This window comes from Chloroflexaceae bacterium, assembly GCA_025057155.1.
GTDB lineage: Bacteria > Chloroflexota > Chloroflexia > Chloroflexales > Chloroflexaceae > JACAEO01.
On record JANWYD010000012.1, the window covers coordinates 113,782 to 161,388 of the forward strand.

At 66.1% G+C, this 47,607-nt stretch carries 35 protein-coding genes; 9 read left to right on the forward strand and 26 right to left on the reverse strand.

From position 1 onward, the window contains the following. Nucleotides 1-212: 212 nt before the first annotated feature. Genes NZU74_12790 through NZU74_12800 form a run of 3 tightly spaced genes read right to left on the reverse strand, consistent with a single transcriptional unit; the run spans nt 213 to nt 1,343 of the window. Nucleotides 213-518, reverse strand: coding sequence for a hypothetical protein (locus NZU74_12790; GenBank protein MCS6882201.1), 306 nt, complete (start codon nt 516-518; stop codon nt 213-215). A gap of 16 nt (nt 519-534) precedes the next feature. After that, nucleotides 535-891, reverse strand: coding sequence for a hypothetical protein (locus NZU74_12795; GenBank protein ID MCS6882202.1), 357 nt, complete (start codon nt 889-891; stop codon nt 535-537). A 59-nt stretch (nt 892-950) separates the two neighbouring features. Next, a complete protein-coding gene (locus tag NZU74_12800; GenBank protein MCS6882203.1) occupies nt 951-1,343 on the reverse strand; it encodes a hypothetical protein in 393 nt (130 codons plus the stop codon). 307 nt (nt 1,344-1,650) lie between these two features. On the opposite strand from NZU74_12800, the gene NZU74_12805 reads away from it, so the two are divergent. After that, nucleotides 1,651-2,217, forward strand: coding sequence for an META domain-containing protein (locus NZU74_12805; protein ID MCS6882204.1), 567 nt, complete (start codon nt 1,651-1,653; stop codon nt 2,215-2,217). A 352-nt stretch (nt 2,218-2,569) separates the two neighbouring features. Then, the gene (locus tag NZU74_12810) at nt 2,570-4,960 is read left to right on the forward strand and encodes a YbaY family lipoprotein (GenBank protein MCS6882205.1); all 2,391 of its coding nucleotides are present in this window, start codon (nt 2,570-2,572) and stop codon (nt 4,958-4,960) included. Nucleotides 4,961-5,021: 61 nt separating this feature from the next. On the opposite strand, the gene NZU74_12815 is transcribed toward NZU74_12810, so the two are convergent. Further along, nucleotides 5,022-6,107, reverse strand: a complete 1,086-nt coding sequence (locus NZU74_12815) for a response regulator (GenBank protein MCS6882206.1) — start codon at nt 6,105-6,107, stop codon at nt 5,022-5,024. A 109-nt stretch (nt 6,108-6,216) separates the two neighbouring features. On the opposite strand from NZU74_12815, the gene NZU74_12820 reads away from it, so the two are divergent. Both NZU74_12820 and NZU74_12825 read left to right on the forward strand, forming a co-directional pair. Beyond that, entirely contained in the window at nt 6,217-8,199 is a 1,983-nt protein-coding gene (locus tag NZU74_12820) for a tRNA uridine-5-carboxymethylaminomethyl(34) synthesis enzyme MnmG (GenBank protein ID MCS6882207.1), read from the forward strand. A 252-nt stretch (nt 8,200-8,451) separates the two neighbouring features. After that, the gene (locus NZU74_12825) at nt 8,452-9,339 is read left to right on the forward strand and encodes an alpha/beta fold hydrolase (GenBank protein MCS6882208.1); all 888 of its coding nucleotides are present in this window, start codon (nt 8,452-8,454) and stop codon (nt 9,337-9,339) included. A 105-nt stretch (nt 9,340-9,444) separates the two neighbouring features. Here NZU74_12825 and NZU74_12830 read toward each other — a convergent pair whose 3' ends face one another. Continuing rightward, nucleotides 9,445-10,194 (reverse strand): hypothetical protein, encoded by a 750-nt coding sequence (locus tag NZU74_12830; protein MCS6882209.1) that lies wholly within the window; start codon nt 10,192-10,194, stop codon nt 9,445-9,447. 279 nt (nt 10,195-10,473) lie between these two features. Here NZU74_12830 and NZU74_12835 point away from each other — a divergent pair, with 279 nt between their 5' ends. Both NZU74_12835 and NZU74_12840 read left to right on the forward strand, forming a co-directional pair. Then, the gene (locus NZU74_12835) at nt 10,474-11,208 is read left to right on the forward strand and encodes a metallophosphatase family protein (protein MCS6882210.1); all 735 of its coding nucleotides are present in this window, start codon (nt 10,474-10,476) and stop codon (nt 11,206-11,208) included. Nucleotides 11,209-11,451: 243 nt separating this feature from the next. After that, nucleotides 11,452-12,393, forward strand: coding sequence for an undecaprenyl-diphosphate phosphatase (locus NZU74_12840; protein MCS6882211.1), 942 nt, complete (start codon nt 11,452-11,454; stop codon nt 12,391-12,393). Nucleotides 12,394-12,696: 303 nt separating this feature from the next. On the opposite strand, the gene pta is transcribed toward NZU74_12840, so the two are convergent. After that, nucleotides 12,697-14,811 (reverse strand): phosphate acetyltransferase, encoded by a 2,115-nt coding sequence (gene pta / locus NZU74_12845; GenBank protein MCS6882212.1) that lies wholly within the window; start codon nt 14,809-14,811, stop codon nt 12,697-12,699. 761 nt (nt 14,812-15,572) lie between these two features. On the opposite strand from pta, the gene NZU74_12850 reads away from it, so the two are divergent. Next, complete coding sequence (locus NZU74_12850; protein MCS6882213.1) at nt 15,573-17,744, forward strand: DUF6345 domain-containing protein; 2,172 nt, start codon at nt 15,573-15,575, stop codon at nt 17,742-17,744. A gap of 217 nt (nt 17,745-17,961) precedes the next feature. Here NZU74_12850 and mfd read toward each other — a convergent pair whose 3' ends face one another. Further along, a complete protein-coding gene (mfd, locus tag NZU74_12855; GenBank protein MCS6882214.1) occupies nt 17,962-21,537 on the reverse strand; it encodes a transcription-repair coupling factor in 3,576 nt (1,191 codons plus the stop codon). A gap of 152 nt (nt 21,538-21,689) precedes the next feature. Beyond that, nucleotides 21,690-23,987, reverse strand: coding sequence for a diguanylate cyclase (locus NZU74_12860; GenBank protein MCS6882215.1), 2,298 nt, complete (start codon nt 23,985-23,987; stop codon nt 21,690-21,692). Between the two features lie 564 nt (nt 23,988-24,551). On the opposite strand from NZU74_12860, the gene NZU74_12865 reads away from it, so the two are divergent. Then, nucleotides 24,552-25,178, forward strand: a complete 627-nt coding sequence (locus NZU74_12865; GenBank protein ID MCS6882216.1) for a hypothetical protein — start codon at nt 24,552-24,554, stop codon at nt 25,176-25,178. On the opposite strand, the gene NZU74_12870 is transcribed toward NZU74_12865, so the two are convergent. The 5 genes from NZU74_12870 to NZU74_12890 form a co-directional block, all read right to left on the reverse strand. Next, a complete protein-coding gene (locus tag NZU74_12870; protein MCS6882217.1) occupies nt 25,154-25,900 on the reverse strand; it encodes a hypothetical protein in 747 nt (248 codons plus the stop codon). The two genes, NZU74_12865 and NZU74_12870, sit on opposite strands and share 25 nt — an antisense overlap. A gap of 3 nt (nt 25,901-25,903) precedes the next feature. Continuing rightward, nucleotides 25,904-27,178, reverse strand: coding sequence for a hypothetical protein (locus tag NZU74_12875; GenBank protein ID MCS6882218.1), 1,275 nt, complete (start codon nt 27,176-27,178; stop codon nt 25,904-25,906). A 14-nt stretch (nt 27,179-27,192) separates the two neighbouring features. Further along, entirely contained in the window at nt 27,193-28,218 is a 1,026-nt protein-coding gene (locus tag NZU74_12880) for a ParA family protein (GenBank protein MCS6882219.1), read from the reverse strand. Nucleotides 28,219-29,230: 1,012 nt separating this feature from the next. Continuing rightward, on the reverse strand, nt 29,231-29,812 hold the full coding sequence (locus NZU74_12885; protein ID MCS6882220.1) for a zinc ribbon domain-containing protein: 582 nt from the start codon (nt 29,810-29,812) through the stop codon (nt 29,231-29,233). Nucleotides 29,813-30,021: 209 nt separating this feature from the next. After that, nucleotides 30,022-31,332: an extracellular solute-binding protein gene (locus NZU74_12890; GenBank protein ID MCS6882221.1), complete on the reverse strand. Its 1,311-nt coding sequence runs from the start codon at nt 31,330-31,332 to the stop codon at nt 30,022-30,024. Nucleotides 31,333-31,547: 215 nt separating this feature from the next. On the opposite strand from NZU74_12890, the gene NZU74_12895 reads away from it, so the two are divergent. Next, entirely contained in the window at nt 31,548-32,213 is a 666-nt protein-coding gene (locus NZU74_12895; protein ID MCS6882222.1) for a DUF4397 domain-containing protein, read from the forward strand. Nucleotides 32,214-32,298: 85 nt separating this feature from the next. Here the strand turns inward: NZU74_12895 and NZU74_12900 are convergent, their stop codons facing one another. The 13 genes from NZU74_12900 to NZU74_12960 form a co-directional block, all read right to left on the reverse strand. Further along, nucleotides 32,299-32,775: a PaaI family thioesterase gene (locus NZU74_12900; GenBank protein MCS6882223.1), complete on the reverse strand. Its 477-nt coding sequence runs from the start codon at nt 32,773-32,775 to the stop codon at nt 32,299-32,301. Nucleotides 32,776-33,198: 423 nt separating this feature from the next. Then, complete coding sequence (locus NZU74_12905; GenBank protein ID MCS6882224.1) at nt 33,199-35,172, reverse strand: hypothetical protein; 1,974 nt, start codon at nt 35,170-35,172, stop codon at nt 33,199-33,201. A 251-nt stretch (nt 35,173-35,423) separates the two neighbouring features. Next, the gene (gene acpP / locus NZU74_12910) at nt 35,424-35,675 is read right to left on the reverse strand and encodes an acyl carrier protein (GenBank protein ID MCS6882225.1); all 252 of its coding nucleotides are present in this window, start codon (nt 35,673-35,675) and stop codon (nt 35,424-35,426) included. A gap of 52 nt (nt 35,676-35,727) precedes the next feature. After that, nucleotides 35,728-36,159, reverse strand: a complete 432-nt coding sequence (nusB, locus tag NZU74_12915; protein ID MCS6882226.1) for a transcription antitermination factor NusB — start codon at nt 36,157-36,159, stop codon at nt 35,728-35,730. A gap of 302 nt (nt 36,160-36,461) precedes the next feature. Continuing rightward, on the reverse strand, nt 36,462-37,838 hold the full coding sequence (gene accC / locus NZU74_12920) for an acetyl-CoA carboxylase biotin carboxylase subunit (GenBank protein MCS6882227.1): 1,377 nt from the start codon (nt 37,836-37,838) through the stop codon (nt 36,462-36,464). 18 nt (nt 37,839-37,856) lie between these two features. Then, entirely contained in the window at nt 37,857-38,609 is a 753-nt protein-coding gene (gene fabG / locus NZU74_12925; GenBank protein ID MCS6882228.1) for a 3-oxoacyl-[acyl-carrier-protein] reductase, read from the reverse strand. A gap of 30 nt (nt 38,610-38,639) precedes the next feature. Continuing rightward, nucleotides 38,640-39,575 (reverse strand): restriction endonuclease, encoded by a 936-nt coding sequence (locus NZU74_12930; GenBank protein MCS6882229.1) that lies wholly within the window; start codon nt 39,573-39,575, stop codon nt 38,640-38,642. A 60-nt stretch (nt 39,576-39,635) separates the two neighbouring features. Next, on the reverse strand, nt 39,636-40,091 hold the full coding sequence (nrdR, locus tag NZU74_12935) for a transcriptional regulator NrdR (GenBank protein MCS6882230.1): 456 nt from the start codon (nt 40,089-40,091) through the stop codon (nt 39,636-39,638). A gap of 281 nt (nt 40,092-40,372) precedes the next feature. Beyond that, nucleotides 40,373-41,932: a Ppx/GppA family phosphatase gene (locus NZU74_12940; protein ID MCS6882231.1), complete on the reverse strand. Its 1,560-nt coding sequence runs from the start codon at nt 41,930-41,932 to the stop codon at nt 40,373-40,375. 55 nt (nt 41,933-41,987) lie between these two features. Continuing rightward, nucleotides 41,988-43,151: an aspartate aminotransferase family protein gene (locus NZU74_12945; GenBank protein ID MCS6882232.1), complete on the reverse strand. Its 1,164-nt coding sequence runs from the start codon at nt 43,149-43,151 to the stop codon at nt 41,988-41,990. A 168-nt stretch (nt 43,152-43,319) separates the two neighbouring features. Continuing rightward, a complete protein-coding gene (locus NZU74_12950; protein ID MCS6882233.1) occupies nt 43,320-44,312 on the reverse strand; it encodes an NAD-dependent epimerase/dehydratase family protein in 993 nt (330 codons plus the stop codon). Nucleotides 44,313-44,412: 100 nt separating this feature from the next. Continuing rightward, on the reverse strand, nt 44,413-46,104 hold the full coding sequence (locus NZU74_12955; protein ID MCS6882234.1) for a fatty acid CoA ligase family protein: 1,692 nt from the start codon (nt 46,102-46,104) through the stop codon (nt 44,413-44,415). Nucleotides 46,105-46,469: 365 nt separating this feature from the next. Next, nucleotides 46,470-47,360: an alpha/beta fold hydrolase gene (locus NZU74_12960; protein MCS6882235.1), complete on the reverse strand. Its 891-nt coding sequence runs from the start codon at nt 47,358-47,360 to the stop codon at nt 46,470-46,472. Nucleotides 47,361-47,607 lie beyond the last annotated feature (247 nt).

The following is a 47,607-nucleotide window of genomic DNA, read 5'->3' on the forward strand; positions in this document are numbered from 1 at the left end:
GTGCTGCGGCCCCCGTACGGACGCAGCGCGCTGCGTCCGTACGGGGGCAGGTTTTCATCGCGGCGGTGTGCAAGCTGCGAATGGGCGTCTAAAATCGCATCCGAGCCCATGATGTAAGGCCGAAGCATTGGCTACGCCAATGCTTCGGCCTCGGCCTCGACCTTACGGGGAGCGCGCGGCTCTCCTGCCGGCCTGTCGCCCGGGCGTCCGGCCTATGTCCGCCCGGGCGTTGCCGTACTGCCGAGGCGGTCGCGGTTTGCATAGCCCGAGCCGCCGATGGCGCCCATATCGATCAGAAAGGCCAGAATAACCCAGAACCAGCCCCAGAAGTCGAGGCCGCCCGGCCCCCAGACCAGCACGTACATGAGGGTGGTGAAGGGCAGGAAGAGGATTCCCAGCAGCGGCAAGAACCAGCTCCCGCCGAAGGCGGCGCTGAACAACACCGGGCGGGCCAGCCAGATGAACAGAACGCCGAGGCGCGGGAACATTCCAGCGAAAATCGCGAATAGACAACCCATGCTCGACTCTCCCTCTCTAGAGGCCCCGATGGCCTAAACTGCTTCGCCCGCCCGCCCCGGCGTCATCGGCGCTACCCTTGATGCCGCGTAGCCAGAGCCACGCGACGAGCGCGACGGCAAGGCAGACGGCGCCTGTCAGCACCAGGGCCGATGCGACACCGACACCGAAGGCCTCGCGGTAAGCCGCCATCAGCCCCAGACCGCCGATCGTGGCCGGCGTCCGGGCGAGGTCATCGACGGTGATCCCTTGCCGCAGCGCAACATCAACGGCCTGCAGCGCGATGGCTTGCTGCTGTGGGTTGAGGCTCAACTCGCCCATGCGCAGCTTGAAGTCGGCCGTCCCCCGCAATGCCACGACGGTCGGGAGCAGCACGCCGGCCAGACCGCTGCCGGCGAGCCCGGCCGCCCGGTTGAGCCCCGAGTTGAGGCCGATCAGGTCTGCCGGCAGGGCCGCAAGTAGGCCCAGGAGGCCGAGGCGATCAGGAAGCCGAGGCCGAACAGCATCATCATCGGCACGAGGACCAGGTACGGCGTGTTCGGGCACACCAGCGCGGTGAGCAGCAGGATCAGGCGCCGGCCGAGCAGGTCGCCCAGGACGCCGCCGACAAGCTGGCAGGCCACGAACAGCAAGGCGCCCAGGCTGGCGAGGACACGATACTCGCGCCATCCTGTCCCGAAGGCCGACGAAGGGATCTCGTAGCCGATCATCCATAGAAAGGGCTCGGCTTGCTGGGCGAAGGCGACTGTGCAACAGGCCGCCAGCATCCACCAGCGCCGCGGGTCGTCGTACCGGCGAGATGCCAGCGCCGTCTGCACCTGCGTCACAGCTCTTCTCGCATCGGCGCTGCCTCAACGGTTGCCCGGCCCGGCCGGGTCGAGGCTGGCGTCGCCATAGAGGGCAAGTGTACAGTATGAGCGTACAAAAAGCTGCTCGGTGATGCACGCGCCGGGTGCGTAGTTCTCGGCTGATTCCCATAGACAGCCGCGGTGATCATCCACCTGGATGAGTGGATGCGCCAGGCGCCGTGAAATACTCCATTTTGCGTGATGCGCTCTCCTCGCATTTGGATTATGTTACCCCCGTCCCCCGTGGGACGTCGCAGGTCACGACCGCAGCAAAAGGAGTACACCGATGTACAGATTGTTCCTCCTTGCCCTCCTGGGTCTCATCGTCGCGTTCAACGGCGCGCCTCGCGCCATGGCCCAGGGCAGTCTCCCCAGCGAGATCACCGGCTCAACCTGGGAGCTTGTGAGCCTGACACCCGCCGGCGGCAGCGCCGAAGATACGACCGGCGGCGGGATCACCATGGCCTTTGGCCCCCAGAACGCGGTGAACGGCTCCGGGGGATGTAACAATTACCGCACGAGTTACACTACCACGGGCAGCGGCAAGATTGACTTTGGACCGGCGGCGGCCACGCTGCGGGCCTGCCCCGAGCCGGAGGGCTCGCGGGAGGGGCGCTTCTTCGTTGCCCTGGATGCGGTCAACGCCTATCGCCTCGACGCCGGCCGGCTCATCCTGAGCGCCGACGACGGGACCGAGCTTGTCTTTACCGTGCAGGCTGCCACAGGCGGCGCGACGCCGCCCACGACGCTCCCCGGCACGGGCGGCGAGAGCCACGCCGCGCTCTGGATGGCGCTGGCCGCGGCCGTGCTCGGCGGCGCGGGGCTGGCCCTGCGTCGCGCGGCTGCCCGCTAAGTCGTCTGTGAACGAAGTTTCCTTGCATTTCTGCCCCCCTCCCAACCCCCCCCCCCGTTGGGGGGAGGCGCCGGACTCCCTCCCCCAGCGGGGGAGGGTTGGGGAGCTCTCAGGTGTAGGGTTTTTCGAGCGCGAAGGGGTTTTCGGCATTCCAATGCGCTTCCGATCCTCACCCCCTGCCCCCCTCTCCACCTATGGTGGAGAGGGGGAGTTGGGTGTCCTGATGCCCCAGATGGCGAATGCGACGCGAGGATGCGCCGGAAAACCGTACACCTGAGAAGGGTTGGGGAGGGGGTGGAGTTACCGGAAAACTTCGTTCACAGACAGCTAAGTAAACGACCCCAGGAGAGCAATGCTGCCCATACACCACCTTTTTCGCGTCCTTTTCTACCCTGTGCTGCTGGGGGTGCTGCTGGCAGCCTGCGCCGCGCCGCCGGCGCCATCACCCACCGCGACGCCCCCTTCCGCGGCCACGGTGACCGTCGCGCCTACCACGACGCCTCTCGCTGCCCGGGCCTACCGGTTGGGCCAGGCTGATGTGAGCGTGGAGGTGGGCGGTGGCGTGGTCGAACCCCTGGAGCTGCGGGGCACGATTGCCGCTCCGGCAGGCGCGGGCCCGCACCCGGTGGCGCTCGTGCTCCACGGGAGCCACGCCGTCTGCCCGATGCAGCCTCAATCGCCTGAGGAGCCGATGATCTGCCCCCAGGCGACCCAGTTCCGCAATGACCCCGGGCTCGGCTATCTGCTGGAGGCGCTGGCCGCCCAGGGCGCGCTCGCGCTCGCGCCGGACCTGAACACCGCCTTTCGGGCCGAGTTCGGCGGGCTTGAGCAGGAAACGGAACGGCTGCGGTTCGTTGTTGAGCGGCACCTGGAGCAACTGGCGGCTGGCGCCCCCGCCTTCGGCCTCGACCCCGGCCTCACGGTGGACCCGGCGCGCCTGTACCTGATCGGCCACTCGCTGGGCGGCAACGGGGCTTACGAGATCGCCGCCGCCTGGGCGGAAGATGTCCCGGCGCCCGGCGGGTGGGGGCCGGCTCGCGCCCTGCTGCTGCTCGCCCCGCCCGTGGCGGGCGGGTTCGACAGCGTTCCCCCGCTCGACGTGCCGCTGGCAGTGGTACTGCCCGAGTGTGACGGCGATGTCTCCTCCCTTGAGGGCCAGCACCACGTTGAGGCTGCCCGGCTCGACCCGGGCCGGCGCAGCCCGGCGGTGGCGTACTTGCTGCAGGGCGGCAACCACAACTTCTTCAACGCGGCGGTTGAGCTTGACGATGGCCAGCGCTTCTTGAGCCGCTGCCTGCCCGAGGCCCCGCGCCTTTCCCGCGAGGGCCAGGAGCAATTCCTGGCCGGCCTCGCCCCGGCGCTCCTCAGCGCCTGGGAGTCGGGCGACGCTAATGCCATCCCCGGCCTCGATCCCACCCGGCCCGTCCCCACGACCCTCTACGGCGCGCCGGTGCTCCTCGTCCCGGTCGCCCCGGCGGAGCAGCGCCGCCCGATCTTGCCCGGCGCCGCCAGCAGCGAGTTGAGCACCGGCCCGCTGGGCGGGGCGGTGCAGGTCGAGGGCGCAGAACTCGACTTCTGCCCCTACGGCATGGCGGGCAGCGGCAGCCCATGCCGCCCGGGTGTCAGCAACCCCGGCATGCCCGCGCAACTGCACCTGGCCTGGGACGCGCCCGGCGCGGCGCTGCGGGTCGCCATCCCGCCGGCGTTCGCCGACGCCTCGGCGGCCAGCGCGCTGCAACTCCGGCTCGCCGTCGACCCGCTCGACCGCCGCTCGCCCGCGGGCGAGATGCAGCGTATGCGCGTCATCCTGCGCGATGGCGCCGGCGGCGAGGCCGCGCAACTCGTCACGGTCGCCTTCCCGCCCGGCAAGGTGCTGGGCGAGAACTGGTTTGGCCATGTCTTCCCGGGCACGATCCGGCTGCCCCTGGCGGCGCTCACCGGTGTTGACCTGGCGCGGCTGGCCGAAGTGGCGCTGCGTCCGGAGAATCCATCCGGCGCCCTTTTCCTCGCCGACATGGAGCTGGTAACGGACGGCGCGGCCATCAGCGGCCCGCAGTGGCCCTCGCCCTTCCGCAGCCTCAGCGGCGCCGTCGCCGTACCCGAGTTGAGCGACGCGCCCGCGGGTAGCCGGCTGATTGTGCGGCTGGAGTTTGCCGTCAACGACGGCGAAGACCGGCGCTTTGTCACCATCCAGCCCGTAGCGGTAGCAGGGGCGCCACCCTTCCCCTTTGCGCTCCGTTACCATCAGGCCGCGATCGACGACCGCCGCGACTACGTGGTCGACGCGGTCCTGGAATTGCCGGACGGCCAGTCGTTCAGTTTGCCGGCGCCCGTGCCGGCGATCACGGACGGGGCGCCGCAGCAGGATATTGCCCTTGAACTGGCGCGGGTTGTCGTCGTGGAGCCCACACCGGTCCCGACCGACCGAACCTTTCGACTGACGGTGCGCGCTCCCGCGGGCCAGCCCTTCCCGCCGGGGGCGCAGGTCAGCGTGACCCTCTCGCGCCTTGACGCAAGCGGCATCGGCGTCGACACGCTCGCCGTCGCCGACGCGACGATCGGCGATCAATCGGCAGAGAACGTCCAGATCGAGGCGCCCTACTGGAGCGGCGCGGTCGAGCCGGGCGCGCCGTATGGCGTCAGCGTTATGGTGTTCGCGGCGGACGGCTTCACCCGGCTCGCGGAAACCGACGGCAACATCCCGGTTGATCTGACGACCGGCGAAGCCGTCGTGGAGCTGTGACCAACCCTGGCAGTGGCAGGAACTGAAAGCCTTTTCAGAGCCATGGGAAGTGGGGCAATCCTCAGGATTGCCCCATGAGGCCCAACAGATAGCTCCAGAGTTCCTGCAAGGAGGTCAGAGCGCGGCTGTAGAAGCCGGGATCAAACACGGCAATGGCGCCGAAGCCCAGGGCAAGAGCCAGCGCCACGGCGATCAGCGGGATGAGCCAGCGTGGCAGGCTACGCGACGCGGGCGCGCCTCCCAGCGAAACAGGCGGCTCCGGCGCCTCCGGGCTGAACTTGCTGCCGAGTTCTTCGAGCACCGCCGCGGGATCAACCCCCAGGTGTTCGGCATAGCGCCGGATCATATCCAGGGCCGCCGGGCCGCGCGGCAGCAAGGTGAACTTCTCGTCTTCGATCGCCTGGAGGTAGGACATGCGAATGTGCAGTTCGTTCTCGAGCTGCACCAGGGTCAGGTGGCGGCGCAGGCGTTCCGCGCGCAGCCGCGGGCCGAAGCGCGCCGCCTCCTCCTCGCTCAGGATCGCCGAGGTCGGCGGCGTCTGGCTGCGAGCAGGGGGAGGCGCACGCAGCAGGGCCATCTCTTCGGCCTCGGACATGAACACCGCCTCGTCGTGGTGGTTGCGCTCAGCCCGGCGTCTGTTCTTCGACCGGGGTTCCGGCGCGACATGGGGGCGCGCAGCAGGCGCTGGCGACGGGGAAGGTTCTGACATGCCGGAGGAACCAGCGGCGGGCGCAGGCGCGGCAAGCGAGGGCGCACCGACCGCAGCCGCGGTCGTGGTTGCCACGCCAGGAGCAAGGGTCTCACCCAGACGGGCGCGGACGCGCGCCACCAGTTCCGCTGAGCGGTAGGGCTTGGCGATGAAATCGACGGCGCCGGCCTCGAAGGCCCGAACCACATCTTCCTCCCGGGCCAGCCCGCTGAGCACCATCACCGGACGTTCGGAAGCCAGGCGTTCGAGCGCCTCCCAGCCGCGCCCGTCGCCAGCCCGCACGTCCAGGATGACCAGATCAGGACGCTGTTCGGCAAACAGGCGCTCGCCATGAACCACATCGCTGCTGCGGGCCACCTGAAAGCCAGCGGCCTCGAGTTGCGCCGCCAGGCGCGTCAGCAAGGTCACATCATCGTCTATAATCAAAAGAGAAGCCACATGGGTGCTCCTGTGCGGGTGCAAGGCGCGCGTCGCATCCGCCCGGGCGCTGATGAACCGCGCTCCAGGGCGATTATTGTCGCTTTGGGGCGCTATTATAGCACGGCATATGCAGACCCTGTACGACGTGATTGTGGTCGGCGCCGGACACGCCGGCTGCGAGGCGGCCCACGCCGCGGCGCGCATGGGCCGGCGCACATTGCTGTTGACAATTGACCTGGATAAACTGGCCCATATGTCCTGCAACCCCAGCATTGGCGGTCCGGCCAAGGGCCACCTGGTGCGCGAGATTGACGCCCTCGGCGGGCTGATGGCGCGGATCACTGACCGTACCGCCATTCAACTGCGGGTGCTGAACGAGAGCAAGGGTCCCGCCGTGCAATCGCTGCGGGCGCAGTGCGATAAGCGTCTGTACGCCCAGGTGATGAAGGAGACCCTGGAGCGGGTTCCGAACCTGGATATTCGGCAGGCCATGGTTGAGCGGATTGTTCCACTGCGTGGCCGCCCCCGGTCCGAGGCGGCGGCGCTGCCGCCGGAGGCGGCCTTCGCGGTGATCACCCATACCGGATGGGTCTACGGCGCGAAGGCCCTGGTGTTAACCACGGGGACGTTCCTGCGCGGTCGGGCAATCACCGGGCAGGCGACCTGGGGTGCCGGACGCGCCGGCGAGGTTCCGGCGGTCGCCCTCGGCGAGGACCTGGCGGCACTGGGCTTTCCTCTGGTGCGCCTGAAGACCGGCACGCCGCCGCGGGTGCACGCTCGCAGCATTGATTTTAGCCACGCCGAGGTGCAACACGGCAGCCCCGTGCCGGTGTATTTCGGCCATTACTACCCGGATCTCGAGGATCCGCCGGCGCCCGCCTACAGCGGCCCGCCCGCAGCGGTCTATCCCCATCCTACCCTCACCGGGTGGCGCCCGCAATTGCCGTGCTACCTGGTGCACACCACCCCGGCCTTCCACGATTTGATCCGCGCCAACCTTGACCGGGCGCCGCTTTTTTCGGGGGTCATCGAGGGCGTGGGGCCGCGCTACTGCCCCAGCATCGAGGACAAGATCGTGCGCTTCGCCGACAAGGAGCGCCACGGGCTGTTTCTGGAACCGGAGGGCTGGCACACCTACGAGGTGTATGTCCAGGGCTGCAACACCTCGCTGCCCGAAGATGTGCAGTGGGCCATGCTGCGCTCCATTCCGGCGCTGCGGCAGGCCGAACTGATGCGCATCGGCTACGCCATCGAGTATGACGCGGTGGCTACCGGCGAGATAGGCGCCGATCTCCAGGCGCGGCGCATGCCGGGGCTGTTCCTGGCCGGGCAGATCAACGGCACCACCGGCTACGAAGAGGCGGCGGCGCAGGGCTTGATGGCCGGCATCAACGCCGCGCGCTACGTCGCTGGCGCGCCCGCGGTGATCCTCCGCCGCGACCAGGCCTACATCGGCGTGCTGATTGATGATCTGGTGACCAAAGAGATCCGCGAGCCCTACCGCATGTTCACCTCGCGCGCCGAGCATCGCCTGCTGCTCCGCGGCGACAACGCCGACCTGCGCCTCACGCCCCTGGCGCGCGACCTGGGCCTGGTGGACGCCGCCCGCGCCGCGGCAGTGGAGCGCCGCCGTGAGGAGGCTCTGGCCCTGCGCGCCGCCCTGGAGGGGCGTAAACTCTACCCGTCGGCAACCCTTAACCAGGCCCTGGCTGCCGTTGGCGTGGAGCGCCTGAGCCAGCCGGCAACCGCCGCCGACCTGCTCGCCCGTCCAGCGGTACGCTATGCCCAGGTGCGCGACGTGCTGGGTCTCCCTGAAGCGCCCGACCATGTGGTCGAACTGGTGGAGATCGAATGCAAATACGGCGGCTACATCGAGCGCCAGCAGCGCGAGGTGGAGCGGCTGCGGAAGATGGAAGGCCGGCGCATCCCGCCAGAGCTTGACTACGACGAATTGCCCGGCCTGCGGAACGAAGCCCGCCAGGTCTTTAAGCGCTTCCGCCCGGCGACGCTCGGCCAGGCCGTGCGTCTCGCCGGCATCAACCCTGCCGATGTAACCATTGTGCTCTTCGCCCTGGAACGGCGCGAACTGGCCCGCAGCGGGGACAGGTGACGCCTCCGGGGCCGATGCACGGTCTGCCTCCAGCCGCGGGATCGGGGCGGCGAGGCTGCCACGCCTAACGAAAAACTCGGGGTTCGGGGCAAGCCCCGAAGACGTTGCAACTGCGCCGGGTGATACGTTGCAAATTAATGACAAAAGGTGTGCAATTGTGGTATGCTACTAGTGAGGATCACGGTATTGAACGGAAGGGCCCGGCAGGGCTGCGCCCTGTCAGGGATTACCCTTCTCCGCTGCTAAACGATTATGAATCCAGTAACCACCACAACCGCCGCCCCCACAACCGAGCGGCGCTATACCATTACGGAACGTTACCTTGACGGACCGCAGGGGCCGATACGCTACTGGGCCTCCGAGCCGCGCCACGGCCTGCCGGTCGTGTTAATCCACGGCTACGGCGCGCTGATCGAACATTGGCGCCCGATTATGCGTCCAGTAGCGCGTCGGCATAGCCTGTTCGCGCTCGATCTGTACGGTTTCGGCTACTCGGCCCGGCCTGCCGGCCTGCCGAGCCGCGAGCGCTGGGCCGATCAGGTGGCTGCGTTTATTGACCGGGTGGTAGGCAGCCCGGCAGTGGTGATCGGTCACTCCATGGGCGGGGTGGTCGCCAGTGAAGTGGCCCGGCGCCACCCGGCGCTTACCCGCGCCCTGGTGCTGGTCAACAGTTCAGGCATGCAGCCCTACGAGCGCCCGCTGACCCCGACCGACCGGCTCCTGCTTAATGTCATTGGCGCACCCCTGGTCGGCGAAACCATGGCCGGCATCTTTGCCAACGAGTGGGGCGTGCGCCAGGCGTTGCTCGCCTCCTATCACCGCAAGGAGCGGGTAACCCCCGAACTGGTGCAGACCTTCGCCGGCCCGTTGCGCCGCTATGGTGCAGGATCGTACCTGGCCGCAACGCGCAACGCGACCAACCTGGTGATCGAGATGCGCCCCGGCGAGTACACAGGCCCGACGCTGCTGATCTGGGGCGCCGAAGATCGCTCCATCCCCCCCTCGGACGCCGAGGCGATCAAGCGCCTCTTCCTGCCCCAGGCCGAGATTATCATTCTGTCCGAGAGCGGTCACTGCCCCTTCGACGAGACGCCCGAGGCGTTCTGCGACGCTCTGCTACCCTGGCTGGAGCGCCTCTGACGGCTCATCAGACCCGCGGGGCTGCAGCTTCCCAGGCCGGCGTATAGCGTGGAGAGAGCCGGGGAAACCTGGTTTCCCCGGCTCTGCTCGTGTTTCTCCCGATGTCTACGGCGCGGGGGTGCGGGCGGGCGATGGCGGTGCGCCCGCCGTAGGCGCCGCTGGAGGGGCGCCGGTGGGCTCCTCTGGAGATGGCGGCGCGGGCGTTTCGACTGGCGCCCTGGTGGGCGCTTCCGGGAACGGCGGCGTGGGCGTCTGGGCTGGCACCGTGGTGGGCGTTTCTGAGGGGAAGATAACCGGTGTCTCGATGGGAATCTCTCCAGGCGGCGACGTGGGAGACGGAACCACTACCTCGGTCGCAGTCGGCGCTTCGGGAGTGATGGGAGTCAATGCCCCCGGCGTATTCGTTGGCGCCGGAGGGGGCGGGATATAGATTGGCGGCGCGAAAGTTGCCGTGGGCGGCAGGGGGCTGGCGGTAATGGCCTCAATCGTTGGCAGAACCGACGCGGTTGGCGTGGCGCTGGCCGTGGGCGTGCTCGAGGGCCGCGCGGTCGGCGTTAGCGTCGCCGCTCCCGTGGCCGTTGCAGCGGAAGACGGCCCCAGGATGCCGGGTTCTGGCTCTCCAGTCAACGTTGGCGCCGGAGGAGGCGAGCCGCCCGAAAAGGCGCCCTCGCGGACCAGACTCAGACCTGCGAGCGAGTAGATCACCAGAATCACTCCCAGCAGAGTCAGCAGCAGCCCGTAGACTGCGCGATCGCGGGCGGGAAGACCCGCCAGCCAGCCGCGCAACCCGCCGGTGGAGGCAAGCGCCGGTTCGACGCTCGGAGCAGTGGCCGGCGCCGGCGTTGATGGAAGCACCCTGCCCGTGTATAATGGGCATCTGATATGATTGGCGGAAAGGCAAAAGGCGCTCTGGTACTCTGGCGGAGTTGAGGGGATCTCTTGAGCCTGGCCGGTAGCGTAGCAGCGATGCTCAGGCGTGGGTGAGGCGAAACGTATCGCCTGGTTCTGCTTAAGCCCGAGATATGGACAATGGGCGGTTGGCTCGAACATACGTGGTGAGCGTTTTCGCTGGGACGTTACCGCTTCCATTATAGAACCCGGTTTGGGTAGCGTCAAAAAAGCGCAGGTGCCCGCATGCGTGTCGTTATTGTCTCTGATATTCACTCAAATCTCGTCGCTCTGGAGACAGTTCTGGCCGCTGTGGGCAGTTTTGACGACCTCTGGTGCCTGGGCGATACCATCGGCTACGGCCCGCGCCCGAATGAGTGCGTGGCGTTGATGCGCCAGTACGCCAGCAAAGCCCTCACCGGCAATCACGACCTCGCCTGTCTCGGCAAGATCGATCTGCAGGATTTCAACCCCGATGCGCGCCGGGCCAATATCTGGAACGGCGCGCAACTCAGTGCAGAGAATCGCGCCTGGCTCGAGCAACTCGCCCCGGCCCTGCCGATTAACGAGCGCTTCTTTCTCGCCCACGGCAGCCCCCGTGAGCCGGTCTGGGAGTATTTGCTCTCGACCGAACAGGCCGCCAGCAACTTCCTGGCATTCGACCAGCAAGTGTGTTTCATTGGCCATTCCCACGTCCAGCTCGGATTCCGCGTCCGCGACGGCTTTGACCGCTGTGAACGCTTTCTGGCCGACCGCCAGCGGGTGGTTGAGCTCGAAGAGCACTCGCGCTTTATTATCAACCCCGGCAGCGTCGGCCAACCCCGGGACCAGGACCCCCGCGCGGCCTATGCGCTTCTCGATACCGACCGCGGCATCGTAACCTTCGCTCGGGTGGAATATGACGTGCGCGCAACCCAGCGCCAGATGATCGAGGCGCGGCTGCCTGGCGCGCTGATCCGCCGCCTGGAGTACGGGATGTAGGGAAGCTGCCGGTGTGCTCCTTGCTCCGACCCTTTCAGCGCTCTCCTGGATAAAACGTGCTGGAGAAAGATTATCGAGCGTCGCGACCAGACGATGAGCGGATCGTCATCCGCCGAGCGCACGCTGTTGAGCCACGCGCAAGCGCCGCCACGCATGCTGGCGCTGCAGCGAGACGTCATCTCGGTGAGGGTTGCCGGGACTGTGGCCCCCTACGGGAACAGGGCTTGAAGAAGCGAAGAATCCATGCACAAACCATCCGCCCGCGAGGTCAGCGCGCCCGCGCCAGCGCTGCCCCTGCCCCTGCTGATCGGCGCGGTGGCAGCCCTGCTGGGCAGCCTGGCGATTGCCGTTCCTGGCGACCCCGAATGGTGGAAGGTGATCGTTCTGGGAGTGGTTCAGGGCATCACCGAATGGCTGCCGATCTCTTCCACCGGCCACCTGCTCATCGTTTCGGATCTGCTGGGATACACCGGCAGCATCGGGGGCACCTTCGAGATTTTCATTCAGTTCGGCACGGTGTTGTCGGTCGTGGCATTCTACGCCGGTGATCTCCTGGCCCAGGGGCGCGCCCTGCTGGGGCGGAGCGCAACCGAGGAGGCGCTGGCGGCGCGCCGGCTCTGGATCGGGGTCGTGATTGCGGCCCTGCCTGCCGCGGTTATTGGCATCGTCTTCCGCGACTTCATCAAGGCCGTGCTCTTCGAGACGCCCCAGGTCATCGCCGGGGCGTTGATCGCTGGCGGGATCATCTTTCTGCTCATCGAATACTTTCCGCTCCGCGCCGCGCGCACCTGCGATCTGGGGCGCGTCACCCCCGGGCAGGCCCTGGGAATTGGCATTGCCCAGGTGTTCGCCCTCATTCCGGGGGTATCGCGCTCCGGCTCGTCCATCGTTGGCGGGTTGCTGGCTGGTCTCGACCGGCGCACTGCAACCGCCTTCTCCTTCTACCTCTCGATCCCCGTCCTCGGCGCAGCAACGCTGGTAGACCTGATCGGCAGCCTTGACCAGGTGCAGGCCGGCGACTGGGGCCGCCTGCTGCTAGGCACGGTGGTGGCCATGATCGTCGGCTACCTGGCGATTGGCTGGCTGTTGCGCTACGTCGCGCGCCACACCTTCGTGGCCTTCGGCATCTACCGCATTGCCATCGGACTGCTCATTCTCTGGCTGGCCGCTGTGGGTATGCTGTAGGGCCTTCGAGCCAGATGAGGCGAGGAAACCGGCTTTCCCCTACTTCTCAGGCGTAGGGTTTTCCGGCCCATCCTCGCGTTGCATGCGCCATCTGGGGCATTGGGACGCCCAACTCGGGGGGGTGAGGATCGTCAGCGCATTGGAATGCCGAAAACCCCTGCTCGCTCGAAAAACCCTGCACCTGAGAGGTTTCCCCACCCCCTGCCGGCGGGAAGGAACAACCTTCACTCGGGCCGGGGTTAAGTCCGGCTCCGGTTGGAGGAAGATGCGGGAAACCAGGTTTCCCCGCGCCCCTGCTGGTTTTTATACCTCCGTAAGTTCCAGCATCTCCTGAGCCTGAACGGCGGTGATCGCCACGGTATTGACGATATCCTCGACGCTGCAGCCGCGGCTCAGATCATTGACCGGCTTGTTCAGCCCCTGGAGCACCGGCCCCACTGCAATCGAGCCCGTCTCCCGCTGTACCGCCTTGTAGGTATTGTTGCCAGTATTCAGATCGGGAAAAATCAGCACCGTGGCCCGGCCCGCGACCCTGGAGTCGGGCATCTTGGTGCGCGCGACGGTTTCGTCTACCGCGGCGTCGTACTGGAGCGGCCCCTCCAGCAACAGATCAGGGCGGCGTACCTGCGCCAACCGGGTCGCCTTCCGCACCCGCTCCACCTCCTCCCCTTCACCTGACTCACCTGTGGAGTAGGAGAGCATCGCTACCCGCGGCTCGATACCGAAGAGTTTTGCCGTATCCGCCGAGGCAATTGCAATATCGGCCAGTTGCTCGGCGGTGGGTCGAGGATTGATGGCGCAATCGCCGTAGACCAGCACCCGGTCCTCCAGACACATAAAGAACACCGAGGACACAATCGAGATGCCCGGGCGCGTCTTGATGATCTGGAGCGCGGGGCGAATCGTGTGGGCCGTGGTATGCGCCGCGCCCGAGACCATGCCGTCGGCGTCGCCCATATGGACCATCATCGTGCCGTAGTACGAGACATCGAGCATCAGGTCGCGGGCCAGTTCACGGGTCATGCCGCGGTGCTGGCGCAGGCGGTAGAGTTCGTCGGCATAGGCGTCAAGACGCGTCGAGGTGACCGGGTCAATGATCGTGACCTGATCGAGATCCAGATCAATCCCCAGACGGCTGACCATAGCGCGGATCTCCTGCGGGTTGCCGAGGAGGATCAGGTCGGCGATGCCTTCGCGCACCAGAATGGCGCTGGCGCGCAGGATGCGCTCCTCGTTGCCTTCAGGCAAGACGATACGCCGGCGATTGGAGCGAGCCTTCTGGGTCAGGTTGTAGAGGAAGAGCCGGGGTGAGACCCCCCGTGGCGCGATTGTGCCGTAACGCTGTTCCAGCGCCGCGCCGTCAATGTAGCGGGCGCAGAGCTGTAGCGCCGCCTCAATCTTCGTCGGCGCCTCAGTCGTAATGTAGGACTTCACCCGGAACAGTTCGGTCGCGGTCTCGTAGGTATCGCTGGTCACCGCCACCACCGGGGGGATCTCGCCCACACCGTCGAGCAGGCGCGTCAGGGCCGCCGAGGGCCGCTGTCCCGCCGTCAGCACGATCCCGGCCAGCGACGGGTAGTTTGCCGAATGGTGGGCCAGCACCGCGCTCAGCAGAATATCGCCGCGATCGCCCGGCGTGACCAGCAATGCATGGTCGCTGAGACGCTCCAGGTAATGCTCCATCTGCATGGCCACGATCATTACCCGGCGGGCCTGCCGGTCGAGCTGCTCGCGGCCATAGAGCACCTCGGCGTTGAGCTGCTCGACCACCTCGCGCATTGTCGGGCTAGCCAGAATCACATCGGCCGGCAAAACCACCACCTGATCGGGGGGAAGCTCCAGATCGCGGGCCAGCGACGCGCGCAGCGCCTCCAGACGTTCGGGTTCGACCTTGTTCACCACCAGCGCCACCACCGGACAGCCGCGGGCGCGAAAGGCGTCATGAGCCTGCCGCAGCATCCCTGCAAGCTCCTCGACGCCGCGCCCCTGACCGCTCGCCAGCAGGATGACCGGGCTGTCGAGGCTGCGGGCCATTTCGACATTCAGGTTGAACTCAAATTGAGGGGCATCGTGATGACTGTCAGAGCCCATGCAATAGACAAAATCATAGCGCCCCGCCAGGCGCTGGTAGGCGGCAATGATGCGATTGAGAAGCTCGTCGTAGCGACTATGGGCCAGCAAGGCGTCGGTCGCCGCAGCGGTCAGCGCATAGGTTTCGTCGTAGCCCTGATCAAGGCGAAAGTGACGCAGCAGCAGATCAATCGTTTTGTCAGGCCGGGTTATGGCCTCGTCGCGGATCACCGGGCGAAAGATCGCCACGCGCCGTGTCTTACGCAGCACATAATCGAGGATGCCCAGCGATAGCAGCGAGGTTCCGGCGTGCCGTTCCAGCGGAACGAGGTATAGCGAACGTGCCATGCGCGCTCCTCACGTATGTCCACGGGGCTGCGCCGTCCAGCTTAACGAGCATTTTCGCGGGAGAGCTACACTCTCCCATACGCTCCTGGCCGGCGAGCGCCGCGCTCTCCAACACCCTCCCAGGTATGATTGTAGCTTGCCGAGTCACAGAGGATCGCGTGCGAAAGCTGTCCGGTCCCCGAGTGTCAAATGCGTTGCGAATCTCGTTGTTACATGTGCTCTCCAGGGAGATTCTCAACGTATGGCCGCCCAGAGTTTCCTCTGCTTGAGGGGATATGCAAGCCTCCTATGTCACAGTTCTCAGGTGTAGGGTTTTCCGAACGAGAAGGAGTTTTCGGCATTCCAGCGCGCTTACCACCCTCACCCCCCCGCCCCCCTCCCCCGCGAGCGGGATCGGGGAGAGTTGGACGTCCCAATGCCCCGGATGGCGCATGCGACGCGAGCATGCGCCGGAACACCCTACACCTGAGAACCATGGCACAGGGGGTCCCGAACGCTGTTCCGCAGAAGCGCGTCCTGATGCCGAATACGGCAGCGGGGCCGGTGAAGCGTCGGGCGGCGCCAAGCATATGGCGGGGGCGACCGGCGGATCGCTCCTGCCGGTCCAGAGGATCAGGAAGGTTGGGGGCGGAACCTTCACTCCCAACTTATGGGTCGTGTACAGGCTTGAGGGGAGGGCCTGAGAAAGCTACGCCCTCCAGGAGCCTTACGTTTGAGAACGTGCCGCGCGAACCGCGAGCGATCAACGAAAGGAGAACCTGATGTCCGCAGTTCCGAACCGTCTTCCGTGGCGCCTGATGCTACTGACGCTGGTGTTCATCACGGCCCTCACCGGCGCCTGGACCGCGCGTTCCGCTCCGCCTGTCTTTGTCACCGCGAACGATATCGTCATCCAGCAGGGCGGCACACTGCCGGTCTTTCCTCTGAGCGCGCCGCAGGTGACCGGCGACACGACGCGCGATCTGGCCCAACGTTTCAGCGGCATCTACGATCGCCAGCCGATCGCGTCGGATACGTATCTCGGGTTTCCACGCTTTACGGTCGCGTTCACCGACACCCGTTCGCTGCTGGTGCGTTACGGGGCCACGGGCGGCTATTACGCCACCAATCTGAACGAACTCGGCCGCGAGAGCGCGCGCGGGGCCATTGACCGCGGGCAGGCCCAACGGCTGGCCTGCCGGTTCCTCGTGGATAATGGCTTTATGGACGGCAGCGGCAGGCTGTTGCTCGGCCCGCAGAACCCGCAGGGGGTATTCACGCCGAACCCTCAGGGCTGCGACTTCAATCCCGATCCGCAGAACCCGCTCTATCAGACGAGCCTGATCCGCGCCGCCACGCTCCCCGCGAACACCCCTGACGCCGCCGCGACTGAGCAGAATGTTGGCGTGGTGGTACGGGTGCCGATGAGCCTGCCGGTGAAGTTCGGCCAGCAGTCTGGCCTGCCCCTCGGCGGGCCGGGCGGGCACCTCTCGCTGCTCTTTACCACCACCACTCCCGACAATGGCCCCACGCTCGACAACGTCGTGCCGGGCCTGGCGGCGGTGGCAATGCCCCTCTTCAGCCGCCAGATCGGCCAGCCGCGCAATGTGCCCATTGCCAACCCTGACGCGATCCGCAACCAGGTCGAGCAGCAGGTGCGCGCTTCGTTTCCGGGCGCTACCGTCAATGTACCGCAACCGTCGTTGTCTTACTACGTGCTCGACGCCGCGGTCGAGCAGCGGGCGCTGGAACCGGTGCTGGAGTTTGCGGGCATCGAGGTTACCGTCGGCGGCGAGACGGTGATCCTGCGCGACATCGTGGCGCCCCTGGCCCGGTCGGGGCCGGGCGGCTTTGGCCCAACGGTGAGCATTACCGACCCGGCCAGCGGCTCGTCCTTCAACCCGGGGGAGGAAATACTGCTGCGGGGCACAATCAGCGACGGCGCGGCGCCCTACCGCGTCGAATGGCTCACCGGCGATGGCGTCGCGCTGGGCTCTTCCACGGTGAACGGCCCCGGCGCGGTGGAACTGCGCACCCGCAACCTGCCCGCCGCAGGCCGTGACGGCGCCCCCACGCCGGTTACCGTGGTGCTGCGCGTCACCGATAATGAGGGCGCGGTGCGCGAGGCGCAGATCCTCCTGCGGCCCGCCATCGCCCCCACGCTCTACCTGCCGCTGCTCGTCAGCGAGCGCGGCAACCCGAACACAGCCGCCGAAGCCTTCCCGGAGCAGGCCGGCTACAGCTTCGGCATCGAAGCCAACTGGGACTATCCGCCGGCCGGTGCGGGCGGCGGCGATCTGCCAGGGGTCATCCCCGACGCCAACGGTTTACGCGGCGGGATGCTCAGCTACGGTTACAGCCAGCGCTTCTACTGGTCCAACAGCGCCGCCTGGGAGCGCGACTGGCGCGATTGCGGTCTGGGCGGGATTGACTGCACCTGGGGCGTGGACCGGGCCGACTTTGTGTACTACGCCGGTCACGGCGGCCCGGCTGGTCTGAGCCTGGCCTCGAACAGAGACAGCACCTGGGCCAGCGCCAACAATGCCCGCTTCAACAGCGCCCGCTGGGTCGGCTTCGCCTCGTGCCAGACGCTACGGGTGCAGGGCTACGCCACGGGCAGCGAACCGATCCGCAAGTGGTTCAACTCGTTCCAGGGAGCGCATCTGCTGCTGGGCTTCAACAGCAACATGGCCGATGTGGCCTTCGGCGGGCGCCTGGTGGAGAACATGCGCCTTCCGAGCTTCTTCGGCGTCGACTTCCCCTGGGCCCAGCCGACCATCGCCCAGGCCTGGTTCAAGACCTCCTTCGAGCTGAACGCTGGCAAGATCGCCTACATCTACGCGCGCAGCGGAACGGCCAATCCTGCCAATGACCGGCTGCCCAGACCGGGGCAGCCCATGCCGCCGCGCCCGTTGCCGGTAAGCTCGTACCACTGGGTGTGGGAGACGTTCTAGAGCACTGACCGGAATGCTTGAGCCACTGAGGACACTGAGCCGCTGAGGAGGCTGGGCGAGTCAATCGTTTCGAGAAACTCTATAGGTCTGGGGGGGCGCTGGCGGCTCCACCAGCCCCCTCCCCAACCCCTCCCCCGCTGGAGGAGGGCGCTCGGCTCCTCCCCCCAGCGGGGGGAGGCTGGGAGGGGGGCAGCAATGCAAAGCATTCACGGACCATTCACGCCGCCAGGGCCTCGAGCACGCCTATGAGCTTTTCACTCCAGGCCCCGTTGAGGGCCCGCCGGTCGAGTCGCACGAACTGCGGGCCGACCTTCACGGTGTGGTCGCGCAGGAAGCGCCTGCGTAGACGCTCGCGCCGGGCGCTCTCCAGCACGGGCAGGCGAATGACAAACTCGTCGCCCGAGGCGACAACCGAACTGACGCCTGCCCGCAGGGCCAGAGCTTTGATGTGCAGCCAGGTGAGGAGATGCAGAGCCGCCTCCGGGGGCTTGCCGAAGCGGTCCTGTAACTCCTGGCGCAACTCGCGCACCTCCTCTACCGTCTGGGCCTCGGTCATGCGCTGGTACATCGCCACCCGGAGCACAGGGTCGGCGATGTAGTCTTCAGGCAGATAGGCCGCCAGCGGCAGATCGAGGGTGACAAGCGGCGAGACCAGCACTTTCTCGCTGATGATCAATTTGCTGGCAGCTTCGCTCAGGCTGACCGGAGGCGCGGCCTCTCCAGATGGGGCGACTCCGTCAACGCGCGCCTTGAGTTGCTGCACGGCCTGTTCCAGCAGCCGCGAGTAGAGATCGAAGCCCACGGCGGCGATGTGGCCGCTCTGTTCGGCGCCGAGGAGGTTGCCCGCGCCGCGGATCTCCAGATCGCGCATAGCGACCCGGAAGCCCGCGCCGAGTTCGGTGGCCTCCTGGATGGCCTCCAGGCGCGCCTGGGCCTCCTGGGTCATCGGCTTCTCCTGGCGGTAGAGCAGGTAAGCATAGGCGCGGTTGGCGCTGCGCCCCACCCGCCCGCGCAACTGGTAGAGCTGCGCCAGGCCGTAGGCGGTGGCGTCGTCAATGATGATCGTGTTGGCGTTGGGCACGTCCAGCCCGCTCTCGATGATCGTCGTGCAGACCAGCACATCATAGCGCCCGTCGAAGAACTCGAGCATCACGCGCTCGAGTTCCCGCTCGTCGAGTTGCCCGTGGCCCACGGCGATGCGCGCCTCGGGGACCAGGCTGCGCAGCCGGTTGGCGACATGGTAGATGCTCTGCACCCGGTTGTGCACGAAATAGACCTGGCCGTCGCGTTCCAGTTCGCGATTGATGGCCTCGCGCACCAGTTCTTCGTTGTACGGGGCCACATAGGTCTTGATAGGCAGGCGATCCTCAGGAGGGGTATCAATCACGCTCAGATCGCGGATGCCGGCCAGGGCCATATGCAAGGTGCGCGGGATGGGCGTGGCGGTGAGGGTCAACACGTCCACCTCTGCGCGCAGACGCTTGAGGCGCTCCTTGTGGCGCACGCCGAAGCGCTGCTCCTCGTCAACCACAACCAGCCCCAGGTCTTTGAAATGCACATCGTTGGAGAGGAGGCGGTGGGTGCCGATGACAATGTCCACCTGGCCGCGGGCGAGATCGGCGAGGATGGCCTCCTGTTCCTTCGGCTGGCGGAAACGCGAGAGCATTTCGACCCGCACCGGGAAAGCGGCCATACGTTTGCGGAAGGTGTCGTAATGCTGCTGGGCCAGCACGGTAGTGGGCACCAGCACCGCCACCTGCTTGCCGTCCTGCACGGCCTTAAAGGCGGCGCGGAGGGCCACCTCGGTTTTGCCGAAGCCCACATCACCGCAGATCAGGCGATCCATCGGCGCCGGTTGCTCCATGTCGCGCTTCACCTCGCCGATGGCGCGGAGCTGATCCTCGGTTTCCAGGTAGGGAAAGGCCTCTTCCAGTTCCCGCTGCCACTCGTTGTCGGGGCTGTAGGCATGCCCCTGCTTCATCTGGCGCTGGGCGTAGATGGTCAGCAGTTCTTCGGCCAGATCCTGCACCGCGGCGCGGGCCTTACGCTTGGCCCGTTCCCAGTCCTGGGTGCCCAGGCGTGTGAGCGCAGGCGCGGCATCGCCCGCGCCGATGTAGCGGGTGACGCGATCCACCTGGTCCACCGGCACGTAGATTTTATCGTCGCCCGCGTAACGCAGCACCAGATACTCGCGCTCGATCTCGCCCACCACGCGGCGGATGAGGCCCTCGAAGCGGGCGATGCCATGTTCGATGTGCACCACATAATCGCCCGGCTTGAGGCCGCGCACGAAGGCCGCCCGCTCCTCGACGGAAGCGTTGCGTTTGCGGCGCTCGCTGAGGGGGCGGCGCTGGCGAATGCCAAAGATCTCGCTGTCGGTGTAGAGGGTCAGATTGAGCGCCGGGAGACGCCAGCCGCCCTCCAGGGCGCTGTGAGCGACATCGAAGCGCGTCCGGGCCGCCGCGGAGTCGGCGCCGGCATTCTGGAGCGCCTCTTCGACCAGTTCCTGGAGCCGGGCCGCCTGACTGGTTACGGCCAGCACCCGCTCGCCACGTTGCAGACGGGTGACAATCTCATGAACCAGGCGGCGGAACTGGCCGCCGAATAGTTCGGCGGCCTCGAAGCGCAGATCACCCAGGGAGAGGGATTCGCTGGCGCTGCTCGTATCGGGCGCTTCGGAGCCGCTGAGGTCGGCCAGCGCGCAGCGGGCTGGGGGCGCAGCAGGGTCGAAGAGTTCCTCCCAGAGGAAGTAGGGCCGGGGAAAAGCGGGCGGCAGTTCGGCGGCGTCAATCAGGCGCGCGCGCCCGTGCTCGGCCTGTTCGTGGATCTCAGCGGCGTGCCGCGCCAGAAACTGCGCCTCGGAGAGCAACATGGCCGCACCCTCGGGCAGATGGTCGAGCAGTGAGGCGCCTATGCCGTCCCGATAGAATGGGGCATAGAAGGCGCGGCCCTCGAAGCGCGCCCCTTGCTCCAGACGTTCGCGGGCGGCTTCCCACTCCAGGCGCGCCTCGCGGCGAAGACCGCTGCAATCGAGAGCGGCGATGCGGGCCACGGCCAGTTCACGCCGCCACAGGGGGATCTCGTGCGGCGGGCCGAGGGTCGCCATTTCCAGACGCGCTTCGCTGCGCTGAGTAGCGGGGTCAAAACGGCGGATGCTCTCCACCTCATCGCCGAAGAAGCCAATCCGCAGCGGCAGATCGTCCGCCGGGGGCCAGACATCGAGCAGGTCGCCGCGACGGTTCACCTCGCCCGGCGCCTCCACCGTCGGGGCCATCTGGTAGCCCAGGTGGAGCAACTGGCGCGCGAGGACCTCGGGGCGGCAGGTCGCGCCCAGGTCCAGGCGCAGCGTCGCCTCGGCCAGCTCGTCGGGGGTCAGCGTCGGCTGCATGAGCGCCTTGATTGGCGCGACAATCACCGGCGGTTCCGCCGGCCCCGCCCCGGCGCGCCAGGCGGCGAGAGCCTGGAGGACGCGCAGGCGCTGACCGATCACCTGGCTGCCCGGCGACATATGCTCATAGGGCAGCGCGTCGCTGGCAGGATAATAGAGCGGTCGGGCCGGACCGAGCCACTGCCGGAGGTCATCGGCGGCGCGCAGGGCCACATCGGCGCTCGAGAGCACGAAGAGCAGCGGCGCGCGGTGGTGGCGGGCCAGGGCGGCCACCACGGGCGCGCGAGCAGCCGCTGGCAACGGCGCCAGTTGCAGACGCGAGCCGCTCTGCCTCAGAGCGGCGGCGATGGGAGCGAGCGCGGGCCGGGCAGCCAGTTCGGCGCAAAGCTCCTCAAGGATGCGCATGGCAACTCAAAACGAGGCTGATCGTGCCGACCAGCCCTCTAGCGCAACTCCGGCCAGCCGGAGGCGCAGCGTGGCACTGATTCTGTTATAGCACAGGTGCCGGGAAATGGGCAGGGCCGATGCAATGCGGGACAAGTTCCAGGCTCCGGGGTTCATCCGTGGACCACAATCGTATTGCGTCCGGGGCGCTTGGCGGCATACAGGGCCTCATCGGCGGCGCGCAGCAACTCCTCGATGCCGCCGCAGGCGCCGCTGTAAGCGGCCACGCCTGCCGAAATGCTGATGGGTTCCAGGCGGCGGCCGTGAAAGTCAAGCTGCAGGGCGTTCACCAGACTGCGGATCTGTTCCAGCCGCTGCACTGTGTCCTCCACTGCCGAGCCGGGCAGCACCAGTACAAACTCCTCGCCTCCGTAGCGGCAGGCAATGTCGCTCTTGCGCATATGCTCCCGAAAGATCCAGGCCACCTCGCGTAACAGCATATCGCCGGCTTCGTGCCCGTAGCGATCGTTGAAACTCTTGAAATGGTCAATATCCAGCATCGCCACGCAGAGCGGCTCGCCCTCGCGCTGCGCGCGGTGCGCCTCGCGGGGCAGGGTCGCTTCCAGGTAGCGCCGGTTGAACAGCCCAGTCAGCGGATCGAGAATGGCCTGCTCGCGCAAGGCTTCGCGCAGGTCAATGTTCGTCAGGGCCAGCTTGATCGCGTCGCCAACGGAGATCAGCAACTCGCTGCGCGGCTGAGCCTCACCGGCGACGTGCAGCACGCCGTAGATTTCGCTCTGCACGGCGAGGGGCAGACAACAACTGTACGCAGCGCGGGCCGCGCCGAGATGCCGGCAGCGCGGCCCGGTCTGGATGTCGGTGAGCACGTGGATCTGGCCACGACGCAGGGCCCAGCAATCCTCGATAGGGAACACGAGCCGAGCCGGGCGTTGCTCGCCCCACTGGCAGATCACTTCCAGATCATCGGCTCCGGGAACGCGCACGGCCAGATAGCCGCCGTGATCGGGGAACAGGGCGGCCAGGCGCAGTTGGATGACCTCGGCGGCTTCCGAGCGGTTCTGGCAGACCTGGAGCAGGTCATGCATCTGGTTGATCTGTATGACCTCGGCGGCGTAGCGGCGGGCTTCGACAATCGTCTGTTCGAGGCGCGCATTTACCGCCTGGAGCAGCCGTTCGGCATGCCGGCGCTCGCTGATGTCGCGGTTGATCGCCACCACGCCCGTCATCCGTTCGACGCCGTTGCGGAGCAGGGTGACCGAGGACTGGATGGGCACGTAGCTCCCATCGCGCCGGCGCTGCTCCACCTCGCCGCGCCACTGCCCTTCGCGTAACAGAACCTGAAGAGCGGCTTCTGCGGAGTCATTCAGGTAGCGCGTCACCAGCACCTCATCAACCGGCCGGCCCAGCACCTCATTGGCCGTCCATCCATAGATCCGTTCCGCAGCAGCATTCCAACTCTGGATCCGGAACGTGAGATCGGTGGCGATCACCGCGTCGGCGACATTGGCCAGCAGGCTCGCCTGATAGTGGAGTTGCTCTTCGTAGAGATGCTGCCTGGTCACGTCTTCTATCTGCCCCAGCACCTGACAGACACGCCCCTCGGCATCGCGCCGGAAGACACGGCCACGCGTGCGCATCCAGCGCCAGGAGCCGTCACGGTGGCGCAGGCGGAAGGTATGCTCGACGGTCTGCTCATCGCTCATATCGCGCAGTTCCTCCAGCCTGCGCTCCAGATTGGCGCGATCCTCGGGATGCAGCAGGCTCGGCAGGGAGTCAATCTCGGAACCGCGGATCTCGTCGGGACCGTAGCCTAGCAGCCTGGCAAGGGGACGATTGGCATACACGGCGCGCCGTTCCGTTAAATCGAAGATAAAGACCGTGGCTGGCAGGAGATCGGCGACAGAGCGGATGAAGTGATACTCCGACAACATACGCTGCTCCATCTGCGCGCCTGGCCAGGAATCCGGGGCCAGCGGGACGAGATCCGGGAACTCACCTTCGCCAAGCACCCACACACTGGCGTGGCGACCCTGCCAGATGCCGTCTGGATCCGTAAATGGGCGGCAGCGGTACAACACCCGCCGCACCGCGCCGGCGCGATGCGCCAGGCGGAGACACAGCATAGAGATCTCACTATGCTCCGCGCGTAGCACCTGGCGCTGGTAGCGCGCCCACAGATCCTGATCGGCGTAATGCACACAGCGCGTCAGGAGGTCGGGATCGGCGTAGAGTTCCTTGGGAGTGTAGCCAATAATGGCGCTGCTGGCAGGACTGCTATAACGACACTGGCCTTGCGGGCCGATCCACAGCTCCCAGGCGAAGGGAGCGGAGCGCAGATGCTGCACCGCATGAGCGGCAGGCGCCGGCGCCGGTTCAGACGCCAGGCGCTCGAGCTGCGCGCGCAGCCCGGACAGCTGCTCGTAGATTAAGGCGAGGGCGTCGGCATCCATAGTTATAGTTATAGTTAGAACCCGGCAAAGCGACATGCCTGTCCGGCGTTCCACGGAGAGGTACAGGCGAGACGCCGCGGCAACCTCACTCCTGGACATGATACCAGACCGTGTAGGCGCACGTCTTACCGGCAACTATCGTACTAATCACGATCGTAGTTGCTTGTAGCGACAGTTGGGTTTACAATAGCAGAACTATTTGTCGCTCCGGTCGCTCTTGCGGGCGGCGCTGCGGGAAGATCTGATTTCTCCATCGCCATGCAACCAGCGGCAGGTTGCCGCCAGGCTCGATGAGCAGGGACATCGGGAAACCCGCGTTCCCCTTTTAGAAAGGCAAAGCCCTCTCCACGCGCCTCCAGGCGACGCACGTTCATCTAATGTGACAATAGCCGATAGCCCGCTGCTGGTGTTTTCATCACGGCCGTGCCGTGCGCGCGTAGCGAATGAGCCTCCTGTACCAGTTCCTGCGGCGCACCGCGCACGCGCGTCATCACCAGATCTCACCAAGACACCACATACAGCAATCTAAAATCCAAAATCCAAAATACCATCAAAGGAGCCACAATGATAACCTATGACGATCTGGTCGCGGGGCTGGAAGACGCCTGGCTCGCCGTGGGTCTGCATGAACATGCGTTTATTGAAAGCGTCATCCCCGCCACCCAGGATCGCACCTGTAAAGTAGAACTCTTTCCAGAACATGATGAGCCTCTTACCAGTGAAAACACTCCTCCCTTTCTTGAACTGAGCTTCACCTGGACGCCAGTGCACCAGTTGCTCGCCGAGGGCCGCAATCTGCCCGTCGAGCCGCTCGATCTCCAGTGGACCTACACGGTGGTGACCACCATCGCGCGGGAGCGGAGCGACACGGAACTGGTGCGCATGTTCCAGCGCGCCGTCGCGAATGCGTTCGAGCGTTTCTACCCCGCCGAGGTCGCCCAGATGGAGCCGGTAATGGTTGAGGTGCGCCGCGTGTATCAGGGCGGCCCGGAGCGCCTGCGCCTGGAACAGACCCAACTGGTGAGCAGCACTGTCTCCGATCTGTTCGAGCTGTGGCCCGACCGCGATCCACAGAGTCTGCGCGAGGTGCTGCGGGTGGAGATGCAGCTCGCCAGCGCGATCATCGCCAATCTGGCCGATGCCTTTACTCCCCGCGGGCGTGGGGGTTACCGCACGGTTGACGCGGCGTAGGCCGCGAGCGCCAGCACGGCTACGCATCCCGCCACTCCCATCCTCGTCAGCCAGCGCTCTGGAATGCGCAGCGCGGCCCCCACAGCCAGGGCCGCCCCCGCCGTGGCCAGGGGAGGCAACAACCACCCCGCCCGGTCGGCGGGAAGCCACTGGCCGGGGCCCGCTGCCAGGGCGCCCAGCAGCAGCAACGCCCCCACCAGCAGCAAGCCAAGCGCCCGCAGGGCGCCCGCGGCGCCTCCCGGCCCGGCGCGGAGCAGGCGCGGCATGCCCAGCAGCCAGAGCGCAGCGCCCAGCGCCAGCAGCGCCCGTTCCGGCACAGACTCGGGCCAGCGTAGCAGCGCGGCAAGCTCCAGGCCGCCTGTCGCCACTGCCAGGGCCAGCGCCGCCGCCAGCGGCAGCGCGTAGTCGCGCAGCACCGCGGCGGGGGCGCTTCCGCGCACGGCTGCGGCGCGGAAGCGTGGCCACTCCAGCAGCACGAGGGCGACGGGCAGATCGAGGCCGAAGGGAAAGGGCGGCGCCGGGGCCAGGGGCAGCAGGGTCAGGACGGCGAGAGGCGGCGCCAGGTCGAGCACGGTCACCGGGGGGGCCGGCCAGAGTGGCGCGCCGCCGCAGACCGCCAGCCAGCGCATCAACAGATGGCTGGCTGCCAGGGCAAACAGGCCTCCGGGGTAGAACACGACACGGGGCCAGGCCAGACCCAGGGCGCCGAGCAGTTCGCCCATGGCTCACCGCTTGCGCAGCGCGAGCAATCGCAGGGCCACCCAGCACAGCGCGCTCAGGATAAGCATCAGCCCGACGATGGCCAGCGAGGGCAGGGTGGCCACTGGCTGCTGTGCTGTGTCAAAGGCGATCAGCCCCGCCCAGGGCCAGACAACGATCTCACCAAAGGGCGTCAGGCCACCCTGGAGCTGGGCCGTCAGCGGCGCCAGCAGGCCCATCAGCAGCAGCGGCGCGCCCAGGCCCAGCCCGGCGCTGCACCCCGCTGCCAGCCAGGTCCGCCCGTCGCCGGTTGACGGCGCGGCGGGCGCGAGGGCCAGGCGCGCGGGGGGCAGGGCTATCAGCAGCGCAGCCAGCCACAGCACGAGCGCCAGCGCGGGCAACCCTCCAGCGGTGGCTGCGGCAATAGCCAGCCAGCCGGCCACGAACGGCCCGCTCAGCGGTACGGCGGCGGAGAGCAGCCAGAGCGCGCGCATCCCCGCCGCAGGCCGTTCCAGTCCCAGCCGCAGCACTGGCCAGAGCAGGAGGATATACCCTGCGACGGTAAGCCCGGCCGCCGATCCCATCCCTGCTCCGGCGATGGTCATGCCGCTCAACGACAGGCCCAGCCATGGCGCGGCCCGCTCAGCGGGAGCGATGGCGGCGCGCCATGCCCCCCAGAGCGCAACCAGACCGCCCATCAGCAGGGCGGCGAAAAGCCAGCCCGTGTTCCACGGCCCCAGACTGAACAGGCGCATCAGTGTATAGAGACAACCGCCAGCGACCGCCGACGCGCTGGCGGGCGCGCGTGTGCCGGCCAGCGCAAGCGCGTCCGGCGCCAGCAGCGCGGAAACGAGGATCAGCACAAAGCTCAGGCTGTTCAACCCGGCCCCCGCCAGCGGCGCGCCGTAGTTCCAGGCGCCGCCGGTGAGGCCGATGAGCGCCAATCCCGCTACCACGCCCACAGGCGCCAGCCGCCAGATGGGCCGTTCCTCGTCTGACCCCGTCTCCTCTAGCAAGCCCGCCAGGACCAGCAGCCCTCCCAGCGCGGCAAGATGGCCCTGCAACACGGATGCCCCCACCAGCCAGGCCGTCATCGCCACGCGCCAGGGACGCGGCGCGCCGTGGGCCAGCGTAACCAGACCATGTGCCGCTACGACGATCACCAGCAGGGCGCTGAGCGCATCGGCGCGCAGCAACCCGTCCCAGCGAGCCAGTGGCGCGTCGCGGGTCAGAGCGGCCAGGATCAGGCCAGCGGCCAGCAAGAGCGACAGGAGAGCGAAGGAGGCCTTTCTCTCCGCCATACGGCCCGCGCCCGTTATCTTCTGACCCCGCCGGCGAGTTCCTGCTGGCGGTAGCGGCAGTGATCGCAGAAGACCACGCGGTAGCCGGCAACGGTAGCGCGGCGCAGCGGGCTGCCACAGTGCGGGCAGGTCAGCGACAGGAGGCTGCCCGCCCCCGTGACGACCGGTTCCTGGTGGGCCGCTGCGGTCCGGGGCGCAGTGTCGGCCAGAGGGGGCGGCGTAACAGGCGCGTCCGCCGGTTGAGCAGGGCGCGCGGCAACTGGCGGGGGAGGCGCTGGCTGCGCGGGGGATGGCGGCGCAAAGCCCCAGAGATCGCTCAGCCACTCGACAAGCTGAGCATAATCAGCGGCGCCGCGGGAGCGCGGATCGTACTCGTAGATCGTCTTTCCCCGGGCCGAGGACTCCGACAGACGCACGTTGATGCGGATGGGCAGGCTGACCAGGCTGCCATACCGCTGGCGCAACTGCTCCAGCAATTCTACTGACTGGCGCGTCCGCGCATCGAAGAGGGTCGGCACGATCGCCCGCAGGCTGCTGGCGCTGCCCTTAATCCGGCTGAGTTGCGTGACGAGCATTTCCAGGCCCCGCACCGCAAATGGCTCAACCGTTGTCGGCACGATTACATCGCTGGCCGCATGCAGCGCATTCAGATTGAGGACCGTCAGCGAACCGCCGCAGTCTACAAAGATAAAATCGTACTCCGAGCGTAGCGGACGCAGGACCTGTTCGAGCACCCGCGGCCAGTCGGGCCGGCGGGCGATCGTCGGCTGGGCCGTCAGCAGGGTCGCGTCGGCAGCGATCAGGTCGAGATTGCGGCGCACGGGAGTGCGGCAATCGGCAGCGCGCGCGCCATCAACCAGCGCGTCATAGAGCGTGCGGCGCGGGGTCGCCCCAAGAGCCATCGCCAGGTTGCCCTGCGCGTCCACGTCTACCAGCAGCACACGCGCGCCTTTGAGCGCCAGACCAGCGCTGAGGTTCACCACGGTGGTGGTCTTGCCGATTCCGCCTTTCAGGTTGGTGACAGCGATGATACGGCCCATAGGCAGCCTGATTTCACTCGGTGTTTACGTCAGCCCCACGCGGCTGCACCGTGCAATCGTTTAAAGCATACCCTTCTGGAAGGGCTGCGCCCTCCCAAACCCTCCTCAACGCAGTGGGACGAGGAAACTCGCTTGCCCCTGCTTCTCCAGCCGTCTGCTTCTTTGGCGTCCCGGCGGCTGCGCTGTACCGCCTGGAGAAGCGGCGTCCCCCGCAGACCCTCCAGCCACAGGGCAAGGGCAGGTCCGTGGAAGTGCGAATACCGGCAAGTGTAGTGCAATGATCGGGGCATGTCAAATGCCACGCAGATGGTGGGTGTGACGAAAAGTCTTGCGTGCTCCCCTTCGCCCGGCAGCTGATGAACGTTAAGAACATATTCCGGCATCGCCGAACGCTGCGGGCTAATTGGTCTGTGAACGAAGGTTTTCGGCAACTCCGCCCCCTCCCCGCCCCTCCCCCGCTGGGGGAGGGCGTCCGGCTCCTCCCCCCAACGGGGGGAGGAGGCAGGCGCTCCTCTCAGGTGTAGGGTTTTTCACGTGAGAAGGAGTTTTCAGCATTCCAATACGCTTACGGTCCTCACCCTCCCGCCCCCCTCTCCCGCGAGCGGGAGAGGGGGGAGTTGGGCGTCCCCATGCCCCAGATGGCGAATGGGACGCGAGGATGCGCCGGAAAACCCTACACCCGAGAAGGCAGGCGCCCTCCCCCAGCGGGGGAGGGTTGGGGAGGGGGCGGGGGTGTAGCGAAAAACTTTGTTTCCATACTAATAAGCCACGGCTGCTCGGCAGGCGGATGGTCCCATCAGGGAACTGGCAAGCTAACAAGCTAGCAAGCTATTTTGCTCGCAACGCCTGAACCTGTCCCGTCTGCGCCTGCGGCGGGGCGTCCGCCTGCATGGACGCAGCGGGCCTGCGCCAGCGCAGGCCGAGGCCGGAGGCGAACGCGCCTGCGCCTGACATTGCCTCGGCGCTGGCATGGCATTGCGTCAATGTCTCCTGGCCCCCCGATATGGCCAACTCATGGGCTGCTGGCGGATCTTCTTATTACGTCAATCAGTATTGTCAGACCGATCAGCACCAGCAATCCCGGCAAAAAGATGGTGCGTGGCAACATAAACAGCACACCCAGGCCAAACAGCCAGAGCACGCCGAACAGGCCCTCGATGATCCGTCCGCGCGCTGCTGTTGTTAGAAAGATTGTCAGGCCGATGATGAAAAGGATGCCCGGCCAGATGGGTGCGCGGGCAAGCATGAGCACTCCAAAGCCGATCAGGAACGCGACCATACCGATCAGCTCGCCGCCGCGGTCGGCGCGCCATACGGGTGGCGGGGGCGCGAGCGGCTTGGTGGACCGCCCCCGGCGTTCCGGCGTGTTGACGCCGAGGATCGGGACGTGACCCTTGATCAGCGCGCCGCAGCGCACGCAGTAGGCGGCGTGAGCGGGATTGGCGGCGCTGCAAACGCCGCAGACAAGCACGTCCGCAGCCGGCGCGGGAAGCGCCGTGGTCGGGCCAGTGGCAGCGAGCCGCAGGCCGGCCCCGCACTCAATGCAGAACAGCGCGTCGTCAGGCGCCTCTGCGCCGCAGGACGGGCACTTCATCGTTTTCTCCCTGCAAGGTGAGCCCGGCAACCTGACGTCTCCGGCTTCCTGCTATGAGGAGGGTGTGACAGGTCTGTACTCTCGTGCCCTCTCATCTGGCAGTCACGGCCCGGACGCGTCGGCATTCCCCGTCATCCCGGTTAGAACCGGACAGCCTTGCCCCCTTTCCTCCCGGCGGGCAGTGGCGGGGGAAACCAGGTTTACTCTTGTTACCTCTGACCCAGGCATTGTTCGGCCTCCACCTGCATCCTGGCAGCGGCCTCAGCCTGGTTGATCGCGCCGTCGAGCAAGCGCGGCAGCCAGGCCTCGATAGCCGAGAGGAGACAGCGCGCCGCTGGCGTCGGCGGAAGACCGGGGGCCAGGGCGGCGCCTGTGGCGGTGGCGGCCAGAAGCGGGTCGGCGGCGACATGCGCAGCCTCCAGCGCTCCAGCGCGGGCTGGCAAACGCCCGAGCACGGCGGGCATCCGCGCCTGGGTCGCCGGTTCCAGCAGCCACGTCGCGAACGCGCGCGCCCGCGCCAGATCGTCGCCGGAAAGATCCCGCTGGAAGAGCAGGTACGTGCCCCCAAGCAGACCGGGGGCGGGCCTCCCGGTCGCCGGGATCACCGGCAACGGGGCGATACCCAGATCGAGCGTATTGCTCATTTGCCGGTAGCGTGGCGCCATCCAATCTCCATCAATAGCGAATGCCGCATAGCCCTGCGCGAACAGCCGTTGCCCGCGCTGGTAGCTCGCGTCACGGTCCGGCGCGGCCACATATAACTCGCGCAGCAAGTCCAGGGCTGCGACCATTTCCGGGGTCTCCAGACTGATCCGCTGGCCATCGAGATCCAGAGGGTCGCCGCCGAAAGCGGAGAGCCAGGGCAAGAACCAGCGCGCCTCGTCCCAGGCCATGACCAGGCCGGCAACTTCACCCGTTGCGGCAGCCCGCGAGCGGACGATCAGCGCATCGCTGGTGGCCGGCGCCTCGGGCGCCAGAGCGCGGTTGTAAAACAACAGCAGGCTATGACGCGTAGACAGCGGCACGCCCCAGAGCCGCCTGTTGGCGGTAGCGGCGGTCCGCAGGGCCGGCAGCGTATCCTGCGGCAGTGTCACCTCTGGCGGTTGCACCTGGCTATCGGCAAGCAATCCCGCCAGCAGTTCCTGATCGCCCCAGAACAGATCCGGCAACGGATCACCCGCCAGCGCAGCGGTCGCCAGACTCAGGCGCAATCCATCAGCGGGCCGGGCAACCACCTCCAGCGGTATCCCGGTCTCGGCGCTAAAGTCGCGCGCCAGCGCGCGCACCCCTTCAAACGCCGGCCCTTCCTCGGCGACCCAGAGCGCCAGCGGGCGCGGCATTGAAGGAAGGGTAGGCGATAGTGGAAACGCGGATGTCGCTGGCGACGGTTGAGCGACGGCGCGAGTAGGCGCGGGCGACGCGGTGGGTGCAGGTGGCGGCGCGCCTCCGCAGGCGACCAGGGCCAGCGCCGCTACTAGCAGCGCCAGAAGTCGCGGCGGGCTGGCACAGATTCCAGACATATCAGTTGGCCATTCTGCGGAGGGCCGCCTATGAGGATTATACCGGATCGGCGCACGCTCTCTGCACAAGCTACAGGCCGCCAACGTTAGCGAAACAAGCCGAGGTCGAAGATTGCTCCAAAGATTTAGTATTAGCCGTGGGAGAGGACACATCCAACCCCGCCTCAGCGACGTATATGAGGGAAACGTAATCGCACAGTACAGAGGAGTTGCCTATGCTACGCAAACTAGTCCTGGCCCTGATCGCCCTGATCATGATCGCCGTTGCCGCCCCGGCGACCAGTGCCCAGACTATGAACATGGTCCGGGTCATGCACGCCTCGCCAGATGCTCCCGCTGTTGACGTCTACGTCAACGGGCGGGCCGTGCTTACCAATGTGCCTTTCTTCGCCGTAAGCAACTACCTCAGCCTGCCCGACGGCAGCTACAACGTGGCGGTGGCGCCGACTGGAAAGCCCGAGTCGGAGGCCGTGCTGCGCGCCACCCTGAATGTGCGCGGCGGCTATACCGGCACGGTGGCTGCGGTCGGGTTCGTCAAGAACATCGAAGCTGCGCTCTTCGAAGACAACCTCAGCCCCGTCCCGGCGGGCAAGGCGCGCGTGCGCATCATTCACGCCAGCCCCAACGCTCCAGCGGTAGATATCAAGCTGGCCGGCACGAGCACGGTGGTAGTGGCGAACGCGCCCTTCAAGGCCGCGGCCACGGTCGAGGTTGATGCAGGCACCTACCGCTTTGACATCAGTCCGGCCGGCCAGAGCGCGGTGGTCTTCACCACGCCCCCGCTGCGCTTCGAGAATGGCTGGGTGTACACCCTTGTCGCCACCGGCGACCTGAACAAGAACTTCTGGGTGCAGTCGCGGGTTGACAAGGTTGGGCCGTAAGGACGAAGGGGCTTGAGCCTGGTTCCAGACAGGCACGAGGGCGCGAGGCGACCGGTTGCCTCGCGCCCTCGTCTCCAGGGGCCATCTATCTTTCAGGGCGCATCGTCTCAGGCATCTGCACAGCCACCACCTCGCCACGCACGGTCACCTCGCCCTCAGCTACGATCCACGCCTCCACCACCACCTTGCGTCCCTTTACCTCTTTGACCCGACCACGCACCTCGAGCACGCCGCCCAGGGGCGTGGGGCGCAGATAACTGACCTGCAAAGACCCCGTGACGAACCGCAGCGGAGGTTCGCTGCCCATCGGTCGCCCGGCAGCCCGGTAGGCCGCCGCCGAGGCCGTGCCGGTGCCGTGGCAGTCAATCAGCGATGCCAGCAAACCGCCATAGACGTAGCCAGGAATAGCGGTATGGTACGCTCGCGGGGTAAAGTAGGCCACGGTCTCCTCGCCATCCCAGGCGCTTTTGATGTGCAGGCCGTGCTCATTGAGACGCCCGCAGCCGTAGCAGTGGCTCAACTCATCGGGGTAGTAATCCTGGAAGTAGCCCGTTTCACTCATTGGGGCGCTCCTTGTACAATTCACCGAACCTGCGGAGAGGGTCGTGGGAGAGCTTCACCTTCACCGGCAGGGGCGTAGGCTGCGCCTGCCCGCCTGCACGGGCGTGGGCCGCGCCCGCCCCTCTGGCAGGGGAGGGGAGAAACCCGGTGTCCCCACCTGCTCCCACCCGCCCTCGGGATGCCGGGCCCGCCCTCGGCAGGGGCGGGGGGAAACCCGGTGTCCCCACCTGCCCCGACCGGCGTCAGGGCGCCAGAGCTTCCACGTCCTACTGGCCGTAGACAAAGACCGCTAACGTCGAAAGAAGCAAGGCGCCTGTGCATATCGGCCAGAACAGCAATTTGGGCAGAAAGTTATGCTGATAACTGATAAAGATCATGCCTGGCACATGCACGATCAAGAACGCGATCACCGTGACCAGGAGAATCACAATGTATAGCAGGAGGTACAGGTGCTCCAGATAGGTACCGCTGCCACATTGTCGCGCAGGGTGGTATGCAGCAGGGCAATCACAAAGAACAGGGCCGCTGTATAGCTCAACGCGGAAACGAGATCCTGAGTGTCTGTCAACTGGCGATCGCTTAGCAGAAAGGCGAACAACAGCCCGAGGCTTACTACCCCCGGCAATACATAGGCAATAAACGGGCCAAGCACGTTGCGTCTGGCCACCAGCGAAAACTGCAACACGGGCGGCTCGGAGCGCTCGGCGCGAGCCTGCATACCCAGGTTGGCGCCGTCGTCGGAGGGGAACAGACTGAAGTAGCTCCGCTCAAAGCGCCAGTTGGTGATCTGCACGCTCTGGTCCACGCCGGGGAGGGCGCTGGGCCTCAGCAGGATATAGCTTTCCAGATCCGGCGTTAGCACGACGTTCTGTTCGAGCTCGGCAGGCAGCAGCCGCAGGCGGATCGAACGCTCGTCGAAGGGAAACTTGACCGGGTTCCAGCTCTGCTGCAGGGTCGTGTTGATGCGCCACACGATCACTTCCCCGTCGCCGCGCGGTGCGCGGGCCACCTCTTCAACCGGCATCAATTCGCCGAGTTCTTGAGTGAAGCTGAAACCTCGACGGACCTCTTCAGGGATGCTGTTGCTATAGAATTGCCATACAAACCCGCCCACCGTCACCGACGTTGCATCGGGAAATTGCACCGCCGTCAACTGTATGCCGGTCGGAACCACGAAGGGCTGATCCTCTGGGTCAAGCTCGCGCCGGTAATGCTCGAGGACGCGTTCAACGGCTGCCTGGCTGGTAAGCGCGCTGGCGGCCTCGCGGCTCAGGCGGGTGTCCAGTTGCCAGATCAGCCCGATCAACGCTAGACATGCCGCGGTGAAGGTCAGGCTGATGAACCAGGCTCCTGAGACAGGGCCAAAGCGTGCGGCGCTAAACAGGGCCAGGCCCAAAATAAGCGTACCGGCGGCGGCGATGGCAATTGTGGCGACGTCTCGCAAGATGCGCTCAGCAGGGAGTTGGAACTCAGCCGCGTCCACTACCAGCCCCAGGGCACTGCCACTGGTGGGGAGCGGAGCGAAGAACAGCCGGGTATCACGCCCGGTGAGCGAGTCGCGATGGTAAAGTTCGAGGGTTTCACCGGCCAGGGCGCGGCGCGCGGCCGCCTGGACCTCGGGGTCAAAGCCGCTGTCGGCATCGAAAATGCTACTCCGCGCCACGCGCGTGCGATCGGGGTAATCGAGAAACACGCCGTTCCGACCGATGACGAAACCGTAGCCCTGTGCGCCCAGATCGAGCCGGGCAAGCAGGTTGCGCACCTCCTGTAGCGAGAGATCGGAGGTCACTACGCCAGCGGGGGCGCTACCCCCGTCCTGGCGCTCGAAGGGACGGCCATATTCAATTAGCACTCTGCCCGCCCCGGTGGCCAGGAACGGTTCGCTCCAGATTGGCCCGCTCCGGATGGGATTGTGGTACCACGCCGTCTTTGGGGCGTTGGGATCTTCGGAGGGAAGCTGAGTGTAATCGTAGGTGGCGCCGATCAGTTCGTCAATTGTGCCCTCGGGAGTACGGTACACATAGACCTGAAAGAGCCGCAGCGCGGGATCGTAGACGAACGGTTCAAAGGTCACGGCCAGGCCATTCACGTCGGGCGCGGCTTCGAGATCGGCGCGCAGTCGCGCGGGGATCTGATCGTAGGGCAGCGCGCCGGAGGCCAGATCGTCGGCGATACCGTCGCCGAGGGCCTGGGCCATGGCAAAGGCGCCATCAATGCTCGTAGCGGAGTCGCTGAGGCTCTGGCGTACTCGCTCGTTTACGTTCGCGGCTGCCGCGGCCCGTCGCTGGAGGTGCAGACCGGTCAACAGAGCGGTGAGCAGAAGCAAGGCCACGAACGCAGCGGCGAGCAGGCGGCGTCCCGTCGTGCGGCTGGTGGCATTGGCAGTTGTGGTTGTCACTGGCAACCCTTCACACTGTACGGCTGCGCCGTACAGCCCGGGGTAGAAGGCTTTTTCTGGGAGGCATGGCGTTGCCCAACCCTCCACCCGGACAGCCGGCGTCAACCCAGCAGGTCTCCTCACGCCACGCCAGGCGCCACTTCCAAGGCGACCGCGCCAAGTTCAACGCCACCGGTCGCTCCTTGCCATCTCGCGCAGACTAAAAAGGGCCGAGCGGCACACCGCTGCGGCCCCGTTGCGAGCATCACCAGCTACTGCTGAATTGCGGGATGCGCCGCGAGGTAATCCAGCGCGTCCTGAACCGTCTCGATCTTTTCGGCGTCCTCATCACTGATTTCGATATCGAACTCTTCCTCGATGGACATGATCAGTTCCACCAGGTCGAGCGAATCAGCTTTGAGATCCTTGGCAAACGAGGCGCCGGGCACCACCTGCGTTTCATCAACGCCGAGTTGTTCGGCGACAATCTTGCGCAGGCGCTCTTCGATATCGGCTGATTGCATGGTACACCCTTTCATCTCAGACAACGGACACGACGCGCACCGGTCACGCGCGTTACGACTCCCCGGCATGAGGGCGATAACGCATCACCACCGTGCCGAGGACGCCATTCACGAAGCGGCTGGAATTATCGCTGCCGAACTGCTTGGCCAGTTCCACGGCCTCATTGATCACCGCCTTCACCGGCGTGCGCTCGATATCGTCCACCAGCAACTCGTAGAGCGCAATGCGCAGGATCGCCTTATCCACGCCGGGCATCTGCGTGATGGGCCAGTTTGGAGCCGCCTCCTCAATGATCCGATCAAGATAGGAGCGATGCTCCCAGACGCCAAAGACCAGATTGCGCAGAAATCGTTCGCCATCGGCGGTGAAGGCTTCCTCTTCGAGGCGGCGCTCGTAGACCACGTCAATCGGGTGGTCGGTAGCGTCCACCTCGAAGAGGATCTGCAACGCGGCAATGCGAACCCGATGACGCAGGCTAGCCAAGCGAGACCTCCCAGGCGTGCAGCGAACTGCCTTCGTAATCAAGGGGCGCCGATCCACGGTTCAAGCGGATTCTGGCCATGCCGGAGAGCGGTATCGGTCGAGGCGACAGGGAACCGCGTCGCAAGCGCGGACTGCCAGCAACTATGGCGCGCGGCGTCTGGCGATAGACGGCGACTGCACACTCGGGCCGCCCTCCGGCCATGGCGGCTGTACAGTTCCTGCCGTATGCTGTGCGCCTGCCGGTCACGAAGCGCCAGCGGGCGTCAGAGGGCCGCAGACAGGCGGGCGAGCGCCATAATCGGTTACACTGCAGCAGCGGCAGAGCGCTCCTCCTTCCATGTGCGGAGCAACTCGCCGACATAGGCGGTATGGTGACGAGCGGCGCGGAACTCCGGATCATCAATTAGAGCCAGTTGGAAGGGGATGGTTGTTTTAATCCCCGTGATCACACACTCGTTCAGCGCCCGGCGCATGCGATTCAGGGCGTCATCACGAGTTTCACCCCAGGTGATGATTTTCGCCAGCAGCGAGTCATAGTGCCTGGGCGGCGTATAGCCCGCATAGAGATGCGAGTCGACGCGCACGCCAGGGCCGCCGGGCGGCAAATAGAACTCTACGTCGCCGCCAGCCGGGAGGAAGTCCCGTTCAGGATCTTCCGCATTAATACGACACTCCACCGCATGCCATGCTAGTTTAATATCATTTTGTTGCAACGTCAAGCGTTCTCCAGAGGCGATCAGCAATTGCCAGCGCACCAGATCCACGCCGGTGACCATTTCGGTCACCGGGTGTTCCACCTGAATGCGCGTATTCATTTCAATGAAGTAATAATTTCCCTCTTGATCCATGAGGAATTCAAGTGTTCCGGCATTCACGTAGCCAATCGAGGAAATGCCGCGCACGGCATCGGCGCCCATCTTCGCCCGCACCTCAGGGGTGACGATCGGCGAGGGCGCTTCCTCAACGATCTTCTGATGGCGGCGCTGGGCTGAGCAATCGCGTTCACCGAGGTGGATGGCATGGCCGTAGCGGTCGGCAAGCACCTGGATCTCAACGTGGCGCACCTTCGTGAGGTACTTCTCCAGCAGCAGATCGCCACGGCCAAAGGCCGCCTCGGCCTCGGCGCGCGCGGTGGGATAGGCGCGCACAAGGTCGCTTTCGTCATACGCCACGCGCATGCCGCGCCCGCCGCCGCCCGCGGCAGGCTTGAGCAGCACCGGGTAGCCGATCTGCCGGGCGATATCAATCGCCTCTTCCACATTGCGCAACTCGCCTTCTGAACCGGGCACCGTAGGCACCCCGGCGGCGCGCATGGTCTGGCGGCCGATGGCCTTATCGCCCATCAGGCGCATCGTCTCGGCGGAGGGGCCGACGAAGGTCAGCCTGACATCGGCGCACATCTCGGCGAAGTAGGGATTCTCCGAGAGAAAGCCATAACCGGGGTGTACGCCATCACAGCCGGTGATCAGGGCGGCGGTGATCAGCGCTGGAGGGTTCAGGTACGACTTGGCCGCCGCCGCTGGACCGATGCAGACCGCCTCGTCGGCCAGACGAACGGCGAGCGAGTCGCGATCAGCCTCACTATAAGCGACGACGCTCTTGATGCCCAGTTCCTGGCAGGCACGAACGATCCGAACGGCGATTTCGCCCCTGTTGGCAATGAGGACTTTGTTGAGCATACTGGCACCAGGATCAACCTATAGCATAACCATGCCGCCATCAATGGCAAAGGTCTGGCCGGTGATATAGGCCGCCGCGTCGGAGGCGAGGAAGCAGACCAGATCGGCCACTTCCTCGGGCCGCCCGAAGCGCCCGAGTGGAATGGCATCGAGAATGGCCTTGCGAGTCCCTTCGCCGAGCGCCGCGGTCATGTCGGTTTCGATAAAGCCGGGCGCCACCGCATTGACGGTGATGTTGCGACCGGCCATTTCGCGGGCCGTGGCCCGAGTGAAGCCGATGATCCCCGCTTTGGCGGCGGCGTAATTGGCCTGGCCGGCATTGCCGATGAGGCCGATCACCGAGGTCAGGTTGATGATCCGCCCGCCGCGTTGCCGGCCCATCGGGCGCAGCGCGGCGCGCGTGCAGAGAAAGGCCCCGCGGAGATTGGTGTTGATCACCTCATCGAAGTCAACATCTTTCATCCGCAGGATCAGCGCATCGCGGGTGATGCCGGCATTGTTCACCAGAATATCCAGGCGCCCGAAGCTATCGAGGGCGCTTTTGATCAGCCGATCAGCCTCCTCGGCCTGCGCGACATCGGCCTGCACGGCGCGCGCCCGCCCCCCCGCGGCTTCGATGGCCGCGACCGTCGCCTCGGCGGCCGTGGCGTTATCCCGATAATTGACGAGCACCGCCGCGCCGGCAGCGGCAAGGGTTGCAGCGATGGCGCGACCGATGCCGCGGCTCGCGCCGGTTACTACCGCCACTCGACCGGTCAGATCGATCTTCATCGCATCTGTAGTTCTGGGCGGGGGCCTGGGTTACCCCTCAGCGATTTCAAACAGCGTCCGCCCGTTAATCGTCACCACATTCCGGCGACCGGCGGCCGCTTTCAGGGCATCGGGCGTAAAATCGGTCGAGGTGATCACGACGCCTTTGCGAATATCCTGGCGCTTCATGTCTTGCACCAGGCTCTCAATCGTCCCCGGACGGACCTTGTCGGCCACGCTCAGGCGCAGGAGAAACCGTTCGCCCTCGTACTCCATTTCTATGTCAAGATGCTTGTCTTTATCAATGAAGCGGTAATCCTTGAACGTAAAGCCCTTCTTGCGGTAGAGGGCGACCACATAGGAGCCAAGTTGCGGCAGCGAGAGGCCCTGCAGATCCTCCAGCGTGCGCACCACCCCGGGGCGTTCGAGGCGCCCGCCGCGCTCGGCGATCTGCCGCTGGGTTTCACGGTTGCGCTGCTCGGCGCGGCCCGCCATAACCGTGCCGAAGGCGGGAAAGGGGATCAAGGCAAAGAGCGAGAACGAGGCGTATACGAACATGAGCTCGTCGAAGCTCACCGGCGCCGGCTCGCCGTCGGCGCGCAGTTGCAGCACCGGCATCGGAACCACGCCGGCCTGACCCAGGGCGCCATAGATGGCCGTCAACGCCAGGCCAAAGAGAAAGCCGGTGATGCCCAGCACAAACCCGTGGGTCAGATAATCGCCCTTGACGCGACGGCCCAGGAACAACCCGGCCATGACCGGCACAATGCCGGCGAGAATCTGCAACACATTGCTGGCCAGGAACAACGCGCACCAGGCCAGGGCCATCAGCGCGGCAACCAGCAGCGTCTGGCCCCACTCGACCCGCGCGAACGAGGCGCCGATGCGCTGCATCAACGGCGCGCGCGCCGTCTGCCCGCCGCCCTCCGCCTGCGCCGCGGAGGCAGCCTCGGAGGCGCGCTCTTCCGATTTAGTGTCTACACTCATCAACATTACTCCCCGAAGGGCGCGCCGGCCATGCAGGCTTGCGCCTGCACCGCCAGCGGATTACGAGTTCTCAAGCAGCTCGTCAACCGCCTCGCGCAACTTGCCAATGTCGGCGAAGGAGCGATAGACCGACGCGAAACGAATATACGCCACCTCGTCCAGATCCCGCAGGCGGCGCATCACTTCATCGCCGATCGTTTTGCTGCTGACCTCCTGCTCGTCGGTGGCCATGATCGCCGCCTCGACGTCGTTGACCAGTTGTTCGAGTTGCTGCACTGAAACGGGCCGGCGGTAGCAGGCGGTGCGGATGCCGCGCATTATTTTCTCGCGGTCGTAGGGTTCCCGCTCGCCATCCTTCTTCACCACCATCAGGCTGACCGACTCCACCCGCTCGTATGTTGTGAAACGACGGTTACAACTACGGCACCTGCGGCGCCGGCGAATGATTTCACCGTCGTTCAGCTTGCGGGTGTCAACCACATCGGTCTCGGGATGCTGGCAGTAGGGGCAACGCATAACAACCACCGGCCCGCCATTGCGATCAGTCTGCTACCGCATTATAGCACAGGGGAGGGGTACCGCTCCTGGAGGCGGTGAATCCCGTCCACCCCTCTGCCGCCCCGTTCAAGCGCGGCGGAGCGATCGTCTGGATGCCTGTAAAAAAACCAGCAAGGGGATGAGGAAACCTGGTTTCCCCATCCCTCTCCAACGCAGCTACAATACCCTCCAGGGGGATGAAAACGAAGGTTTCTCGGGATGGCGGCGCCCTCCCAGACCCTTCTACGGAGGGCAGGAGGTCAGGAGGGAACCGCCGGCCCTAGAGCGCTCGCCTTCGGTATCCGGGCATCTTCGTGCTCAGGGCAGATCTCCACCCTGCGCTGAAAGGCCCGCTCGAAGAGCGCGGCGCGGCGATTGGCCTCCCAGATCTCTAGCGTGGCATCGCCGCGGCTATCCACGAGGATGCGCACTGGATCGCCCAGTTCCACTCGCACCGCGCGCACCACCTGGCTCTTGCTGCGCTCCAGGTATTCGGCGATGCGCAACAGGGCGCTGAGGCGCATGATGCGCAACGTATCGCCGGGTTGCAGCAAATCGGCATAAGGATGCAGATCGGCCCAGCCCTTGCGGTGGTTGCGCACCACCGCGCCAAGGATGACGATCTCGCGGTGGGTGAAGCCGAGCAAGGCAGCGTTGTGGATCAGGTATTCGCCGTGCTTGTGGTGATCGTAGTACCCCACAATCACGCCGATGTCGTGCAGCGTCGCGGCATAGCCCAGCAACTCCCGTTCCCAGGAGCCGTAGTGGTGCAGCGGCGTGAGCTGGTCGAAGAGGCTCAGACAGATGCTGGCGACCTTGGCGCAGTGCTCCTGTTCGTAGTCGTCGAGGCGGGCCAGGTTGAGCACGCTGAAGGCGCGCGGATCGTCAATTAACGGCGGCTGCATTCCATCCAGGAAGCGGCTGTAAAAGATACCCTCGCGCACTCCCTGGCCGCTGACCACCAGTTCACTGAACCCGCCCCGCTCCATCAACTGATCGATAATTACTGCCCCGGCCAGGGTGACATCCGCGCGTTCAGCCTTGAGGCCGGGGATCTGCTCGCGCTCGCGGCGATTCTTGCGCGCCAGTTGCTCGATGATTCCCAGGAGCGCCACACGGGTCAACACGTACCCGTGCACGCGGTCAAGCGGATACTGGCGCTGTTTCTGATCAATGCGCGCCAGGGTGCGCACCGTGCCGCCCATGCCGGCAAGCGCCTTGCCCTCTTCGGCGCGCAGCCAGTCAAGATCGGCGAAGACCTGCCGCGCCGCGGCCATCAGCGCCCGCAGTTCGGACCTGGTGATCGGGTCGGTTTTGACGTAGCGTTCGGTAAAGCGCACGACGCCCGCCTGCGCCGAGAACGACTCCACCAGGCGACGGTTGACGACTGCGTCCACCTGGGTCGAGCCGCCGCCGGTGTCAAAGATGAACCCATTGCGGAGATTGAGGCCGTTCACCGCCCCGATGTAGGCGTAGTAGGCCTCCTCGCGCGCGGAAATGATCCGCAGATCCAGGCTGGTCTGGCTGCGCAGGGCTTCCCAGAAGACCTCCTGATTGCTCGCCTCGCGGATGGCGCTGGTGCCGACGGCGATAACTTCCTCAACACCGGTGTTGCGGCAGAACCGCTCGAACATCGCCAGGGCCTCGACAGCGCGGCGAATGGGCTGGGGTTGGAGCGCGCCGCTGGCGTCCACTCCCTCGGCCAGACGCACCACCGCGCTCACTTCGTCCACCAGACGGAAACACCGTCCGGGTGTGTAGGCCATGACGATCAGACGGGTGGTGTTTGAGCCGAGGTCGATAATTCCGATTTTGCGCATATGGGTTGCCGCCGGTATGTGGATAAGGCATTCCTCCAGACTCGCTCATCATGTTCTACCGCACCACCTCAGCAATCGTCGCGGCAACGATGTCAAGATCGTCATACGAAATCACGAGGGGTGGGAGCAGGCGCAAGACGTTGGGGCCGGCAGGCAGGGCCAGCACGCCGCGTTCGAGGAGGGCCTGCAGGCAGGGCTGCACGCGGGTGCGCAGTTCAATGCCCACGAGCAGACCCAGGCCGCGCACCTCGCGCGCCGCGGGCAGGCGCAGCGCGCGCAGCCGTTCCATGAGCCAGCGCCCCTTCTCGGCGGCCTGGCCGGGCAGATCCTCCGCGATATACGCGCGCAGCGCCGCCCGCGCCGCTGCGCAGAGCAGGGGATTGCCGCCGAAGGTCGAACCGTGGGCCCCGCCGGGAAGCGCCCCGTGGCGTTCGTGCAGCGCCACCGCGCCCATGGGCAGGCCCGCAGCGATGCTCTTGGCGAGCAGCAGCCCGTCGGGAACCACGCCGCTGTGCTCGATGGCGAAGAGCCGCCCGGTGCGGCCAAAACCCGTCTGCACCTCGTCAATCAAGAGCAGGGCGCCGCGCTCGTCGCAGATGCGTCGCGCAGCCTCCAGGTAGCCGGGGGGCGCCGGGCGAACGCCGCCCTCGCCCTGCACCGGCTCCAGTATCACCGCGGCCGTATCCTCCTCGACGTTCGCGGCAAGCGCTTCGACATCGGCGTAAGGCACGTGGACGAACTCCGGCACGAGGGGGGCGAAGGGTTCGCGGTACTTCGGCTCCCAGGTGGCGCTGAGGGCGCCAAAGGTGCGCCCGTGGAAGCCGCGCATCGTGGCGACGATCTTGCGGCGACCGCTGAGCAGACGGGCGAATTTCAGCCCGGCTTCGACCGCTTCAGCGCCGCTGTTGCAGAGGAAGATCCGCGCGGGGAAGGGCAGAGCTGCGGCCAGTTCATCGAGATAGGCCGCGCGCTGGTCGTTGTAAAAGATCTCCGGGCAACTCATCAGGATGGCGGCCTGGGCCTGCACCGCCGCCACCACCGCCGGGTGAGCGTGGCCAAGGTTGGCGGCGCCCTGACCGCCGACGCAATCAATGTATACGCGCCCGTCAGCGTCGTAGAGACGCGCCCCTTCACCCCGCACAATCGCCACGGGACGCTTGGGGTACAGACCTGACGTGTAGCGCTGCTCCGTAGCGATGATCGGATCGTTGGCGCTCATTTGCTACGACCGGGGTGGCGGCGGCACGTTCTATGGGCAGTATATCACAGGCGATCAGCGCTTCATGCAGAATTGCCGGCGAGGTCTACAGATCCGCCTGTCAATCTGGCCCGCGCCCCTCAACCTCCACACCTCCACACCTCCACAGGTTCACCCCCACCGGGCGTCTCAGGATTGCCCCAGCGCCGCCAGCGTGCGGCGCAGGCCCTCCTCGGTGCTAATGCGCGGGCCGTAGCCCAGGTCGCGCCGGGCGGCGCTGAGGTCGAACCAGCGCGAGCGGGCCAGTTGCACCGCCGTGAGACGGGTGAGGGGCGGTTCCATCGGCAGGCCCAGCAGTTCGTAGGTGCGCTCCAGCAACGTCGCGATCTGCACGGCGCGCTTGAGGGAGATCTTGCGCCGCGCCGGGCGGCACCCTGCCCGCGTCACCACCTCGTTGATGAAGTCCCAGAGGTTGACCGGCTGCTCCTGCCCGATAAAATAGGGGCGCCCCCGTAACGGCGAATGCTCGCCGAGCCGGTCGGCGGCCAGCAGATGGGCCTCGGCGCAGTTCTCGACGTAGGTTACGTCAACCTTATTGTTGCCATCGCCGATCTGGACGAGCCGGCCAGCGCGCGCCCGCGCCAGGATGCGCGGAAAGAGGTGCGGATCGCCCGGCCCCCACACCAGCGGCGGACGAATGGCCGTGACGGCGATGGCCTCACGGGCCAGCACGAACCGCTCGGCCAGGGCCTTGGTGTGCTGGTAATGGCTTAGATAGCGCTCCGGATAGGGCCAGGACTCATCGGCGCCTTCCACGTCTTCTTCGCCGAACACCACTGAGGGCGAGGAGGTAAAGACCAGCTTCGGCACGCCGGCCCGTTCCGCTGCCCGCACCACCCGCTGCGTGGCGCTGACGTTGTTGCGGTAGTAATCGTCAAAGGGGCCCCATACGCCCGCCTTCGCCGCAACATGGAAGACCACCTCGACCCCCCGCATTGCCGCGTTCAGCACGGCGTTGGCATCGGGAGCAGCCAGATTGGCGCGCAGACATTCAACGCCACGCGCGGCCAGTTCAGGATACTCGTTCCGTCCGATGACCCGCACGCGGTCGCCCCGGGCCAGCAGTTGCTCCACAATGGCTCGCCCGATGAAGCCGTTTCCACCAGTGACCAGGGTAAGCATAGCCCTTCCAGGTAACCCGGACCTGACAGGTCCTGCACACCGGTCAGGTCCGGGGAACACTCACCTCCACACCTCCACACCCGCCATCCCCGACCCGGTCTCAGATCCGGCCGGCGGCCCATACAGCCAGTTGCTCGCGGAAGATCTTGGCGTTATGCCGGATGTCCACCGGGAAGGCCGGATGCACCAGGAAGGTGGCAATGCCGGCGGTCATCGGGTAGCGCGCGCCCAGGGCGCGCAACTCGCTCAACAGGCAGGCGCGGGCGGCGGCATCGCGCATCACGCGCCGGTCGCGCGGCTCAACCACCACCACGGGGCGCTGCGTTCCCATCTCACCCACGCCGACCAGGGCGCTGCGGGCCACGCCGGGGTGCTGATTGAAGATCAGCTCCACCGGCTCGGTGAACAGCGTCTCCGCGGGTGTCACGACGCGCTGGCTCTTGCGCCCGTAGAACCACAGCCGGCCCGCGTCGTCAAGGTAGCCCAGGTCGCCCATACGGTGCCACAGGCCGTCGGCGTCGGCGATTTTGGCCCGCGCCGTGGCCTCGGGACGATTAACGTAGGTCTTCGTTACCGAGGGGCCTTTGACGCAGATCTCGCCGACCTGGAAGGGCGGCAGCGCCAGGGTTTCGTCCCAGCGCTCAATCGGCGCCTCGCTGATGGGGATGATGCGCAGCGTCACCCCAGGCACGGGGCGGCCCACACACGTGCCGGCGGTTGGATCGGCCCCGCGACTGGCAATTGCGGCAAGTACCTCGGCGCCGCTGATCGAGGTGATCGGCAGAGCCTCGGTAGCCCCGTAGGGCGTGTGCGTGTCGGCGCCGGGCGCCAGAATGCGCTGGAAACGCTCGTGGAGCGACGCGGGCACTGGCGCCCCCGCCATCAGCACGCGCCGCAGATGCGGCAGGGTGATGCCGCGCTCAAGGCAATAGGCGCTCACCCGCGCCCATATCGCCGGTGAGCCGAAGGTGGAAGTGACCCGCTGGTCCTGCATGAAGGCCACGACGGCAGCAGGATCGCACGCCGCGGGACGGGTGGGATCAATCGGCGGGATGGCCGAGGTGCAGCCCAGGGCAACGTTGAACAGGGCAAACAGGGGAAAGGCCGGCATATCCACTTCCCCCGGCTCGATGTCAAACAGATCGCGCAACAGGCGCACCTGGGCCTCGAACATGGCGTGCTCATAGAGCACGCCCTTGGGAACGCCGGTGCTGCCGGTGGTGAAAATGATCGCCGCGGGCGCCTCGGGGGCCACCGGTTCCAGCGGAAACGGCGCATCGAGCGGCACGCTCAGGTCGGCGAGGTTCGCGTCACCGAGGGGGAGGAAGCGCGAACCGACGGTGACGCGCCGCCGCGTGGCGCGAAAGGCCCGCGGGAAGAGCAGCGCCGCCAGATGCGCCCGCGGCACGCCGATGAGCGCCTCAGGGGCGCACTCTTCGATGCACTGCGCCAGGTTGCGCCGGCCCATCGCCGGGTCAATCAGAATGGGTACGGCGCCAACTTTCAACAGCGCGAAGGTCAGGCTGATCAGGGGGATGCCGGCGGGGACCATCGAGAGCACTCGCGTGCCCGGCCCGATGCCGGAGGCGCTCAGGCCCCAGGCGTAGCGGTCGCTCACCCGGTCGAGTTCGGCGAAACTGAGACGCTGGTAGATCGGCCTGCCGGCGCGGTTCTGGCCCACCCCGGCTACCACCGCGGTCTGCTCGGGGCGCTCGCGGGCCATCTGCGGCAAGTAGCGGGCAATGTTGGCGCCGTAGACTCCGGTTTCGGTTGGTTCGAGTTTGATGGTCATATGTTTGTCGTTCTCAAGAAAAAAGGCGTGTTGAATTCACCCACCGTGTGCGGGTGTTGCCTGGTGATGATAGGACGACTAATTAGTCTGTGAACGAAGTTTCCTTGCATTTCCCCACTCCCAGCGCCTCCCCTCGTTGGAGGGAGGAGCTGCACTCCCTCCCCCGGCGGGGGAGGTTTGGGGAGGGGGCGGGGTTACCGAAAAACTTTGTTCACAGACTAATAGTCGTCATTACGTGGCTTTTCTTTTAGCGATCATTTGAAATCGAGTGCTGGAAACCCTTCGCCCCCTCTGCGGTGTATGGCGTGTGGTAAACGTCAACACCATGCCTGCCTGGGCAGCCTGCGCTCCGTGGCGTTACGCCTCTACGCCAGGAAGCGCCGCACGCGCGGCACAATCTCCTCGTGGGCATCTTCGAGCACGTAGTGACCGGCGTCGTCAAAACGCACCGCCTCAGCATCCGGGAAGCGTTGGAGCCAGCCGGCGAGAAAATGGTCGGTGAAGCACCAGTCCCTGCCGCCCCAGAGAATGAGCATCGGATGCTTCCGCAGCGCGGCCAGATCGCGGTCAATTGCGTCAACCACGGCCCAGGCGGGATGGCCGGGATGCATCGGAATATCGCGCACGAAACGCTGGATGGCGACCCGGTCGCGCCAGCGGCGGTATGGCAGCAGGTAACCATAGCGCACCTCAGGGTGCATGGGGCGTTCGACGGCCATCACCGTGCCGCCGAGAACAAAGGCGTTGAGCCCCCGCACGGCCAGGTCGCCGAAGAGCGGGTAGCGACATACGGCGATGCGCCACGGCAGCCGCGGCGAGAGAAAGGCCGCCGTGTTCAGCACCACCAGACGCCGCACGCGCTCCGGGTGGGCCACCGCCCAGCCCATGCCGATCGGGCCGCCCCAGTCGTGCACCACCAGATCTATCGGACCGAGATCGAGATGGCTCAGCAGCCGGTCGAGGTTGGCGATGTGCGTGCTGAGCGTGTAGGGGTACTCCTGGGGTTTGTCGGAAAGCCCGCAGCCCATATGGTCGGGAGCGATCACCCGGTGGGCATCGCGGAGACCGGAAATCAGCCGGCGGTAATAGAACGACCAGGTAGGATTGCCGTGCAGCAGCACCACCGGCGGGCCGGCGCCTTCGTCTACAAAACTTAGCGCGCCGCCCGGCACAGCGAGACGCCGCGTGCGAAAGGGGTATATTCTGCGAATCGGCGACAGATCCACATCAAGGTCGCCGGCCAGGGTCTGCTGCATACCGCACCTGTATCATATTACGCGCCATGAGCAGTATAAAGGCAAAAGGGAAAAGGCAAAAGGGAGAGGTATCAGGACTGATGCAACGTCCGCCTCCGGCGTGGGGTAGGGACGGCTACACCGTACCATTACGGTCATGGTTCGTTGGTTTTTGGGGGGGGGGCCCCCAAAACAAACAACCCAAAAGAGGTTTTTGGGTGGCCCCAAAAGAGTGGATTATAACGGGGAAGGGGAATTGGGAAAACCG

What these genes read in the sequence shown, in the direction of transcription:
- mfd (MCS6882214.1), bottom strand. Translation starts at nt 21,537, where the DNA reads ATGCGCATCCTTGAGGAGCTTTGCGCCGAACTGGCTGCCCGGCCCGCG.
- NZU74_12945 (MCS6882232.1), bottom strand. Translation starts at nt 43,151, where the DNA reads ATGAGCGCCAACGATCCGATCATCGCTACGGAGCAGCGCTACACGTCA.
- NZU74_12940 (MCS6882231.1), bottom strand. Translation starts at nt 41,932, where the DNA reads ATGCGCAAAATCGGAATTATCGACCTCGGCTCAAACACCACCCGTCTG.
- NZU74_12820 (MCS6882207.1), top strand. Translation starts at nt 6,217, where the DNA reads ATGCAGACCCTGTACGACGTGATTGTGGTCGGCGCCGGACACGCCGGC.
- NZU74_12850 (MCS6882213.1), top strand. Translation starts at nt 15,573, where the DNA reads ATGTCCGCAGTTCCGAACCGTCTTCCGTGGCGCCTGATGCTACTGACG.
- NZU74_12860 (MCS6882215.1), bottom strand. Translation starts at nt 23,987, where the DNA reads ATGGATGCCGACGCCCTCGCCTTAATCTACGAGCAGCTGTCCGGGCTG.
- NZU74_12955 (MCS6882234.1), bottom strand. Translation starts at nt 46,104, where the DNA reads ATGACCATCAAACTCGAACCAACCGAAACCGGAGTCTACGGCGCCAAC.
- NZU74_12840 (MCS6882211.1), top strand. Translation starts at nt 11,452, where the DNA reads ATGCACAAACCATCCGCCCGCGAGGTCAGCGCGCCCGCGCCAGCGCTG.
- nrdR (MCS6882230.1), bottom strand. Translation starts at nt 40,091, where the DNA reads ATGCGTTGCCCCTACTGCCAGCATCCCGAGACCGATGTGGTTGACACC.
- fabG (MCS6882228.1), bottom strand. Translation starts at nt 38,609, where the DNA reads ATGAAGATCGATCTGACCGGTCGAGTGGCGGTAGTAACCGGCGCGAGC.
- NZU74_12960 (MCS6882235.1), bottom strand. Translation starts at nt 47,360, where the DNA reads ATGCAGCAGACCCTGGCCGGCGACCTTGATGTGGATCTGTCGCCGATT.
- NZU74_12835 (MCS6882210.1), top strand. Translation starts at nt 10,474, where the DNA reads ATGCGTGTCGTTATTGTCTCTGATATTCACTCAAATCTCGTCGCTCTG.
- NZU74_12865 (MCS6882216.1), top strand. Translation starts at nt 24,552, where the DNA reads ATGATAACCTATGACGATCTGGTCGCGGGGCTGGAAGACGCCTGGCTC.
- accC (MCS6882227.1), bottom strand. Translation starts at nt 37,838, where the DNA reads ATGCTCAACAAAGTCCTCATTGCCAACAGGGGCGAAATCGCCGTTCGG.
- NZU74_12930 (MCS6882229.1), bottom strand. Translation starts at nt 39,575, where the DNA reads ATGAGTGTAGACACTAAATCGGAAGAGCGCGCCTCCGAGGCTGCCTCC.
- NZU74_12870 (MCS6882217.1), bottom strand. Translation starts at nt 25,900, where the DNA reads ATGGGCGAACTGCTCGGCGCCCTGGGTCTGGCCTGGCCCCGTGTCGTG.
- NZU74_12880 (MCS6882219.1), bottom strand. Translation starts at nt 28,218, where the DNA reads ATGGGCCGTATCATCGCTGTCACCAACCTGAAAGGCGGAATCGGCAAG.
- NZU74_12805 (MCS6882204.1), top strand. Translation starts at nt 1,651, where the DNA reads ATGTACAGATTGTTCCTCCTTGCCCTCCTGGGTCTCATCGTCGCGTTC.
- NZU74_12900 (MCS6882223.1), bottom strand. Translation starts at nt 32,775, where the DNA reads ATGAGTGAAACGGGCTACTTCCAGGATTACTACCCCGATGAGTTGAGC.
- pta (MCS6882212.1), bottom strand. Translation starts at nt 14,811, where the DNA reads ATGGCACGTTCGCTATACCTCGTTCCGCTGGAACGGCACGCCGGAACC.
- NZU74_12790 (MCS6882201.1), bottom strand. Translation starts at nt 518, where the DNA reads ATGGGTTGTCTATTCGCGATTTTCGCTGGAATGTTCCCGCGCCTCGGC.
- NZU74_12890 (MCS6882221.1), bottom strand. Translation starts at nt 31,332, where the DNA reads ATGTCTGGAATCTGTGCCAGCCCGCCGCGACTTCTGGCGCTGCTAGTA.
- NZU74_12885 (MCS6882220.1), bottom strand. Translation starts at nt 29,812, where the DNA reads ATGAAGTGCCCGTCCTGCGGCGCAGAGGCGCCTGACGACGCGCTGTTC.
- NZU74_12950 (MCS6882233.1), bottom strand. Translation starts at nt 44,312, where the DNA reads ATGCTTACCCTGGTCACTGGTGGAAACGGCTTCATCGGGCGAGCCATT.
- NZU74_12825 (MCS6882208.1), top strand. Translation starts at nt 8,452, where the DNA reads ATGAATCCAGTAACCACCACAACCGCCGCCCCCACAACCGAGCGGCGC.
- NZU74_12810 (MCS6882205.1), top strand. Translation starts at nt 2,570, where the DNA reads ATGCTGCCCATACACCACCTTTTTCGCGTCCTTTTCTACCCTGTGCTG.
- NZU74_12875 (MCS6882218.1), bottom strand. Translation starts at nt 27,178, where the DNA reads ATGGCGGAGAGAAAGGCCTCCTTCGCTCTCCTGTCGCTCTTGCTGGCC.
- NZU74_12895 (MCS6882222.1), top strand. Translation starts at nt 31,548, where the DNA reads ATGCTACGCAAACTAGTCCTGGCCCTGATCGCCCTGATCATGATCGCC.
- acpP (MCS6882225.1), bottom strand. Translation starts at nt 35,675, where the DNA reads ATGCAATCAGCCGATATCGAAGAGCGCCTGCGCAAGATTGTCGCCGAA.